We start from the raw sequence: 56,863 nt of genomic DNA, 5'->3' as shown, positions 1-56,863 counted from the left end.
GAGTCCACCGTGTGCACGGCGGCGACCGGGTCGTCGGTCGGCGCGGGAGCGGCCTGGGCGCCCACCACCCCCGTGCCACCGGAGCCGCTGCCGCAGGCGGTCAGCGTCAGGAGCGGCAGCAGGGCGAGGGCGGCCGCGGTGCGCAGGCGGGTTCCGACGACGCGAGCCAGTGACGTCATTCGGCCACCGCCGTGAGGGTGCGCGTCTCCTGGGCCGTCCGCTCGGCGTCGCGCTTGGCGACCTCCTCGCGGACGATCGGGATGACGTACCGGCCGAAGTCGATGGCGTCGTCCAGCAGGTCGTAACCGCGGGCGGAGAGGATGTCGACGCCGAGGTCGTAGTAGTCCAGCAGGGCCTGGGCGACCGTTTCCGGGGTGCCGACCAGGGCGTTGGAGTTGCCCGCGCCACCCGTGGCGGCGGCGGTCGCGGTCCACAGGGCCCGGTCGTAGCGCTCGCCCTCCTCGGCGATGGCGATCAGCCGCTGCGAGCCGGTGTTCTCCGGGGTTCCGCCGGGGCGCCGCCGCCCCAGGCCCGCCCCGCGCCGCTCCCGGATGGCACCGACCGTGCGGTGGGCCTTCTCCCAGGCCAGTTCCTCGGTCGGGGCGATGATCGGCCGGAACGCCACCTGGATGCGCGGCACGTCGCTGCGGCCCGCGGCCCGCGCGGCGGCCTTGACCTGCTCGATCTGCTCGGCGGTCCGCGCCAGCGGCTCGCCCCACAGGCAGTAGATGTCCGCCTCGGCGCCCCCGGCGGCGTACGCGGCGGGTGACGAGCCGCCGAACGAGACCTTCGGGCGGGGCTGCTGCACGGGGAAGACGTCGCTGACGAAGTCGTGGAAGCGGTAGTGCTCGCCCTCGTGGTCGAAGGGCTCGTGGCTGGTCCAGATCTTCTTGACGATCCGGATGTACTCGCGGGTGCGGGCGTAGCGCTCGTCCTTGGTGAGGGTGTCGCCCTCCCGGCCCTGCTCGTGGTCGTTGCCGCCGGTGATGAAGTGCACGGTCAGCCGGCCCTCGCTGATCTGGTCGAGGGTGGCGAAGGTCTTGGCGGCGAAGGTCGGGTACGAGACGTTCGGGCGGTGGGCGAGCAGGATCTGGAGCCGGTCCAGCCGGCTCGCGATGTACGCGGCGGCCGGCGCCGGGTCCGGCGATCCGGAACCGTAGGCGAACAGCACCCGGTCCCAGCCGTGCTCCTCGTGCGCACGGGCGAGCCGGAGCGTGTACTCCTTGTCGAAGGCGGCGCCGGAGCGCGGGGTGGTCTCGGAGCCGTCGTTGGTGGCGGCGATGCCGAGGAACTCCACGGGCATGGAAGATGGCCTTTCCTCAGGTCCTTGGCGAACGTGCTGGGGTGCCGTGTTCCGGCCGGCACGCGGGTACGGCGGGACAGCCCTCTCGGCGGCCGGGTGTGCCGGCGCGGCGCGGAGCGCTGGGACACGGGGGTGACGTGATGTGATGACGCCGGGGCGGGCGGGGGTGGCGGCAGAGGTGTCGACGCGTCCGGGCGACGGTGCCACGCGCAGGAGGACTCGGCCCGCGACGGGGTGACCGAGGGAGGGAAGGGCCGGTCAGACGGCCCGCTGCCGCATCAGGCGCAACACGCTGCGGACCACACCCGACCGAAGTCGATGTGGTCACGGGTGACCAGACGTTGATCGGCATCCATGCGATTAATTGAGCAGTACATCTGGCGTTCCGTCAACCATGTCCCGCCTGGTGGACCGGAGTTGAGCGGCCTCCGTGTGGTTGACACATCCGCACGGCGGGACCCTACGATCGGGGCCGGACCGGCTTGGCCGCGCGCGGCAGCCGGTACCGGCCGCGTTGAGGGACGCGGCGAGCGTGATGACGCCGGAACCGGGCCGACCGCCCCTGCCCCCGCGCCCTGTCCGCGCGGATTTCCTGACCGTGTGTGCCGCCGGGTGGTCACCCGTGCCCGCACGTCCCTCCCCCTGGAGAACCCCTGATGGTTTCGCCGTCCGACATCACCGACTCCTCCCGCCTCCCGGCGTCCGTCCCGCCCGTAGAAAGCCCGCAGACCCCCGGCCCCGGCGCCCCCGAGGACCTGCCGCGCATCGTGCCGCGCCGGCACCTCGGCCGACTGCTGACCGGCGGCGCCGCGCTGCTGGTGTTCGCCATGGTGGTCGGCTCCGTGGTCCGCAACCGCGCCTTCCAGTGGGACGTGGTCGGCCAGTACTTCACCACCGGCGCCGTCCTCGACGGGCTGCTGCTCACGCTCTGGCTGACCGGCGTGGTCACGGTGCTCGGCTTCCTGCTCGGCACCTTCCTGGCCGTGATGCGGCTGTCCGCCAACCCCGTGCTCCGCGCGCTGAGCTGGGGCTATGTGTGGATCTTCCGGTCCACCCCGCTGCTGGTGCAGCTGCTGTTCTGGTTCAACATCGGGGCCCTGTACCCGACGCTCGGCCTCGGCATCCCGTTCGGGCCCCAGTTCGTCACCGTCAAGACGGTCAACCTGCTCGGCCCCACCCTCACCGCCGTCATCGGGCTGACCCTGCACGAGGCCGCCTACGCCGCCGAGGCGGTACGCGGCGGCATCCTCTCAGTGGACGCCGGCCAGACGGAGGCGGCCCAGGCCCTCGGCATCGGCCGGCTGCGCACCCTGCGCCGGATCGTCGTCCCGCAGGCGATGCGCTCCATCGTCCCGACCGCCGGAAACATGCTGATCGGCACCTTGAAGGGCACCAGCATCGTCAGCGTGCTGGCCGTGCACGACCTGCTGTACTCGGTGCAGTTGGTCTACAACCAGACGTACCAGGTCATCCCGCTGCTGCTGGTCGCCACCCTCTGGTACATCGCCGTGACCTCCGTGCTGAGCGCGGGCCAGTACTACGTGGAGCGGTACTACGCCCGCGGATCCGCCCGCTGAACGGCCCCGCGGCGTAATCTTTCCTACATTCCCTATCGAATTACTGGGGAATCATTGACGGCCTCCCCGGAAGGTGCGCAGGATGGTGCGCATGTCCCACACGCAGCAACGACTCGTTCGTCGTCGGCATGTCGACTTTGGTCACGTCGTCAGCGCCGCCTGCTGTCGCGCGTAGCGCACGCGCCCGACACCCCGCGTGCCACACGGTTCCTTCTCCTGACGCAACGTTCGAAGGACGACCGCATGACCACGGCACTGCCCCACCCTTCCGGCCCCTCGGCCGTTCAGCTCCCCGACACCCGCCGCCTCCGCCTCGTCGGCGACTTCCCGCAGGGCGGCAGCTCCCCGCAGGACGATGGCGAGGCGAACGGTTCCCCTCGCCTCGTCGGCTACCTCGTACTGGTGCCCGAGGGCACCGATCCCGCCCGGCTCTTCGCCAAGGGCGTCACCCCGCCGGAGATCCGGCCGGTCGCCTACCCGGAGCCGCCTCCCGCGCCACCGGCCGGAGACGGTGTCGTCCGCATCGATCCGGCGCGCCGTGCCGCGGAGGTGGACGGCCGCGAACTCGACCTGACCTACCTGGAGTTCGGGTTGCTGTCCCATCTCGTCCGGCAGCCCCACCAGGTGCACACCCGCGAGCAGTTGATGGCCGGCATCTGGGGCTACGACCACATCGGCGACGGTCGCACGGTGGACGTCCACATCGCGCGCCTGCGCCGCAAGCTGGGCGCCGCTCACCGGCACCGGATCGTGACCGTACGACGCGTGGGCTACAAGTACGTGCCCGACCGGCAGGCGAGCGCCGACACCGCGCCCTGCCTTCGACCGTGAGGAGACCATGACCATGGGCGTTGCCACCGCGCCGTGCGCACCCGACGCGGAGTCCGGGCGGACCGGGCCCGGCCGTGCGCACTGGCTGCGCGTGGCCCGCGAGACCGCGGACGACCTGGCCACGGACGCGGTGGTCCGGGAGCAGGCGGGCAAGACCCCGTTCGACGAGGTCTCCCGCCTGCGCGAGGCCGGACTGCTGACACTCCTCGCCCCGGCCGAACACGCGGGCGGCGGCGCGGACTGGCCCACCGCCTACGCCGTGGTCCGCGAGATCGCCGCGGCCGACGGCGCGATCGGTCAGCTGCTCGGCTGTCACTACTTCCTGTCGTGGTGCGCGCCGTTCTTCGCACAGGCCGACCTCGCCGACCGGGTCGAGCGGCAGTCCGCGGCGGAGCAGTGGTGCTGGGGCGGCGGCCTCGCCCGTCAGGAAGCCCCCCTGACGCTGTCCAGGAAGGGCGGCGGCCAGGTGCTCGACGGCCGGCAGAGCTACGCCACCGGGGTACTGGTCGCCGACCGTCTCGCCGTGCGGGCCGTGCGGGCCGACACCGGCGAGCCGCTCGCCGTCGTCGTCGATCCCGCCCGGCCCGGCGTGCGGATCGACGCCGACCCCGACGCCTTCGGCCAGCGGCTCGCGGCCGGCGGGAGTGCCGAGTTCGACGCCGTACCGGTCGCCGCCGACGACATCCTCGGTTCCCTGTCCGCGGACGAGGACGTCCTGTCGCCGCTGGCCGCCCTGGCGTCCCCGGTCGCGCGCCTGCTCTCCGTCCAGCTCCGTGTGGGCATGGCCGAGGGCGTGCTCGCCGAGGCCCGGGAGTACAGCCGGGCGGGCCGCTCGCCCTGGCCGGCCGGCTGGGCCCAGGACCCGCACGCACTGGCCGTCTACGGCGAACTCACCGTCCTCACCCGGTCCGCGTCCGCCCTCGCCGACCAGGCGCTGGACGCCGTGCACAGCGGGCTGGGGCGCGGTGCGGACCTGACCTACGACGAGTCCGCGGAGATCTCGGTCCTGGTGGCGCTGGCCGAGGCCGCCGCCTCCCGGGCCGCGCAGGAGTCCACCTCCCGCGCCCTCGACATCGTCGGCGTCCGCTCCGCCTCCTCGGGGCTGGGCTTCGACCGCTTCTGGCGCAATGCCCGGACCCACACCCTGTACGAACCCGTCGCCCACCGGATCCGCGAGGTCGGTGACTATTTCCTCAACGGCGGACACCCTCCGTTCGCCCTGCCCATCTGATCGCGGCACGTCACCTGCGTCCGGCCCCGGCCTGCGGTGACGGCCGGAGCCGTACGGAATAATGGACACATGCGGATCTCAGCCAGAGCGGACTACGCGGTACGTGCCGCGCTCCAGCTCGCCGCGTCGCGGGACGACGGTCCGATGAAGGCCGAGGCCATCGCCGACGCCCAGGACATCCCGCACAAGTTCCTCGAGAGCATCCTGAACGACATGCGCCGGGGCGGCCTCGTCATCAGCCAGCGCGGCGGCAACGGCGGCTACCGGCTGGCCAGGCCCGCCGAGTCGATCAGCATCGCCGATGTCATCCGGGTCGTGGACGGACCGCTGGTCTCGGTGCGGGGGGTCCGCCCTCCGGAGCTGTCCTACAGCGGTCCCGCCGAGTCGCTGCTCCTGCTGTGGATCGCGCTGCGGTCCAATGTGCGCGAGATCCTCGACGGTGTGTCCCTGGCCGACGTCGCCTCCGCCCGGCTGCCCACCGAGGTGTCCGCGCTGACCGATGCCCCGGGGGCGTGGGGAAACCCCTGACACACTGAGCCATTCCCGGCCTCGTCCCGAAAAGTGAGATGAGGTCGTCCAGCATGCGAACCCCCTCTTGGGATGGGCGCCGGCTTCTGCCACGATCCCCACCAGCCAGGTAGGAAAGCTAGGGAAGTGGGGGTGGCCATGGGAGCGCTGAGCTGCGCTGACCGGGTGCTGCCCGTGCTGACCTCGCGTCGTCATATCGACTTCGGCCGTACGTCGACGTCCCTCTGTCGGCCGGTCTGAGACCTCAGCACGCCGTTGCACACCTCTTCGACCGCCCTTCCTTTCCTGAGAGGACACCTCCGTGTCTGCCGCAAGACCGCACGCCACCCTGCGCACCCTCGCCGCCGTCGCCGCTCTCCCCCTCCTGCTCACCGCCTGCGGGTACGGATCCCACTCCACCGACGACGGGAAGAAGACCGCGGTCCCGGCGGGCGCCAAGAAGCTCTCCGCCGACGAGGTGAAGATCGGCTACTTCCCCAACCTCACGCACGCCACCGCCCTCGTGGGCGTCCAGGAGGGCCTGTTCCAGAAGGAACTCGGCGGCACCACCATCAAGACGTCCACCTTCAACGCGGGCCCCTCCGAGATCGAGGCGCTGAACGCCGGCTCCATCGACATCGGCTGGATCGGCCCCTCCCCGGCGATCAACGGCTACACCAAGTCGGCCGGCAAGAACCTGCGCATCATCGGCGGTTCCGCCTCCGGCGGCGTCAAGCTCGTCGTCAACCCGAAGAAGATCACGTCCCTGAAGGACGTCAAGGGCAAGAAGATCGCCACCCCGCAGCTCGGCAACACCCAGGACGTGGCGTTCCTCAACTGGATCTCCGACCAGGGCTGGAAGGTCGACGCGCAGAGCGGCCAGGGCGACGTCTCCGTCGTCCGCACCGACAACAAGATCACCCCGGACGCCTACAAGTCCGGCTCCATCGACGGCGCCTGGGTGCCGGAGCCGACCGCGTCCAAGCTGGTCGCCGAGGGCGGCAAGGTGCTGCTGGACGAGGCGTCTCTGTGGCCGGACAAGAAGTTCGTGATCACGAACATCGTCGTACGCCAGGGCTTCCTGAAGGAGCACCCGGACGTCGTCCAGGCCGTGCTGCGCGGCTCGGTGAAGACCAACGAGTGGATCAACGCCAACCCGGAGAAGGCCAAGGCGTCCGCCAACGCGGCGCTGAAGGAGCTGTCGGGCAAGGCGCTGCCGGCCAAGGTCATCGACCCGGCCTGGAAGTCCGTCACCTTCCTCGACGACCCGCTGGCCGCCACCCTCAGCACCGAGGCGCAGCACGCGGTGAAGGCCGGTCTGCTGGACAAGCCCGACCTGAAGGGCATCTACGACCTCCGTCCGCTGAACCAGGTCCTCAAGGCCGAGGGCAAGAAGGAGGTCGACGACGCCGGTCTCGGCGTCGGATGACGGTACCGCCTCCGCTCAGGGCACCCCGTCGCAGACCGACGGGAGCCAGGTCAGGTCCGGGGTGTGGGACAGGGTGTCCAAGGAGCGGAGCAGGGCGGGCAGGCGGTCGGGGTGGGCCAGGAACTCGATGGTCGCCTCGGCGAAGGCGTCGCGTACCGCCGGCGGCATCGCGTCGGAGGCGTCGAAGCAGTGCACCGCCTGATGGTCGAGGAGGGTCTCGGCGAGTGAGCGGTGCCAGGCCGGGCCGGCGGCGCCCGGGGCGGGCTGGGCCCGCACGTCGGCGGAGAACCCGGACTCCTTGGCGCTCCAGGCGCGTTGGGCGTCGGCCGAGGCGAGGTAGCGGATCAGCTGCCGCGCCTGCGGGGTGGCGTGCAGCAGGGCGACCAGGTCGCCGGAGACCTCCCAGGCATCCGTCGCGGTGGCCCCCGGGAGGAAGCGGGCCGAGGGCTCGTAGCGGCCGTCGGCCCCGGTCCAGGGCTGCCGGTTGCGGACGAACGACGCCTGGTGCTCCAGCAGGCAGCCCCGGGGGGTGTCGGCGACCGGCCTGGACGCCCGGTCGTACGGCGTGCCGAGGGCCCGGCGGACCAGGGCCTTGTCGCCACCCGCGCCGACCAGCGTGCCCCAGGTCGTCCAGGCCCGGCGTACCGGCTTCGACTGCCAGGGCAGCTCGCCGCGCGCCCACCGCTGGTAGACGCCCGGGCCGTACTGCTGGAGCAGGATGTCCTCGATCCAGTCCGTGCCGGGCCAGCCGCTGGTGGCGCCGGAGCCCAGGCCGACGCACCACTGGGCGGGCTGCCGCGCGGCCTGGCGGCGCCGGTGCTCGTCGGTGCCGGCCGGGTACCAGACGATGCTCTTCAGATCGGCCTTGAGCGGGAACCAGTACACGTGCCCGGCCTGCGGTGTGGTCCAGGAGGTGCCGAAGTCCTCCTCGGGGATGAGGCCTTCGAGCGGGTGGAGCTGCTTCTGCCGGGCGTAGGAGGCGAGTTCGCCGGGGCCGGTCAGCACCACCACGTCGGGCGGTGTGCCGGACTCCACGTCGGCGCCGAGCACCTGGCTCTCGGCGGAGCTGCCCTGGTAGTCGACATGGATGTGGTAGGTCCGCTCGAAGGGCGCGATGACCGCGTCGCGGAAGTTCCCCGCGTCGCTGCCGGTCCAGTTGGCGAGCAGGGTGACGGTCGGCTGCTGCCCCAGGGCGCGGGCGCCCAGCACGAGGCCGGCCGCGAGCACGACCAGACAGCTCGCCACGGCGACGAGGGCACGGCCGAGCCGGCGCCGGGGTGCGCCGCCGGCCGGTGCGGGGCCGTTCCGGTGCGCGCTCACCGGGGCCTGAACCGGTACTCGTCGATGTGCCGCCTGAGGCCCGTCTCGGCCAGTGCCATGAGCAGAGCGCCTCCTGTCAGGATCCACACCGCGGCCGCGGCGCGGAAACCGGTGTCCATGAGGTACGAGGCGGTCCGCCGCCCCGCGTCGGTGATGGCCGGCCCGGTCAGCGGCCGGGCGAGCAGGGCCCGGGTGTCCGCCATTCCGGCGTGGGTCCACACCGTGAACAGCAGCAGGGTGGCCAGTCCGCCCAGCAGCAGGGTGCCGGCCGCGAGCAGCCCCCGGTTCCAGCGGCGCCGGAAGCGGCGGCGCAGGAAGAGCTGGGTCTCCACCAGTGCGGCGGCGAGCGCCAGGGCGAGCAGCAGGGTCGCGCACCAGCCGAGCCGGAGCAGCGGGCCGAAGGAGGTCTGGCGGTGCACGGTGGCGCGCTGCCGGTCCTGGAGGGCCGTCAGACGGGACAGTATCCCGGTCCCGTGGTCCTTGAGGATGCTGGTCGCGTAGGCGAGGTAGGCCTCGCGCAGCAGGGTGTCGTCGGAGCGCAGCTGTGCCTGCTGGACCTTGACGGCGTAGACGGTGATGAGTCCGGTGACCGTCTGGAGCGACTGGCGGTCCGCGGTGCCGCCGGCGTCGTCGGCGGCGGCCGCCGACAGGCTTTGCAGGGCGACCGCGATCTGCTTCTGGAAGTCGCTGGTCGGCGCGGCCGCGGTCGCGTCCTGCTGGGCCCGGCCGAGGGCGTACACCGCGGTGTCGAGGGACAGCACGGCCGGCGCGCTGGAGGTGCGCAACGGGTTGGCGTCCCCGTGCACCCCCTCGTAGGACAGGAACAGCGACAGGGTGAGCAGGGCGGACAGCGCGAGCAGCAGGCGGTGGCGTACGGCGAGGTCGTGAGCGGTGGTGCTGCCGCCCTGCGCGCCTGCGCCCGCGCCGAGGCCCAGCAGACGGGCGAGGGCGCGGCGGGACGGCGTGACGGCGGCTCCCGGGGTGCTGACCGGTGTGTTCATCGGTGGGGTGGCCAGGGTGTTCATGCGGGCGGCTCCCTCAACAGGCGTCCGCAGTCGCCGCCGCAGTAGACCGAGTCGGCCGGGCCCAGCCAGTGGCAGTCCGGGCACTCGACGAGGGCGTCGGCCGGGGCGGCCGGCGGCGCGGGGGCGGCGGGCGGGGCCGGGGAGGCGGCGGGCGGGGGCGGGGTCGTCATCGCGCTGGAGAGGATCAGGTGCTGCCAGTCGACGTCCTTGAGGCCGGCGCGGACGCGGCCGGTGCCCGGTCCGTCCTCGATCTGCCGCAGCGCGGCCAGGAGTTGGGTGTCACCGAGGTCGGCGGCCAGCCCCAGCGCCCGGGCGAGGTCGCGGTCGGCCGCGGCCCGGCCGTGCGGTCCGCGCAGCCAGGCCCGGTAGGCGCGGGCCACGGCGGCGCTCGCCTGCTGGTAGAGCTCCAGCCGGTGCACCCCGGGATGCCGGCGCGAGGCGTCGCGCGGATAGCCGGTCCAGCGCACCAGGATCGGCTTCGGTGCGGGCAGCCGTACCGGGCGGCCGAACTCGGGTACGACGACCTCCACGGCGGCGAGCTGGAGGTCCTCCTCGGTCTCCCGGCCGGAGGGGTCCGCGGCCAGCACCACCTGGAAGTGCCGGACCTCGTCGCCCCAGGCCCGGGTGACGTACTCGGCGCCGCGCTGCCCGGATCCGGTGGGGGCGGCCAGGAGTTCCTGCTCGCTCGGCACCACCTGGGTGACCCGGCGGACGACCGTGCCGGGGGTGGGGGTGAGCCGGATGCGCAGTTCGGGTACCGCCGTGCCCAGCAGCCCGGTCATCAACTCCTCGTACGCCGCTGTCAGTTCGGACTCGTGGCGGACGGCGTGGGCGCGGCCGTGCAGCCGCCGGGTGATGCGCAGCAGCAGGTCGGCGTCCCAGTCGTCGCCGAGTCCCCAGGCGTCGCAGACGAACCGGCCCTCGCAGGCGTCGAGGACGGTGTCCAGCGGCAGGGCGGACTGCTCGTCGTGCTCGTTGCGTCCGTCGGTGAGCAGCAGGACGTGTTTGATCGGCGCGGGCTGGTCCTTGAGCAGCCGGCGGGCGAGGTCGAGCCAGGTGCCGATGGCGGTGCCGCCGTCCGCGTCCAGGATCCGTACGGCCCGTTCGGCGGCGGTGCGTTCGGCCGGCCCGGCGACCGCCATCACCGCGCGGTCCGGGCCGGGGTGCACCACGGTGGCGTCGAACCGGCCGGAGAGGACGGCGAAGGCGGCCCCCTCGGGCAGCTTGTGGACCGCCGCGACGGTGGCGTCCTTGGCCGCGTGCAGCTTGTCGGCCGGGTCGAGCATCGAGCGCGAGGTGTCGACGATCAGCACCTCGGCGAGCGCCGCCCCGGCCCCGTGGGCGGGCCCGGCGGCCAGGCCCGGTCCGCCGTGCCCGTGGACGCCGATCTCCAGGATGGCGTGCATCTCCCGGTCGGGCGGCTGCCCGGGCTCGACCGGGCCGACGGGCAGCTCCTTGTGCTGGCCGACCTCCAGCGTCACCTCGATGTCCTGGGCCCCGGTCGTCACTGCGTCCCCCCACGTGGTCACGGGTGTGGTCAGAAGGTGCTCATCGGCCGGACCGCGTGGGCCAGGTCGAGCAGCCGGCCGTGTTCGCCGGCGGTACGGGCCTGCGCGGCGAGCTGCCGGAAGGAGTGCTCCAGCAGGGTGCGCAGGCTGTCCTCGTCGCCGGGCCCGAGGAGCGGTCCGGCCGGGAACTCCGGTCCCCAGCCCTGCTCGGGCCGGCCGTACAGGGCGTTCTCCCGGACCTCGGCGACCAGCCGGGCCCTGGACTCGCCGTCGGCGGCACCGCCGTCCAGCCGCAGCTCGGGCAGGCGCCGGGCGGCGTCTTGCAGGTCGGCCGGGGTGGGCGGGGTGCCGTGCAGGATGCCGGCGCGGACGCGGACGGCGGCGATGCGGGCGGCGTCGTGGTGCCGGGAGGTGGCCGGGACCTCGTCGAGCACCCGGACGGCGGCGTCCCGGTCGCCGCCGGCCAGATGGGCGCGGGCCAGGCCGAACGCGGCGGCGGTGTGCGCGAAGTCCCGTTTCCACACGGCCTCGTAGAAGCGCATGGCCCGCACCGGCCGCCGCCGGGCCCGCCCGCCGGCGGGGTCAGCCGTGTCGCGTCCGGCCTCCTGGCCTGCGGGCGGGGCCGCCGCCGCGGGGCGGGCCGCGTGTTCGGCGCAGTAGCCGAGGGCGAGCTTCGGCGCGCACTCCCCCGGCAGGGCGCCGTAGACGGCGTCGAAGCGGGCGCCGGCCTCGCCGGTCTCGCCCCTGCTGAGGTGCAGGACGCCGTGGTGCCAGGCGATGCGCCAGTCGTGGGCGGCGGCGCGTTCGCCGAGCAGGGTCTCGGCCTCGGCGAGCCAGGTCTCGGCCGCGGCCTGCTCGCCCCGCCTGAGGTAGGCGCGGCACAGCCACAGCGCGGTCTCGGGGGTGCCGAGCCGGGACTCGCGGGGCCACTGGCGGGCGACCCGGTCGGGCGCGTCGGGCGGGAAGGTGTCGAGGAGCAGGGCGGCGCCGTCGCCGGGGTCCGGGACCGGCTCCGGCAGGGCGCCGGCGACCTCGGCCGCGGCGGGCGGCGAGATGTCCAGGCCGAGCGGGTGCTCGCCGGGGCGGCCGGTCCAGTGGTCCAGGGCCGGGATCGCGCCGAGCCCGGCGTCGAGGCTGGCGCCGATGGCCCGGAACCGGGTGGAGCTCTCCGGCAGCTGCTCGCCGAACTGGAGCGAACGGAACTCCCGCAGCACCTCCCAGAGTTGCCGGGACATCTCGGCGGCCGAGCGGAACCGGGCGCGGGGTTCGGCGTGGGTGGCGCGGTCGACGAGGCGGCGGAAGGAGTCGGAGGCGAGACCGCGGGCCGGTTCGATGTCCCGGGCCAGGGCCTGGAGGGTCATGCCGACGGCGTAGAGGTCGCTGTCCACGCGCCAGCCGCGGCGGTCGATCTCCTCCTCCGGCGGGGCGAAGGTGGCCGTGTACACGTACGCCGAGCTGCGGTCGCCGATCGCGCGGACCGCGCCGAGGTCGATGACCTTGACGGCCCGGCCGAAGTGGATGACGTTGGCGGGCTTCATGTCGCAGTAGAGCAGGCCGCGTTCGTGCATGTACTGAAGGGCGCCGAGGATCTTGCAGCCGTAGGTGAGGACGTGGTCGAGACGGGGGCGGCCGTGGAAGATCCGCTCGGCGTCGGGGGCGTCGAAGAGCTGCTGGAGGGAGCGGCCGCGGATGTAGTCCATGACCAGGTAGCCGGTGGTCGGGCCGCCGGGGGCGCGGTGTTCGGCGTAGGTGATGATGCGGACGATGTCGGGGTGGTGCAGCTCGGTCAGGGAGCGGCGTTCCTCCACCGCGGTGCGCCGGGCGAGTGCGTCGTGGACGTTGATCTGGCTCTTGAGGACGACCTGGTGGCCCTCGGCGCGGGTGTCCTCGGCGAGGTGGATCCAGCCGAGGCCGCCGTGGGCGAGGCAGCCGAGCACCCGGTAGTGGCCGGCGACGATGTCGCCCGGGTGCAGTTGCGGGAGGAAGGAGTAGGGGGTGCCGCAGCGGGGGCAGCGGCCGGTGGGGCGGGCGGGCTGGCCGCCGTAGCCGACGCCGATGGTCATGGTGCAGCCGTTCGCGCCGCAGCGGCGGCCGCCGGTGGGCGGGCGGGGGTCGGTGACGAGGACGTCGTCGGGGGCCGGGACCTCGGGCAGGACGACCAGTCCGTGCTGGTCGAGGTCGCCGACGCCGGCGACGGCGTGCACGGCGGGCGGGCCGGCCGGCTCCTCGGCGGAGGCGGCCGGCGGGGCCGCGGCCCGGGGCGGGACCGTCGGTTCGCTGCGCGGTTCGATGTGCCGGTGTCCGCAGGTGTCGCAGAAACCGGTGCCCATGATGCGTCCCGCGCAACCGGGCCGGACACACGAGGTCACGATCCGCCCTCCTCTCGGGGCGCGCCGGCGGGATCGCCGGAACCTGCTGAGGCGGTGCGTTCGGCGGGGCCCGCGGGCCCGGAGCAGAAGGAGAGGAAGCGGTCGACCGCCGTCTCCGCCTGTTCGAGGTCGCAGGGGGTCTGCCGCAGCACGGTCAGGGCCTGTTCGTAGAGCTGGTAGGCGGCCAGCAGGCGGTCGCCGTCGGCGGCGCGCTGCCGGCACAGCGGCCAGGCGGCGCCGACCCGGCCCTGGAGGTCCCCGCGGCGGCGCAGCCGGGTGTCGAGGGCCGCGAGGGCCTGTTCCAGCCGCTGCCGGCGGCGTTCGGCGGCGTCCTCGAAGGTGAACAGCAGGTCGGCACGGCCGGGTTCGCGCTCGTGGGCGGGGGCGTGGGCGACCCAGGCGCGCAGCATCCCGGAGCGCCGTACCGCCGCCTCGGCCTGGTCGAAGAGGTGCCGGGTGCCGGGGGCGGGCAGGACGCGGTCGCGGTGCGCGTCCAAGGACGGGCCCAACACGTCGACGACATGGTCGAGTTCGGCGAGCAGCCGGGCCCAGCGGTCGTGCAGCGGCCGGGTGACGAGGGACTCGGCGGCCTCGGCGGCGGGGCCCTCGGGGGCGCGGAACACCAGCAGCAGCCGGGCGCCGTGCCGGGCGAGCCGGTCCAGCAGGCCGAGCAGGGCAGCGGGTTCGGCGCAGCGGTCGATGCCGACCAGGACGGCGGCGAGCGGGACGCGCAGGGTGCCGAGCCGTTCGGGCCGGGGGTCGTCCGGGATGCCGAGGCGTTCGGCGATCCGGTCCATCACCTCGGCGGCCGTCAACTCCTCGACGTTCAGGGCGAGATCGTGCGCGCCCGCCGGAGGCACGGTCTCGGGCGGGTCCTGGCTGACGGCGCTGGTGTGGTGCCGGGTGCGCAGTTCGCGGTCGGCGAGGGTGACGGCCCGTTCGAGGGTGAAGGCGCGGTCGCCGCCGACGGGGACGACGGTGACCAGCACCGGCCAGCCCTCGCCGCGGTACCAGGAGGCGAGTTCGGTGGCGAAGGGCAGGTCGAGCCGCCCGGCGGTGTCCCGGGCGCCGCTGCGCAGCCGCGGGTCGACGGCCTCGGCGCCGTCGGTCCAGGCGGCGACCTGCGGCAGATGGCTGAGGATGGTCTCGGTGGGGCTCATGTAGCTGAAGGCGGAGGGGGCCGGCCCGTCGTCCACGCTGAGGACGATGCCGATGACCCGGTCGGTGGCATGGTCGACGACACCGCCGCCGCTGAAGCCGTCGGCGGCTAATTCCCCGGGGGTGAGCGGGCGCAGCTGCACCTGGCTGTCCCGGCCGCGGGCGGCGACCAGGGTGGCGCCGTGCCAGCGGCCGCCCTCGTCGCCGTCCGGGAAGCCGTACATGCTCACGGGTCCGTGCGGTGCGGCGAGCCGGTACAGCCGGGTGGCGTGCCCGGCGGGCAGCGGCCTGGTCAGGCGCAGCAGGGCGAGGTCACCGCTGCGGTCGCCGAAGGCGTCCTCGCTCTGCGGCACGTACTCGTCCGGGCGGACCGTGGCGGGTACGGCGGAGAGGCCGGGGACACCGACGAGCCGGACGGTGTAGAGGCGGCCGGGGTGCACCACATGGGCGGCGGTGAGCACCCGGTCGGCGGCGAGCAGCACTCCGGCGCCGAGGACCCGTCCGTCGGGCGCCTCGACGCGGGTGATCCAGGTCGGTGTGCGTAACCGACCGTTGACGGCTCGCTCCCCCGTGCGCGTCATTTTTCCGAGGCTACTCCGCGTGCCCGTCCGGTACTACTGGTGTGCACGGGGTCGTGGCGGATGGCCGGGGGCCTGGGCGAGCGGGTGCGGGACGGGACGGCTGCGGCCCCCGGTGGACGCCCGGCGGGCGGGTCGCCGCGCGGTGCGAACACGCGGGCCGACGGCGGTCATTGCCTACGATCGTGCCGTGCCCACCTTCTCCCTCGTACGTACGGCGCCCCTCCCCGTGGCGGAGGCCTGGCGCCGGCTCACCCAGTGGCCCCGCCACGCCGACGCGGTCCCGCTGACCCGGATCAGGGTGCTCACGCCCGCGCCGACCGGGGAGGGCACGCGGTTCGTGGCGCGTTCCGGCGTCGGCCCGCTGGCCTTCGACGATGTGATGGAGGTGACGGTGTGGCGGCCGCCCGCCGACGGCGAGGGCGGGCTGTGCCGGCTGGAGAAGCGCGGCCGGGTGATTCTCGGCTGGGCCGAGATCGAGGTCGGGCCGGGGCCGGGCGGCCGCGCCCGGGTGGTGTGGCGGGAGGAACTGCGGGTCCGCTTCCTGCCGCGCGCCTTCGACGGCGTACTGGAGCGAGTGGCCCGTACGACGTTCGGGCGGGCGGCGAACCGGTTGCTGCGGCGGCCCTGAACGGGCCGGGCCGTCAGTCCTTGCGGCCCGTCACCGCCACCGTGACGCCCAGGCCGATCATGGTCAGGCCGCCCGCCCCGCCGACCGCGGCGAGCCGCCGGGGTGACCGGGCGAACCAGTCCCGGGCGGCGGAGGCGGCCAGGCCCCAGACGCTGTCGCAGGCGAGGGCGAGGACGTTGAAGACCAGTCCGAGCAGCAGCATCTGGGCCGGGACGTGTCCCTGCTCGCGGTCCACGAACTGGGGCAGGACGGCGGCGAAGAAGACCATGGTCTTGGGGTTGGCCACGCCGACGGCGAACCCCTCCCAGAGGGTGCGCAGGCCGCCGTGGGCCGGGGCGCCGGGCCCGGTGAACGCGGCCCGCAGCGAGCCGCGTTGCCGCCAGGCCCTGATGCCCAGGTACACCAGGTAGGCGGCGCCCGCGAGCTTCAGGGCGGTGAAGACGAGGAGCGAGCGCTCCACGAGCGAGCCGACGCCGAGGGCCACGGCGGTCACCAGGACGTACGCGCCGAGCGTGTTGCCGATGACGGTGGTCAGCGCGGCCCGGCGGCCGTGCGCCAGGGCCCGGCCGATCACGAACAGCACGCTGGGGCCCGGCACCACGATGAGCAGCAGCGACAGTGCCGCGAACGCGGCCAGCCGGTCGGAGGACAGCATGTCCTCATGCAATCCGGGCCGGCCGCACGGGGCAAACCGTTTTCCGGTGTCCGCTCAGGCCACCGAGCCGATCCGTCCCGCCGGCCGCGCGGCGGCGTCGTGGTGGATCGGGGTGTGCGCGCCGGTCAGGGAGACCCCGCTGCCGCCGCGCCGGTGGGCGACGATCTCCGCGCCGATCGACAGGGCCGTCTCCTCCGGCGTACGGGCGCCGAGGTCGAGGCCGATCGGGGAGTGCAGCCGGGCCAGCTCCAGCTCGGTGACGCCGACCTCGCGCAGGCGTTCGTTGCGCTCCAGGTGGGTGCGGCGGGAGCCCATCGCACCGACGTAGGCGACGGGCAGCCGCAGGGCCAGCCGGAGCAGGGGTACGTCGAACTTGGCGTCGTGGGTGAGCACGCACAGGACGGTGCGGGCGTCGACCTCCGTGCGCTCGAGGTACTTGTGGGGCCACTCGACGACGATCTCGTCCGCCTCGGGGAAGCGGGTCCGCGTGGCGAAGACCGGGCGGGCGTCGCAGACCGTGACGTGGTAGCCGAGGAATTTGCCGACGCGGACCAGCGCCGAGGCGAAGTCGATCGCGCCGAAGACGATCATCCGGGGGGCGGGGACGGAGGACTCGACCAGGACGGTGAGCGGGGCGCCGCAGCGCGAGCCCTGTTCGCCGATCTCCAGGGTGCCGGTCCGGCCCGCGTCCAGGAAGGCGCCCGCCTCGGCGGCGACCGTGCGGTCGAGTTCGGGGTGTGCGCCGAAGCCGCCCTCGTGCGAGCCGTCGGGGCGGACGAGGAGGGCCCGGCCCGTCAGGTCGGCCGGACCCTCCACGATCCGCGCGACCGCCGCGGCCTCCCCACGGGCCGCGGCGGCCAGCGCGGCCGCGAGCACCGGCCGGGCGGGACCGTCCGCCCGGACCGGTGTGACGAGGATGTCGATGACGCCGCCGCAGGTGAGGCCGACGGCGAAGGCATCCTCGTCGCTGTAGCCGAAGCGTTCGAGGACGGTCTGCCCGTCCTCGAGCGCCTGCCGGCACAGCTCGTACACGGCACCCTCCACACATCCGCCGGAGACCGAGCCGATGGCGGTGCCGTCGGTGTCCACCGCGAGGGCGGCGCCGGGCTGGCGCGGGGCGCTGCCGCCGACGGCCACCACGGTGGCGACGGCGAAGTCACGGCCCTGCTCGACCCACCGGTTCAGCTCCTCGGCGATGTCCAGCATCTCTCGGTCTCCTTACGTGCGACGGGAAGGGCGGAGGGGGGTGGGCTAGTGCACGCCCAGCCAGCCCTCGATCGGATGCAGCGCGAAGTAGATCAGGAAGACCACCGTCAGACCCCACATGAAGGCGCCGATCTCGCGGGCCTTGCCCTGGGCGGACTTGATGGCCGTGTAGGAGATGACGCCCGCGGCGACACCGGTGGTGATGGTGTACGTGAAGGGCATCAGGACCACGGTCAGGAAGACGGGGATCGCGGTGGCGCGGTCGGCCCAGTCGACGTGCCGCGCGTTCATCATCATCATCGCGCCGATGACGACGAGGGCCGCGGAGGCGACCTCCTGCGGGACGATCGCGGTCAGCGGGGTGAAGAACAGACCCGCGGCGAACAGCAGGCCGGTGACGACCGAGGCGAGTCCGGTGCGGGCGCCCTCGCCGACACCGGTGGCGGACTCGATGAAGACGGTCTGGCCGGAGCCGCCCGCCACGCCGCCGATCGCACCGCCCATGCCGTCGATGAACAGCGCCTTGGACAGGCCGGGCATCCGGCCCTTGTCGTCGGCGAGTTCGGCCTCGGTGCCGACGCCGATGATGGTGGCCATCGCGTCGAAGAAGCCGGCCAGCACCAGGGTGAAGACGATCATGGTGATGGTCATCGCGCCGACCTTGCCCCAGCCGCCGAACTCGACGTGTCCGAGGAGCGAGAAGTCGGGCATGGAGACGGCGCTGCCGTGCAGTGCGGGCGCGCCGTTGGCCCACTGCCTGGGGTCGATGACGCCGATGCCGTTGAGGACCGCGGCGACGACCGTGCCGCTGACGATGCCGATCAGGATGGCGCCGGGGACGTTCCGGGCCTGGAGCATGAAGATCAGCAGCAGGGTGCCGGCGAAGAGCAGTACCGGCCAGCCGGTGAGCTGGCCCGCCGGGCCGAGGCTGAGCGGGGTGGCCTCGCCCTTGTGCACGAACCCGGACTTGTACAGACCGATGAGCGCGATGAACAGGCCGATGCCCATGGTGATCCCGTGCTTGAGCGCCAGCGGGATCGCGTTCATGATCATCTCACGCAGGCCGGTGACGACCAGCAGCATGATGACGACGCCGTACATCACACACATGCCCATGGCCTGTGGCCAGGTCATGTTGGGGGCGACCTGCGAGGACAGGACGCCGGACACGGAGAGGCCGGCGGCGAGGGCGAGCGGCACCTTGCCGACGAAACCCATCAGCAGCGTGGTGAAGGCCGCGGCGAGGGCGGTGGCGGTGATCAGGGCCTTCTGGCCGAGGGTGTCGCCGTGGACGTCCTTGCCGGACAGGATGAGCGGGTTGAGCAGGAGGATGTACGCCATCGCCATGAAGGTGGTGATGCCGCCGCGCACCTCGCGCGCGACGGAGGATCCTCGTCTGGATATGTGGAAGTACCGGTCGAGCCAGGACCGTCCGGCCGGGATGCGCGAGCCCTCGCCCGCTTCGTCGGCTGCGGTCCTGGGCTCCACTGACTGCTGGGTCATGGTGCCATCTCCCAAGGTTCACAGGGGCACCCGTACACGTTCTCTTCGAGGTACGGGATTTGGGAATGGACGACCCGGGGGACGGCCCAGGACGAACAAGGGTGGTGCTTCAAGGACCGCGAGCGGTGCGGAACTCAAAGGGTGGTTCCTCCGGGCGGCGCGGCGGAGTGTGTGACGTTCCCTGCGCCGCCCGGAGAGCCGTGCGGTGTTACGCGGTGCCCGTGAGGTGTTCCGGGCGCACGGGCGTCCGGTTCAGCTCCAGCCCGGTCGCGTTCCGGATCGCCGCGAGGACGGCCGGCGTGGACGACAGGGTCGGGGCCTCGCCGATGCCGCGCAGCCCGTACGGGGCGTGCTCGTCGGCGAGTTCGAGCACGTCGACCGGGATGGTCGGCGTGTCGAGGATGGTCGGGATCAGATAGTCCGTGAAGGAGGGGTTCCTGACCTTCGCGGTCTTCGGGTCCACGATGATCTCCTCCATCACCGCCACGCCCAGGCCCTGGGTGGTGCCGCCCTGGATCTGGCCGATGACGGAGAGCGGGTTGAGCGCCTTGCCCACGTCCTGGGCGCAGGCCAGCTCGATGACCTTGACCAGGCCCAGCTCGGTGTCGACCTCGACCACCGCGCGGTGGGCGGCGAAGGAGTACTGGACGTGTCCGTTGCCCTGGCCGGTGCGCAGGTCGAAGGCCTCGGTGGGGCGGTGCCGCCACTCCGCCTCGATCTCCACGACCTCGTCCTCCAGGACGTCGACCAGGTCGGCGAGGATCTCGCCGCCGTCGGTGACGACCTTGCCGCCCTCCAGCAGGAGTTCGGCCGTGGCCCAGGCCGGGTGGTAGGAGCCGAACTTGCGGCGCCCGATCTCCAGCACCCGCTCGCGGACCAGTTCGCAGGAGTTCTTCACCGCACCGCCGGTGACATAGGTCTGCCGGGAGGCCGAGGTGGAGCCGGCGGAGCCGACCTGGGTGTCGGCGGGGTGGATGGTCACCTGGGTGACACCGAGTTCGGTGCGGGCGATCTGCGCGTGGACGGTGACACCGCCCTGGCCGACCTCCGCCATCGCGGTGTGCACGGTGGCGACGGGCTCGCCGTTGATGACCTCCATGCGCACCTTGGCGGTGGAGTAGTCGTCGAAGCCCTCGGAGAAGCCGACGTTCTTGATGCCGACCGCGTAGCCGACGCCGCGTACGACGCCCTCGCCGTGCGTGGTGTTGGACAGGCCGCCGGGCAGCTGCCGTACGTCGGCGCCCTCGCTGGACTCCCACTGGCGCTCCGGCGGGAGCGGCATCGCCTTGACGCGGCGCAGCAGTTCGGCGACCGGGGCGGGCGAGTCGACGGGCTGGCCCGTCGGCATGATGGTGCCCTGCTCCATCGCGTTCAGCTGCCGGAACTCCACCGGGTCCATGCCGAGCTTCGCCGCCAGCTTGTCCATCTGCGCCTCGTAGGCGAAGCACGCCTGGACCGCGCCGAAGCCGCGCATGGCGCCGCAGGGCGGGTTGTTGGTGTAGAGGGCGATGGCCTCGATGTCCACGTCGTCGATGACGTACGGGCCGACCGACAGGGAGGAGGCGTTGCCGACGACCGCCGGGGAGGCGGAGGCGTAGGCGCCGCCGTCCAGGACGATCCGGCACTTCATGTGCGTGAGCTTGCCGTCCCTGGTGGCGCCGTGCTCGTAGTAGAGCTTCGCCGGGTGCCGGTGGACGTGCCCGAAGAAGGACTCGAACCGGTTGTAGACGATCTTGACCGGCTTGCCGGTGCGCAGCGCCAGCAGGCAGGCGTGGATCTGCATGGACAGGTCCTCGCGGCCGCCGAACGCGCCGCCGACGCCGGCCAGGGTCATCCGCACCTTCTTCTCGGGCAGGCCGAGGACGGGCGCGATCTGGCGCAGGTCGGAGTGGAGCCACTGGGTGGCGATGTAGAGGTGGACGCCGCCGTCCTCCTCCGGGACGGCGAGGCCGGACTCGGGGCCGAGGAAGGCCTGGTCCTGCATGCCGAAGGTGTACTCGCCCCTGACGATGACGTCGGCCCGCTGGGCGGCCTCGTCCGCGTTGCCGCGGACGATCGGCTGGCGGTGCACGATGTTCGGGTGCGGGACGTGCCCGGAGTGGTGGTCGTCGCGGCCCTCGTGGACGAGGATCGCGTCCGGCGCGAGGGCCGACTTCTCGTCGGTGATCACCGGAAGCTCGCGGTACTCGACCTTGATCTTGGCGGCGGCGCGGCGGGCCGTCTCCGGGTGGTCGGCGGCGACCAGCGCGACCGGCTCGCCGTGGTGGCGTACCTTGCCGTGCGCGAGGACCGGGGTGTCCTGGATCTCCAGGCCGTAGTTCTTCACCTCGGTGGGCAGGTCGTCGTAGGTGAGTACGGCGTACACGCCCGCCATGGCCAGGGCCTCGGAGGTGTCGATCGAGACGATCTCGGCGTGCGCGACGGTGGAGCGCAGGATCTGGCCCCACAGCATGTCCTCGTGCCACATGTCGGACGAGTAGGCGAACTCGCCGGTGACCTTCAGGGTGCCGTCCGGGCGGAGCGTGGACTCGCCGATGCCGCCCTTGGTCTGGGAACCCTGCGTGATCTTCGTAGGGGCGCCGTTGGTGGGCATCGTCAGACCTCCTCGGACTGCCGCGCGGCGGCGAGACGCACCGCGTCCATGATCTTCTCGTAGCCCGTGCAGCGGCACAGGTTGCCCGACAGCGCCTCGCGGATGTCCGCGTCGGTGGGGTTCGGGTTGCGCTCCAGCAGCTCGTCGGAGGCGACGAGCAGACCCGGGGTGCAGAAGCCGCACTGGACGGCGCCGGCGTCGATGAACGCCTGCTGGATCGGGGACAGCTCGGTGCCCTCGCCGGTCTGCGAGTCGGTGCCCTTGGCCTGCCAGTGCTGGGCGTCCTGAAGGGTCGTACCGCAGGCGCCGGAGGCGCAGCCGCCCTCGGCGCGCTGCTTGGCGTAGTCCGCGAGGCCCTCGACGGTCACCACGTCGCGGCCCTCGACCTGGCCGGCCGCGACCAGGCAGGAGCAGACCGGCACGCCGTCCAGGCGCACGGTGCAGGAGCCGCACTCACCCTGCTCACAGGCGTTCTTCGAACCCGGCAGGCCGAGGCGCTCGCGCAGGACGTAGAGGAGGGACTCGCCCTCCCAGACGTCGTCGGCCTCCTGCGGACGTCCGTTGACGGTGAAGTTGACGCGCATTACGCAGCTCCCTCAGATGCGCGGCGGGCGCCGCGGTACGACTCCCAGGTCCAGGTGAGCGTCCGGCGGGCCATCACACCGACCGCGTGGCGGCGGTAGCTCGCGGTGCCCCGGACGTCGTCGATCGGGTTGCAGGCGGCCGAGCACAGCTCGGCGAACCGCTTGGCGACCGACGGGGTGATGATCTTTCCGTTGTCCCAGAAGCCGCCCTCTTCCAGGGCCGCGTTCAGGAACTCCTCGGCGGTCCTGGCCCGGACCGGGGTCGGGGCGGCCGAGCCGATGCCGGTACGCACGGTGCGGGTCTCGGGGTGCAGCGCGAGACCGAAGGCGCACACGGCGATGACCATGGCGTTGCGGGTGCCGACCTTCGAGTACTGCTGCGGGCCGTCGGCCTTCTTGATGTGCACGGCGCGGATCAGCTCGTCGCGCTGGAGCGCGTTGCGCTTGACGCCGGTGTAGAACTCGTCGATCGGGATGAGCCGGGTGCCGCGGGCCGCCGACGCCACCTCGACCTCGGCGCCGGCCGCGAGCAGGGCGGGGTGGGCGTCCCCGGCGGGCGAGGCCGTGCCGAGGTTGCCGCCGACGCCGCCGCGGTTGCGGATCTGGGGGGAGGCGACGGTGTGCGAGGCGAGCGCGAGGCCCGGCAGCTCGGCACGGAGGTCCTCCATGATCCGGGTGTACGGGACGGAGGCACCGAGCCGCACGGCGTCCTCGCCGACCTCCCACTCGGAGAGATCGCCGATGCGGTTCAGATCGAGGAGATACTCGGGCCGGCGGTGGTCGAAGTTGATCTCGACCATCACATCGGTGCCACCCGCAATCGGCACAGCGGTGGGGTGCTCGGCCTTCGCGGCGAGCGCCTCCTCCCAGCTGGCAGGGCGAAGGAAGTCCATGACCGGCTCTCTTCTTCGTCTCGTGGGTCGTACAGATTGAGCCAATCCGTGTGCGGCGGGCCCGGCTCGTTCATGTGCTGTTAACGCGGAGTGGACTCAGTACACCGCCCTGTAGTCCGGCGGGGTCAGTCACCGAAACCATGAAGGAGTTGGCTGGCCGCGGAGGTCATCTTGTAGATTCGTATGAACGGAGGTCATCGGTAACCCCTCCGTTTTCCTGGAGAAACACAGGAATCGGCGGGGACACCCCGGCGCGCGCCCCGGCACGGACCGGGGGAGCACGGTGGCGGGAGTCCGCCCCGGCCCCCTCCAAGATTCATCGTAGGTTTCGAGACAAAGAACGGCGGCGAAGAGATGCGGCTGCGCGCACTGCTGGACACCGACGCGCTGGGCCTGCGGCTGCTCGGCGGCGAGGACGAGCTGGACCGCCAGGTCCGCGGGGTCATGACCACCGACCTGCGGGACCCGAGCCGCTACCTCTCCGGCGGGGAACTGGTGCTCACGGGCCTGGCCTGGCGCCGGGACGCGGACGACTCCGAACCGTTCGTGCGGATCCTGGCGCAGGCCGGGGTGGCGGCCCTCGCGGCCGGCGAGGCGGAGCTGGGCGATGTGCCGGACGACCTGGTGCTGGCCTGCGCCAGACACCGGCTGCCGCTGTTCGCGGTGCACGAGTCGGTGGCGTTCGCCTCGATCACCGAGCATGTCGTACGGCAGGTCTCCGGCGAGCGTGCCGGGGATCTCGCGGCGGTGGTGGACCGGCACCGGCGGATGATGACCTCGGGCCCGGCGGGCGGCGGTCCGGACGTGGTCCTGGACCTGCTCGGCTCCGACCTGGACCTGCGCGCCTGGGTGCTCTCCCCCACCGGCCGGCTGATCGCCGGCTCCAAGGAGGCGGGCCCGGCGCTGCCCGCCGACACCTGCGCCAAGCTCGCCGCCGAGCACCTGTCCGCCACCCGCACCGGCCGCCGCGGCCCGCACCGCGTGCTGCTGGCCGGCAGCACCTTCTCGCTCTTCCCGATCCGCTCCTCCGGCCGCTCCCCGCAGCCGTCCCGCGATGTGCGCGAGACCGTGCTCTCGGACTGGCTGCTGGCCGTGGAGGCGGACGCGGGCGACTGGCCCGAGGAGCGCCTGGACCTGCTCCAGGGCGTCACCCAGCTGATCTCCGTCGAGCGGGACCGCCGGGACGCGGCCCGTACGGTACGGCGCCGGCTCGCCCAGGAGGTGCTGGAGCTGGTGCAGACGGGCGCCGCGCCCGCCGAGATCGCCGCCCGCCTGCGGGTCGCCGCGCCGGTGCTGCTGCCCGGCCTCGGGGCCGCCCCGCACTGGCAGGTGGTGGTGGCCCGCGTGGAGTGGGAGGACAACGGGATCGAGGGCGGCCCGGTCGCCCAGTCGCTGCTGGAGGAGATCCTGGTCGACCCGCTGGCCACGGGCCCGGAGCCGTCCGACCGGATCGCGGTCGCGCACACCGGCGACGAGGCGATCGCCCTGGTGCCGCTCCCGGCGGTCTCCTCCGAGCACGACGGCTCCGAGACCGGTCTGCTGGCCGACGCGCTGCTCCAGGCCGTGCGGGAGCCGCTGTCGGCCGGCCTGGACGACGACGGGCGGCTCACCCTCGGCGTCAGCGCGGCCGTGCACTCGGCGGAGGGGCTGCGCGGCGCCCTGGAGGAGGCCCGGCACGCCCGCCGGGTGGCCGCCGCCCGCACCGGCCGGGTCTGCGCCGCCGGCCACCAGGAACTGGCCAGCCATGTGCTGCTGCTGCCGTTCGTGCCGGACGACGTCCGCCGCGCGTTCACGGCCCGCCTGCTGGACCCGCTGAAGGACTACGACCGCCGGCACCGGGCGGAGCTGATCCCGACCCTGGAGGCGTTCCTCGACTGCGACGGCTCCTGGACGCGCTGCGCCACCCGGCTCCACCTGCACGTCAACACGCTGCGCTACCGGGTCGGGCGGATCGAGCAGTTGACGGGCCGCGACCTCTCCCGGCTCGAGGACAAGCTGGACTTCTTCCTTGCGCTGCGGATGAGCTGAGGCGAAGCCCCGCCGGGGGCGCGCGACCGGGCAAACCATCTCGCGCCAACTCCCACCACTTTGTGAAATCTTTCACCCACCCCCTTGGCCCGGCCGGGCGATCGGTGCTGGAATGCCGCCACCACTCAACAGCTCGATGGCGTGCATGGGGAGGGCAACGTGGCGCATACCGCCATGTCTGGTAACGGAACCACCGGTGACGATCCGCTCCAGACCGCGGTATGGCGGCTGCGCAGCCGGGCCTGCTGGGCCGACGCCGCGGCCCTGCTGCCATCCGACACCGCGCCCACGGCGTTGCAGCGGGCCACTCTGTTCGTCGAACGGTGTCTGTACACCGAGCGGGGCTGGGCGGAGGCCGAGGACGCGCTGCGCACCGCGGAGGCGCTCGCGCACAGCGACGAGGAGCGCGGCGCGGCCGCCTGCGAGCGGGGCCAACTCGCCTACGCGGCAACGCTGCACGGCGTCCGGGACCGGGCCGACGAGGCGCGGGCCGCGCTGGGCCGGGCGGCGGCGCTGCTGCCGCCCGGGTCGGCCGGGCGGGCGCTGCTGGACTTCCGCCGGGGGCTGCTCGCCGAGAACCTCACCCGCTCCCCGCAGGCGGCCCGCGCCGCCTACCGCCGGGCGCACGCGGCCGCCGCCGCGCACGCCGACCCGCTGCTGCTCTCCTTCACCTGGCGGCACCTGGCCGGACTCGCCCTGCGCGACGGGGAGTTGGCCGAGGCGCGGCACGGCTTCGCCGAATCCCTGCGGCTGCGCGAGGAGTTGGGCTACCTGGTGGGTACGGCACCCGCGCTCGTCTCGCTGGCGGACACGGAGGAGGAGCCGGAGGCCTCCCGGCTGCGCGAGGAGGCCCGGCGGCTGTTCCGGCTGCTCGGCGGAGTGCCCACCTGGCTGGCACGCCAGCTAGCGCCCCCGGCGCCGGGAGCGGCGACGGCCTGAGAAGGAACTGAGAGATTCGTGTGCGAGGGTGGCGCGCCCCCGAAGACCCCTCTCAGGAGAGCGCCCCGATGAGCCTCGTCAACGGCCTTCCGGCCCATGTCCTGCTGGTCCACGTCGTCGTGGTCCTCGTCCCGCTGACCGCGCTCGCCCTGGTGGCCGCCGCGATATGGCCGGCCGCCGCCCGGCGGCTGGGCGTGCTGCTGCCCGGACTCGCCTTCGTGGCCCTGGCCAGTGTGCCGCTGACCACGCAGGCGGGTGAGTGGCTGGAGCGGCACGTCGAGGACGACGCGCTGGTCCGCCGCCACACCGAGCTGGGCGACGGTCTGCTGCCGTGGGCGCTGGGTCTGTTCGTGCTGGCGGCGGTGGTGTGGTGGGCGACCCGCGCCACGAAGGGCAGCCGCCGGCTGAACTCGCTGCCGGTGCGGATCGCCGTGGGCGTGCTGTCGGTGGGCGTGGCGGCGGGCGCGGTGGTCGACGTCTACCGGATCGGTGACTCGGGCGCGAAGGCCGCGTGGCACGACGCCTACTCGAAGCAGGGCCACGGAGCGGCCGACGGCTCCTGAGGCCTTCCGCCGGCGGGAGCCGGGCCGCCCCGGCTACGCGGCGGCGAAGTGCCCGGAGACCAGTCCCCGCACCGCGTCCGCGTCCCCCGCCACCAGTGCGTCCAGCAGGGCCAGGTGTTCGGTCGCGTCCGCGAGCAGGTCCGCCCGGGTGTGCCGGACCGGGCCGCCGACCAGGGGCCACTGGGAGCGGCGGTGCACGTCCTCGGCGATGCGGACCAGCTGCTCGTTGCCGGAGAGCCCGAGCAGCGCGCCGTGGAAGGCCCGGTCGGTCTCGGCGTACGCGGCCGGGCACCCGGCACCGGCCGCCCGCACCGTCTCCTCGGCGAGCGGCCGCAGTGCGGCCCACCGCTCGGCGGGCACCGTACGGGCGAGCCGCAGCAGCACCGGCACCTCCAGGAGCGCCCGCACCTCCACCAGCTCGGCCAGTTCCCGCGCCCCGCGCTCGACGACCCGGAAGCCGCGGTTGGGCACGACCTCGACGGCGCCCTCCAGGGCGAGCTGCTGCATGGCCTCCCGGACGGGCGTGGCCGAGACCCCGAACCGCTCGCCGAGCACCGGAGCCGAATAGACCTCGCCGGGCCGCAGCTCCCCGACCACCAGCGCCGTGCGCAGGGCGTCCAGGATCTGCGCACGCACCGAGGAGCGCTGCACGGCGGAGCGCGCCGCGGGGAGCGGCCGCTCGCCGTGCGTGTGCTCGCCGCGCGCGCCCGGCACGGCCGTGTCCCGCTCCCGTGCGCCGTCCAGGGCGGCGGCCGCGAGCGTCTGCGCCGGCGTCCGGCTCACTCCCTGCTCCACGGGTCCTCCTGGCGGCTTGTCGGTACTTGGGGTCATTAACGGCGGGTTGTCGCTTGTCCGTCAAGCACCTTAGGCGCCCGAGGCGACAGTTCAAATTCGATCGAAAGTGAGTAAGGTAAGGCTTACCTTCACGATTTTGTCCGCGATCAAGGACCGGTGGTTTCGCCATGCCCGCTGCGGCCTCCCCGTTCACCGCCGCGTACGACCGTCTGCACGCCGGCTTCCCCGGCCTGACCGTGACCGTGTCGGCCCCGGGCGAGGAGATCCCGGGCGACGGCGGCTGGGTGGAGGCCGCCGGGCTCGCGGCGGGCGGCGCCGCGCTGGACGCCTATCTGGCCTGGGACGCCGCCCAGGTGCTGCGCGACTACGGCCGCGAGGCCCGGCCGGACGTCGTCGCGAGCTTCGGGCTGCACCGCTACGCCTGGCCCGCCTGTCTGCTGGTCACCGTGCCGTGGTTCCTGCACCGCCGGGTGCCCCGGCTGCCCGTGACACACGTCGCCTACGACCGCGACGGCGGGCGGATGGCCGTACGCGCGCCGCTCTCCTTCGCCTGCCTGCCGGGCGACCCGGCGGCCGCGCTGCCCGGGGCCGTCGTCGTACCGGACGAGGAGGCGCTGCGCGGCGAGGTGCGGGCGGCCGTGGCCGAGCACCTGGAGCCCCTGCTGGCCACCTTCGGGCCGCGGATGCGGCGGCGCGGCCGGGCGCTGTGGGGCATGGTGACCGACGAGGTGGTGGAGGGGCTGTGGTACGTCGCCCGGATGCTGGGCGAGGAGGAGCGGGCAGTGCGCGAGCTGGAGCTGCTGCTGCCCGGCGCCACCCGGCCGTACGCCGGCGCGGCCGCGTTCCGGATGCCGGCCGACCCCGACGGCACCCCCGTGGCCACCCGCGAGCGGACCAGTTGTTGCATGTTCTACACCGTGCGCCCCGAGGACACCTGTGCCACCTGTCCGCGCATCTGCACCACCGTCAGGCCGACGGTGTCGGCAGCGGCCTGACGGGGCATCGGGCGGCAGGAGCACGGGCCGGCGTCCACTAAGATCACCGGCAGCGGCAACCCGGAGGACTGCCCGGCGACGGACAGGTCATTCACAACTTCCTCACGAATCGCAGGAACTTTCCGAGGAACCATCCGTACGGGTAGTCTTATTCGAACTCAACTCCCGCCCCTCAAGCGGCAGTTCGAGCAGAACGCCGTCTTGGGCATCCCCTTGCACCTCCTTGGCGGCCTCTTGCCCCGAAACCCCCTGAGGGCCGTCGGGAGTGGGCCACTATGGCGGGCGTTACGCCCTATCCCAATGCAAGGGACCCCTGATGAGACTGACCGACATATCGCTGAACTGGCTGCTTCCGGGCGCCGTACTGCTCCTGGGCATGCTGGTGGCGGTGGCGGTGCTCGCGCGCGGCAAGCGCTCCTCCGGGGAGAACGCGAACGCGGACGACTCGTGGGAGCGCAGCGAGGAGCGCCGGCGGCGCAAGGAGGCCATCTACGGCACTGCCTCCTACGTCCTGTTGTTCTGCTGTGCGGCGGTCGCGGCCGCCCTCTCCTTCCACGGCCTCGTCGGCTTCGGCGAACAGAACCTGGGGCTGACCGACGGCTGGCAGTACCTGGTGCCGTTCGGCCTGGACGGTGCGGCGATGTTCTGCTCCGTCCTCGCCGTGCGCGAGGCCAGCCACGGTGACGCGGCGCTCGGCTCCCGGATACTGGTGTGGATGTTCGCCGCCGCGGCGGCCTGGTTCAACTGGGTGCACGCGCCCCGGGGCGCCGGTCACGCGGGCGCCCCGCAGTTCTTCTCCGGCATGTCGCTCTCCGCGGCCGTGCTGTTCGACCGGGCGCTGAAGCAGACCCGCCGGGCCGCGCTGCGCGAGCAGGGCCTGGTGCCGCGGCCGCTGCCGCAGATCCGCGTGGTGCGCTGGATGCGGGCCCCGCGCGAGACCTACCGCGCCTGGTCGCTGATGCTCCTGGAGGGCGTGCGCAGCCTGGACGAGGCGGTCGAGGAGGTCCGCGACGACATGCGGCAGAAGGAGGAGGAGCGGCAGCGCCGGCGCGACCAGCAGCGCCTGGACCGGGCCCAGCTCAAGGCCATCAGCCGGGGCCACCGCGGCTTCGTCGGCCGGGGCGGCGGCCGCGAGGTCGAGGTCGAGGTGCAGGCGGTGGAGCGCGGCCCCGGGACGGCCACCGCGGAGCCTGCCATATCCACCGCGGAGCAGCTGCCGGTACGCGCCCGACCCTCCCTTCAGCCGGTCCGCCCCGGAGCTGAGCCGGTGACCACCGTCGACCTCACCGCGGAGGACGACACCCAGGCCCTGCCGCGCCTGGACTCCCTGGAACGCAAGCTCAAGGACCTGGAGCAGCAGTTCGGCTGATCCGTCCGCGGGCAGCCGCCGCACAGGGGACGGACACACGGGACGGGGGCGCGACCACACGGGTCGCGCCCCCGTCCCGTGCGCGTCTGTCGCCGTACCCGCCCTGCCCGCGCGTCGGCAGGATCCGGAAGACAGCGCCTAGGCCGCCTCGGCGTCCAGGTGGAACCACACCGACTTGCCCACGCCGTGCGGCCGTACGCCCCAGGCGTCCGCGAGGGACTCCACCAGGACCAGGCCCCGGCCGTGCGTGTCCTCGTCCCCCTCCGGGGCGTGCAGCTCGGGTCTACGGCCCACGAAGTCCCGTACCTCCACGCGCAGTCCGTCCGGTCCGACGACGGCCGTCAGCACGGCGTCGTGGTCGGTGTGCACCAGGGCGTTGGTGACGAGTTCGCTGGTGAGCAGCTCGGCTATCTCGGAGCGGCCCGGTCTGCCCCAGTGCCGCAGCAGTGCGCGCAGCTCCCGCCGGGCCTCGGGCACCGCCCGCAGATCCGCCCGCCCCAGCCTGCGCCGGAGCCGGTGCGCGTGTTCGGTGATGGTGTCGGACCCTGCCCCCACGGCGTCCCCCGCCTCGTCCCCCGTCGTCGCCGAGAAGGCCCCGACGGCCCTGGAACCGCCTCCTCGCGCCTGCCTCTTCATGACCCCCGCCCGCACGCCGCTCGGACCCTGCCCCTGGTGGTCGAACACGTTCACGGGGGATGCTTGCCCAGCGGGCTCCCGGGCAGTCCTTTGGCCGCCCCGATGACCGGCGGTTCGGCCACGCTCGCGCCCTTCGTCCGGCACCCGCCGGACGCCGCCGCGGCCCTTCGGCCACCCTCCGGCACTGCGCAGGCCGCCCCGGACACCCCGGGACACCGGCCGGGACGGACCGGACACCCCTGGTGACCCCCTCCCCACCTCGGCCGAAACTGGCCGAAATCCGATCCCCGCGGCGAGGGGTGGGCCGGCTCAGGGCCGCGGTACGTTGCGCAGGTTGGACCGGGCCATCTGGAGCATCCGGCCGACCCCGCCGTCCAGCACGATCTTCGACGCGGACAGCGCGAAGCCGGTGACCATCTCGGCGCTGATCTTCGGTGGGATGGACAGGGCGTTGGGGTCCGTGACGATGTCGACCAGCGCCGGACCCCGGTGCCGGAAGGCGTCCCGGAGCGCCCCGGCGAGCTGCTTGGGCTTCTCGACCCGGACCCCGTACGCCCCGCAGGCGCGGGCGACGGCGGCGAAGTCGGGGTTGGTGTTGGCGGTGCCGTACGAGGGCAGCCCGGAGACCAGCATCTCCAGCTCCACCATGCCGAGGGAGGAGTTGTTGAACAGTACGACCTTCACCGGAAGGTCGTACTGCACGAGGGTCAGGAAGTCGCCCATGAGCATGGAGAAGCCGCCGTCGCCGGACATCGAGACCACCTGCCGGCGCCGGTCGGTGAACTGGGCGCCGATCGCCATCGGCAACGCGTTCGCCATCGACCCGTGCGAGAAGGAACCGATGATCCGGCGCCGCCCGTTGGGCGAGACGTACCGTGCCGCCCACACGTTGCACATCCCGGTGTCGACGGTGAACACCGCGTCGTCGGCGGCGATCTCGTCCAGGACCGCCGCCACGTACTCGGGGTGGATCGGGACGTGCTTGTCGACCTTGCGGGTGTACGCCTTGACCACGCCCTCCAGGGCGTCGGCGTGTCTGCGCAGCATCCGGTCGAGGAAGCGCCGGTCCGTCTTCTCCCGCACCCGCGGGATCAGGCAGCGCAGCGTCTCGCGGACGTCGCCCCACACGGCGAGGTCGAGCCGGGACCGGCGGCCGAGGACCTCCGGCCGTACGTCGATCTGGGCGATGCGGACGTCGTCGGGCAGGAAGGCGTTGTACGGGAAGTCGGTGCCGAGCAGGATCAGCAGATCGCACGCGTGGGTGGCCTCGTAGGCGGCGCCGTAGCCGAGGAGGCCGCTCATGCCGACGTCGTACGGGTTGTCGTACTGGATGAACTCCTTGCCCCGCAGGGCGTGTCCGACGGGTGCCTTGATCCGCCCGGCGAACTCCATCACCTCGGCGTGCGCCCCGGCCGTGCCGCTGCCGCAGAACAGGGTGACCTTGCCGGCCGCGTCGATCATCTCCACCAGCGCGTCCAGCTCGGCGTCGCCGGGCCGCACGGTGGGCCGGGAGGTGACGAGGGCACTCTCGGGGGCCTTGTCCGGGGCGGGTTCGGCGGCGATGTCGCCGGGCAGCGCGACCACGCTGACCCCGCGGCGGCCGACCGCGTGCTGGATGGCGGTCTGCACCAGGCGGGGCATCTGCTTCGGGCTGGAGATCAGCTCGCTGTAGTGGCTGCACTCGGTGAAGAGCCGGTCCGGGTGGGTCTCCTGGAAGTAGCCGAGGCCGATCTCGCTGGAGGGGATGTGCGAGGCGAGGGCGAGCACCGGGGCCATCGAGCGGTGGGCGTCGTAGAGGCCGTTGATCAGGTGCAGATTGCCGGGGCCGCAGGAGCCGGCGCAGGCGGCCAGCCGCCCGGTGACCTGGGCCTCGGCGCCGGCGGCGAACGCGGCGCTCTCCTCGTGGCGCACATGGATCCAGTCGATGGCGGCGTTGCGGCGCACGGCGTCGACGACCGGGTTGAGGCTGTCGCCGACCACCCCGTAGAGGCGGCGCACGCCGGCGCGCACCAGCAGGTCGACGAACTGCTCGGCTACGTTCTGCTTGGCCATGCACCCATACAGGCACAGGTCGCCGCGTCACGCCTCCCACACGGCCGCGGCCGTACGGTCGTCGGCGTACCCCTTCACCCGCACCTGGACGTCGGCGAGGAACGCGGCGAGACCGGGCGCGGCCCGGCCGGACCAGCGGCGGGCCAGATAGGCGCAGAGGGCGGGCTCGCCGTGCAGCGGGTCGGCCAGGCCCGCGGTGCTCATCACCAGCAAATCACCCGGGCGGGCTACCGAGGCCCGGAACCGGAACGGTTCGCGGGGCGGCTCCGGGGCGGGCTCGTAGGGGCTCGGCGGGGTCGGGATGCCGAGGTCCATGGTCAGCCGGTCGCCCTCCGGGGTCCGTTCCGGGACCGAGCCGAAGCCGAGCACGGGACCGCCGCCGGTGTCGTCCGGCGGCGACGGGCGCGGCTCGATGTCCTGCCACTCGCCGCCGCGCAGCCGGAACAGCCCGCCGTCGCCGACGCCGAAGAAGACGCGGGTACGGCAGTCCGGGTCGGCGGGCAGCAGCAGACAGCGCAGGGTCGCCGTGTACTCCTCGGGGTCGATGCCCTGCTCGACGGCGCTCGCCCGGAGCCTGCCGAGGCTGCGGTCGGTGAGCCGGTGCAGACCCGACTTGAGGTCGCCGCGCCGGGCCGCGTGGATGTCCTCGGCCAGCCGCCGATGGCTGCGGCCCACCGCCCGGCCGATCCACCGGCAGGCCTCGGCGGCCGCCAGATGCGCGCCCGGGGTGCCGCGGGCGCCGGTCGCCATCGCGACGAGCAGCAGTGCCTGTCCGCCCGTCCCGAACCGCGCGGTGAGCAGCACGTCCCGGCGGGGCTCGCCCCGGTAGCGCGCCGAGTCCCCGCGCACCGACGCGGCCCGCAGCGTGCACGCCCCGTACCGGGCCCCGTCCAGCACGGTGTCCGCGACCAGCTCCTCCAGGGTGTCCGGATCGGCGGCGGGCAGCGCGGTGGGTTCGGGGGCGTAGGTGGGCGGTCCGGAGCCGACGTAGTCGGGGGCGGGGGGTACGCCGGGGGCGGCGGGGGGAGGTGCGGGGGCCGGCGGGGGTGGGGGCGCCATAGGTGTCGAGGGGGGCGTCGGGCCCGCGGGCGCGGTGGGGGGCGGGGGTGGCGCGGAGGGGGGCGGGGGTGGGGTGTGGGCGGCCCGTGGCCGCGGGACCGCGGGTTCCCGGGCGCCGGAGTCCACTGCGGCGGGCTCCGCGCCGGTCCCGGCGTCGGACTCCCCGCCGGACGCCGCGTCGGCGTGGGGGGTGGGAGGGGGCGATGGTGGTTCGGGCGGCCGCTCCGTCACCGCCTTCTTCGCCGAGGCGAAGCGGTCGTCCAGGGAATCCGGCGCGGCCGTGGGGCCGGTGTCCGCGGTGGAGTCGTCGTACAGCTGCCCCCACCAGTCGTCCCCCTGGCGGGCGTTGCTTCCCCCCTGCTGGCTCATGCCCTTCATTGTCCACCGCACGGGCCGTGTGAAAACGGGGCATCGGGAAAATCCGGCGCGGCACGCATGATCGAGCGGCGTGTCGGGCGAGTGGGCGAACAGCCGTACGAGAAAGGGCGGTTGATGGTCGCCGGCCGGGATGACGACCCGGCTCCGGCTGGGCCGGGCCGCCCGCGAGTGGGACGGCGTCACCCGCCGAGCCGCCCGGTGACCTGCGGCTTCTTCCGTTGTCCGGCACTCTGGGCAGATGGGAGTGTGGGAACTCCTGCTGGTCGGGGTTGTGCTCGTGCTCGGCCTGTGCGGAGTGCTGGTGCCCGGGGTGCCGGGGTCGTGGCTGGTGTGGGCCGCGGTCCTGTGGTGGGCGCTGACCGATCCGCGGCCGGTCGCCTGGGGTGTGCTGGTGGGCGCCACCGGGGTGCTGCTGCTGGCGCAGATGGCGCGCTGGGCGCTGCCGCCGCGGCGGCTGCGGGAGAGCGGCGCGACGCCGCTGATGGCGGTGTACGCGGGCGTCGGCAGCCTGCTCGGGTTCGTGGTGCTGCCGGTGCTGGGCGCGGTGCCGGGTTTCCTGGCGGGGATCTATCTGCACGAGCGGCTTCGGCTGGGGCGGCACGGCGAGGCGATGGCCGCGCTGCGGACGGCCATGGGGGCGGGGGGCGCGAGCGTGCTGGCGGAGCTGTTCGCGTGCCTGCTGATCGTGGGGGCGTGGCTGGGAGCGGTGGTCGCGGGCTGAGCCCACGGGCCGGAACACCGCGCGCCGCAGGTGCTACGCCCAGGGGCGGCGGGCGAGGGCCTGGTGGACCGTGTGGGCGATCGCGGCCATGCCCGCGTCGTCGAAGTGGAGGTGGTCTCCGGGGTCGTAGCCGGGCCGGATGCGGGTGGGGTCGGCCGGGTCGCGGACGGCGGCGTCGGCGTCGGCGACCGCGTCGAAGGCGCGGCCGGTGCGGATGAAGGCGTTGACCTGCTGCCGTACCGCCTCGCGGGCGGCGGTGTAGGCGGGGTAGCCGCGGAACGGGGTGAGGGTGACCCCGACGACCCGGATGCCCCGGGCGTGGGCGCGGGCGGCGATGGCGCGGTAGGCGTCCGCGTAGGCGGCGGGGTCGCTCGCCTCCGGGCTGCCCTTGATGTCGTTGATGCCCTCGAAGACGACCAGGACGCGCACCCCCGGCCGGTTCAGCGCGTCGGCGTCCAGGCGGGTGAGCGCGCTGGGGCCGACCCCGTCGTGCAGCAGGCGGTTGCCGCCGATGCCGGCGTTGAGGACGCCGAGCCGGTGCGGGCCCAGTTCCTCGGCGAGCCGGTCGGGCCAGCGGTGGTTGGTGTCGGCGGTGGAGCCGGTGCCGTCGGTGAGGGAGTCACCGAACGCGACGATGCTGCCGGCGGCGGGGCCGCGGACGTCGACGCCGGTGACGTAGTACCAGTGGCTGGTGGTCGTGGTGTACGCGGCGCCGGTCTCGTCGGCTGCCTGGCCGGCGCCGACCGGGGCGAGGTAGCTGGTCTGGAGGGCGCTGCGGTGGTAGGTGGCGGGGCCGTCGTCGTCCGGGGTGTAGACGCTGACGAGCAGGTCGGCGCCGGCCGGGACGCGCAGCGGCACCGGGTCGGTGAGGGTGTCCCGGCCGGGCGGCACGGTGACCGTGCGGGCCCCCCGGAAGGTGGCGGTGCGCAGGGTGCCGGGCAGCGCGTCCGGGCCGGCCCCGCGGCGCAGTGCGACGGTGACGGTCCCGAGGTGCAGCGGCGCGGTGCCGAGGCGGTTGCTGAGCCGTACCCGCACGGCGCTGCCGCCGACGCTGAGGTGGACGACATCACGGACGGCGGCGCCGGGCCGGGCGGCGGCGGTGCCGGACGGCGCCGTCTCCCAGCTTCCGGTCCAGCGCGGCGGCGCCGGTGCCTCGGCCGCCGCCCTTGCCGTGCCCGGCGCCAGCGCCAGCAGCAGGACCGCCAGGAACCGCCCGACCTTGGTCATGCACGTGCCCGCCCTTCCGAGGCTTCCCGAGGCTCCTCGGAGCCGACGGTGCCACACGGCCACGCGGTCCCACCGGAACCTCCACGCCGTACCACCCGTCCGGCGCAGCGGACGGAGCGCGACGGGCCTCGGACGAACGATGCGGAGCTATGCGGCCTCGGGTCGCTCCGTGCGCCGGGCCGGGGCGGGATCCGGTGCGTCCTCGTACGGGCCGGACTCGGCTTCCCCGAAGTCCGGGGCCTGGAAGGGGTTGTTCGCCGGAGGCGGCGATGCCGGGGCGGAGGAGCGGGGCTGGCCCTCCGGGGCGGAGAACAGCGAGGTCAGGTCGATGGGAGATCTCTCTTTCGTGTCAGGCCCCGGACGGGGCCTGGTGTGCCGTGACCGGGCACAGCGGTTCTACAGCTTGGTCATCTTGGCGTAGGGGCTCAGGATCCGCATCTGTGCCGAGCCGAAATCGACGAGCGCGGCGATGCCGTCCTCGATGCCGACGACCCGGCCGAGGCCGTACACGTCGTGGGTGACCTGGTCACCCATGGCGAAGTGCTTGGGAACCGGTACGACCGGGGCCTTGAAGGGGCTGGTGGGCAGATGGCGCTTGGGTGCAGCAGACGGGGTCATAGCTCAGTATGCGCCCATCCGGGGACAGCTCGCTGTGGTTGTCGACACAGATTCGCATCGGAACAGCCGCGTCACGGCACCGACGGGCGGTCGCGCTCGGTGTCCGTCATGAAGTCCAGCATGGCCCGGTTGGTCTCGGCGGCCAGGTCGATCTGGGGGCCGTGGCCGGTGCCGGAGAGGATGTCCGCCCGGGCGCCCGGTATCAGCCGGGGCACGCGCTCGGCCTGCCGCTGCGGGTGCACCAGCAGGCTGCGCCGGCCGAGCACCAGGTACAACGGGGTGCGCACGGTGGCCAGTTCGGCGTCGGACAGGGGCAGCGGGGCCGGCCGGCGGATGCGGTAGGCGCGCACCCCGGCGTGGACCATGGCGCGCAGCTCCGGCACGACCAGCACGGGCTGTTCCAGCCAGGCCGCGAGCCGGGGCCGCAGCGCCTTGGGGGCGAAGGTCGCGAGGAGGCTGACGAAGATCCACGCGAAGAAGCGCAGCCCCACCTTCTCCAGTCCGCCGGGGTCGAGCAGTGTGACGGAGGCGAGGCGGTCCGGCCTGCGGTGCGCCTGGTTCAGGGCGAGCCAGCCGCCGTAGGAGGTGCCGACGAGGTGCACCTGGTCGAGGCCGAGCCCGGCCAGCGTCTCGTCCAGCCACTCGGCGGCCCGTGCGGGCTCGTGGAGGGGGGCGCGCTGCACGCTGCGGCCGGGATCGCCGGGGGTGTCGATCGCGTAGACGGTGCGTTCGGCGCTGAGCGCGGGGGTGTTCGGGTACCACATGGCGGAGCAGGAGCCCGCACCGTGCACCAGGACGACGGGGGTGCGGTCGCGGGCGGCCGGGTCGGCGGGGTCGTAGCGGTAGACGTGGGTGGTGCCGGCGAACGTCTCGACGTCCTGCTCCCAGGACGCGGGCGCACCCAGCGCGTAGACCGCGTCGCAGGCCGCGTAGTAGCGGTCGCGCCAGGTGTCGCTGACGAAGCGGCCGACGTCGGGCCGGGAACGGGCGCTTGCGGACTCGGGCACGGCCACCTCCGGGGTAGTCGATCTTTGTGATACGACCGTACCACGATGATGGTACGGCTGTATCATCAAAGACGGGCCGCGGGCGCGGCCCGTCCCGAGCGCCGGCGACGAAGCGGAGACCCTGACGATGCCCAGGCGGGTGGACCACGCAGCGCGGCGGACCGAGATCGCCGAGGCCCTGGTCCGGGCGGCCGCACGGCTCGGACTGCACGCCGTGGGGATGCGCGACGTGGCGGCGGAGGCGGGCGTCTCGCTGCGGCTGGTGCAGTACTACTTCGAGACCAAGGAGAAGCTGCTCCTCTTCGGGCTGCGCCATCTCACCGAGCGGTTCGGGCGGCGGGTGACGGCCCGGGTCCGGGCCGCCGGTGCGGACCCGGGCCCGCGTACGGTGCTGGAGGCGCTGCTCACGGCGGCCCTCCCGGTCGACGAGGAGAGCCGCACCTTCCACCACCTGTACACGGCCTACGCCGTCCTGTCCGTCACCGACGAGGCACTGGCGGCCCAGCCCTTCATCCGGGAACCGGACGCCGCCGAGGCCACCGTGGCCCGGCTGCTGGAACAGGCCGCGCGGGACGGGAAGCTGCGGCCCGGGACGGACCCCGGCGCGGAGGCGGTGGCGCTGCTCGCGCTGTCCGCGGGCCTCGGCACCGCCGTGCTGGTCGGCCAGCGCAGCCCCGAGTCCGCCGCCACCGTCCTTCGCTACCGGCTGGACCACGTCTTCCTGCCCGACGGAGAAGGCCCCGCTACTCGTCCGCCAGCGTGAGGTCCGGTACCCGCCAGGCCGCGAGCAGGAAGGCCACCAGGGACACGGCGGCGCCGACGAGGAACACGAGCCGCATCGAGGAGACGTACCCCTCCAGGAACGGCCGCGCCGCGGCGGGGTCGAGGGCGCGCAGGAAGGCGGAGTCCTCCAGGTCGACCCCGCCGCCGGGACGCACCACTGACGCCAGGGCGTGCGCGGTGTCGGGCTGCTCCAGCAGACGGCGGTAGGCCGGGTCGTGGCGGGCCTCGGCCAGCCGGCCGGCGATCTTGCCGGCCGCCGTACTGAACAGCACCGACAGGAAGGCCGCCGTACCGACCGTGCCGCCGTTGGAGCGGAAGAAGTTGACCGACGCCGTCGCCGCGCCCATGTCGGCACGCGGCACCTCGCTCTGCGCGAGGGTGGTGAGCGTCTGCATCGACGCGCCGAGCCCCGCACCCAGCAATGCCATGCCCAGCGCCGCGTGCCACAGCGGGCTGTCCACCCCCAGCGTCGCGAAGACCAGCAGCGCCGCGGTGAGCGAGCCCGCGCCGGCCACGAGATGCACCTTGAACCGGCCGGTCCGGGCGATCAGCCGGCCCACCAGCAGGGTCACCGCGAGGTTCGCGGCGACCGTGGGCAGGGAGGCCAGGCCCGCCCCCATCGGGCTCAGCCCGCGGACGAGCTGGAGGTAGAGCGGCAGCGTCGTCATCGCGCCGAACATGGCGACGCCGACGACGAAGTGCAGCCCGACGCCCAGCCGGAAGGCACGGATGCGGAACAGGCGCGGCGGCAGCAGCGCCGCATCGCCCATCCGCCGTTCCACCACGGCGAACCCGGCGAGCCCCAGCGCGCCGACGGCGTACATCAGCAGCGCCCGCGGCGATCCCCACCCCCAGCTGCGGCCCTGCTCGGCGACGGTGAGCAGCGGCACCAGCCCCACAGCCAGCGCCAGCGCCCCGAGGTGGTCGAGCCGGTGCCGCACCCGCCGGTGCGGAAAGCGCAGCACGCGGACGATGGTGACGGCGGCCACGGCCGTCAGCGGCACGTTGATCAGGAAGATCCAGCGCCAGCCGGCGATCCCGAGCAGGGTGGCCCGGTCCGCGAAGGCACCGCCCACCAGCGGGCCGACGATGCTGGCACCGCCGAACACGGCCATGAACCAGCCCTGGTAGCGGCCCCGCTCCCGGGGCGTGGTGATGTCGGCGACGATCGTCATCGCGAGCGACATCAGCCCGCCGCCGCCGAGGCCCTGTACGGCGCGGAAGGCCGCGAGTTCGTAGATCGACCCGGCGCCGCCGCACAGCAGCGAGCCGGCCGCGAACAGGGCGAGCGCCACGAGATAGACGCGCCGGCGGCCGTGGATGTCGGACAGCTTGCCGTACAGCGGGGTCGCCAGCGTGGCGGTGATGAGATACGCGGTGGTCACCCAGGCCTGCGCGGTCAGCCCGTGCAGGTCGTCGGCGATGGTCCGCAGCGCGGAGGACACCACGGTCTGGTCCAGCGCCGCCAGGAACATGCCGAGCACCAGCCCGGACAGGACGGTGGAGATCTGCCGGTGGGTGAGCCGCGCGGGCGCATCCCCGGCCGCGCCCTGTTCTTGTATATCGGGGTCGGAGAAGGTCACATGCGGTCCTCGGGGGTGGGGCGGGCATGGAGAGGTTGGCGCCGCCCGGAGCGGCCCCGGTGGTGCCGGGGGCGGCCCCGATGGTGCCCGGAGCGGCCCCGATGGTGCCCGGAGCGGCCCCGGTGGTGCCCGGGGCGGCCCCGGTGGTGCCCGGGGCGGCCCCGGTGGTGCCCGGGGCCACCGCGGCGCGTGGGCCTGCCGGCCGGTCGACCCGGTCAGTCGATCCCAGCCGGTCAGCCAGCCGGGCCAGTTGAGCCGGTCGGCCGATCCCAGCCGGTCAGCCGGTCGGGCCAGACGGGCCGGTCGACCCGGTTAGCCGATCCCAGCCGGTGAGCCAGTCAGCCGGTCGGCCGGTCGGCCGATCCCAGCCGGTCAGCCAGCCGAGCCGGTCGGGCCGATCGAGCCGGTCAGCCGGTCAGCCGGTCGGGCCAGACGGGCCGGCCGACCCGGTTAGCCGATCCCAGCCGGTGAGCCAGTCAGCCGGTCGGCCGATCCCAGCCGGTCAGCCAGCCGAGCCGGTCGGGCCGGTCGGGCCGGTCGGGCCGGTCGGGCCGGTCGAGCCGATCCCAGCCCGTCAGCCGGGCGGGCCAGTCGAGCCGCTGGGGCCAGACGGGCCACTCGGGCCAGACGGGCCGGTCGAGCCGATGACAGCCGGTCAGCCAGGCGGGCCAGTCAGCCAGTCGACCCGGTCGACCGATCAGCCGACCCAGCCGGCCCGCCGACCCAGCCGGTCAGCCAGGCGAGCCGGTCAGCCAGGCGAGCCGGTCAGCCGCTCGTGCCCGCGATTTCCTCCAGGTCGCTCACCGCCTGCTCGATCCCCGGCAGGGTCAGCATCGCCAGCTGGGCCGCCCGGGCTCGGGCCCGGGGTGTCGGGTCGGCCAGGAGTTTGCGGCACACCTCGGCGATGCCGGCCGCGCTGCGCTCGGTGACATGGCGGCCGAGGCCCAGTTCCTCCACCCGGTCCGCGTTGGCGGGCTGGTCGCCGAAGTGCGGCAGCACCGCCAGCGGGGTGCCGGTGCGCATCGCCTCCCGGATGCTGTTGAACCCGCCGTGGGTGACGAACAGGTCGACCGACTCCAGCAGCAGCGGCTGCGCCACCCGCTCCGTGACATGGACGTGTCCGGGCAGCGCCGAGGTCTCCACCGGTATCCCGGACGTCGACACGACCACCGTGCAGTCCTCCAGTTCGGCCGCCGCCGCCAGCAGCGTGCGCAGACTCGCGGTGGCGTCCGGCAGCTCCATGACCGGCGGATCGGACGGGTCCGCCGCCCGCTCGTGCATCATCGGCAGGGCGGTGCCGACCGCGGCGTACACCAGCGGCCGGTCCACGGGCAGCGCGGCGGCCCACTGCGGTAGCTTCCCGCCGCGTTCGACGTCCACGGTCTGCCGGTAGGCCCAGCTGTGGGGCAGGTGCCGGGCGAAGGAGAAGGCGGCCGGCACATAGTCGATACGGCCGTGCGGTACGACGGACAGCGGATCGTCGCTCACCGGCAGCCCCAGCTCCCGGCGCCGCTCGCCGAGCCCGGGCAGCAGCTCGGCGGGGTCCACGGTGTTGCTGAACCCGGAGGGCGTCGGCAGCTGCGGCACGCCCAGCAGTTCGGCGGTGAGTACGGCGGCCATGTCCATGCCGTCGCGGAGGATCAGGTCCGGGCGGTACTCCCGGGCGAGCGGGAGCAGGATCTCCAGGAACCGCCCGACGCCCGGCCCGGAGACGGCGCGCGGAAGCAGCCGGGTGAGCTCCGCCATCTGCTCCGCCGGGTCGGCGATGGCCCGGAGGTCGCCGAGGTACGGCCCCATCATGGCGGACGGGTCGAACTCCGGTAAGGCGGGGAGGACGTCGACCGCGTCCGCGCGGAAGACGGAGGCGAGGGTCTCGTTGGTGACCACGCGCACCTGGTGCCCGGCCCCGGCGAGGGCGCGCAGCAGGGGAAGTTGGGCACGCCCGTGGGAGGGGCTGCCGAGCGTCGTGCACAGAACCCGCATGGGGGGTGGGCCTTTCTCTCGAAGGTGTTCTCTCGAAGGAGTTCTCTCGAAGGTGTTCGGGGGATCCGGGCCGTCAGGCCGCGGCGGCCGGTGCGGTGGCGCGGCCGATGCCCTGCCAGGTCAGTCCGGCGCGGGCGAGCCGGTCCGCGTCCAGCAGATCGCGGAAGTCGTGCACCTGGTGGCCGCTCATCCGCGCGGCGATCGCCGCCCAGTCCAGGTCGCGCAGCTCGGGCCACTCGGTGAGGACCACACAGGCCACCGCGCCCTCCGCCGCCCGCACCGGGTCGTCCACGAGGTCGACCAGATCGCTCAGGTCGGGCCGCAGGCTGCGCAACGCGGGGTCGTACGCGGTGAGTTCGGCGCCCCGCTCACGCAGCAGACGGGCCACGGCCAGCGCGGGCGAGTCGCGCAGGTCGGAGGTGCCGGCCTTGAAGGTCAGGCCGTACAGGGCGAGCCGTACCCCGTGCAGCGAACCGTCCTCGCCGCGCCCGCAGGCCGCGGCCACGCGGGCGACGAGCCCGCGCTGGTGGGTGACGTTGGTCTCGATGGTGGCGCGCAGCAACGGGAAATCGACGTCGGCCTGTTCGCACGCGGTCAGCAGGGCGTGGGTGTCCTTGGGCAGGCAGGAGCCGCCCCAGCCGGGACCGGGCCGCAGGAACGCCGAGCCGATGCGCGGGTCGCGTCCGATGCCCTCGGTGACATCGGCGATGTCGGCGCCGAAGCGTTCGCAGACGGTGGCGAGGTTGTTGGCGAAGGACAGCTTCATCGCGAGGAAGAAGTTGGCCGCGTACTTGGTGAGTTCGGCGCTGGCCGGGTCGGTGAGCACCAGCGGCGCGTCCAGCGCGGCGTACAGGTCGGCCACGCGCCGGGCGGCCTGCCGGTCGGCGGCGCCGATCACGATGCGGTCCGGGTGCAGGAAGTCGTGGACGGCGCGGCCCTCGCGCAGGAACTCGGGGTTGCTCACCACGGGTATGTCGTCCCGGCCGAGGAGCGTGGCGACCCGCTCGCTGGTGCCGACCGGCACGGTGGACTTGTTGACGACGACCACGCCGGGCGGCAGCGCCTCGCGGATCTGCGCGGCGACCGCCTCGACGGCGGCGAGATCGGCCGCGCCGCCCGCGCCCATGGGTGTGGGCAGGCAGAGGAAGACCACCTCGGCCTCGGCGACGGCGGCCACGGCGTCGCCGGTGAACTCCAGCAGGCCGGCGTCCAGCGCCTCCCGGACGGTCTCGGTCAGGCCCGGCTCCAGGATGTCGACCTGGGCCTGGCGCAGTCGTTCGACCTTGGTCGGGTCGGCGTCCGCGCACACCACGGTGTGCCCGAGAGAGGCCAGACAGGCACCGGTGGTCAGGCCGACGTAACCGGTTCCGATCACGGCAACGCGTCGAAGGGACACAGAAGATCACCTTTTCCGGGTCGGTGGGGCAGGCCGCGCGCTACGGCTGCGGCGGCGCACGGCGGGTGAGGTGCACGGCGTCTATCAAAGTCATCAAGCGTTGACTGCTCCAGGTATGGCACGCGGCACGAACACAAGTCAACGTTTGATGACAACGGTCGCTGACTTTGAGACAGCGGCGACACCCTGGAACATGGGCGGATGCCGCAGGGCCGTGGACGACGGAGGTGCAGTGACGTGACGGAAGCGCAGAACGGCGAGGCGTCCAAGGCGGTGGCCCCGCCCCCCGCCCACAAGCGCTCGGCCTCGGCCACGCGCACCGCGCTGCGGGCCGCCGCGGCCTTCCGTTTCGGCAAGTACGGATACGAGGGCACGAGCGTGCGCGACATCGCGGGCGACGTCGGTGTGGACGCGGCCCTGGTGTACCGCTATTTCGGCTCGAAGGCAGCGCTGTTCAACGATGTGGCGGCCCCCGGGCGGATATTCGAGCCGCTGCTGGCGGAGCCGGTCGAGGCGATACCCGACTGGATCTGCGCACTGCTCCGGGGCGCGCCGAAGGAGGACGGCTTCCCGCACCCGGTGCTGACCGTGCTGCGCTCCTCCGGCCGCGAGGAGGCGGTGGAGCGGCTGCGCGCGGAGTTCACCGAGGTGTTCTCCAAGCGGCTGGCCGCCCGGCTCGGCGGACCGGATGCCGAGCTGCGTGCCGAGCTGCTGGCGGCCTGGATGCTCGGCACCAGTCTGATGCGCACGGAGATCCGGCCCCCCGCCCTGGCCGCACGCGACGACGCGACCCTGGAGCGCTATCTGCGGGCCGCCCTGGACACCCTTCTGCACCCTGCACCGGCCCCCCCGGACCCCACCCCCGACGCCTCTGCCGACGAACCGTCCTGACGCCCCACGGGACGGCCGGGCGCCTCCCTCACCACTCCCCCGCCACCCGCAGATGCCGCACCGCGTACGACCGCCACGGCCGCCAGGCGTCGGGCAGCTCGGCACCCGGCGGGGCCACGTCCGGATCGCCGAGCGCGCGGACACGGATCGCGGCGACGGCCTCCGGGTCCATGCCGGGCAGGGCGAGCAGCGCGTCCCGGGCCGCGTCCCGGTCGGCGCCGGGGTCCAGCCGTAGCGTGCCGTCGGCGAGCGCGGCGGCCAGCGCGCCCAACGGGCCGTCCGGCTCGGCCTCGGCGAGCACACCGGGTTCCGGGAACAGCCGGGTGAGGCTGCCCGAGGGCGCGTCCAGCGCCTTGCCGTACCGCCGCACCAGCTCCGCGGCGCGTTCCGTGCCCACCAGGGCGCGTACGGCGGGCTCCAGCGGGTCGACGGCGCCGGGCGAGCGCAGCCCCGGCCGGGCGGCGACCAGCGGGGCCAGCCGGGGGTCGGCGCCGAGCCGTTCGTCGACGGCGTAGGGGTCGGCGTCCAGGTCGAACAGCCGCCGCAGCCGGTGCACGGCGGTGGTCAGGTCCCGGGGGTCGGTCAGCCGCAGCCGGGCGTCGAGCCAGCCGCCCGGATGCGTGCCGGTGCCCGCCCGCGGGGCCCGGGTGCGCTCGGCGACGGCGACGATCCCGGTGCCGTACGGCAGCCGCAGGGTGCGCCGGTAGGTACGGCCGCCGACGGCGCCGGTCACCTCCTCGACGCCCGGCACCGCCTCCGCCGCGAGCAGGTCGAAGACGGCGGCGGCCTGGTACGGGCCGCGGTGGGCGAGCCGCAGCGGGATACCGGTGCCCGGGGCGGCCCGGCGGCCCTGCGGCGCGGCGGCCCGCAGCCCGGTCGGGGTGGCCGCGTACACCTCGCGGACGGTGTCGTTGAACTGCCGGACGCTGGCGAACCCGGAGGCGAACGCGATCTCGGTGACCGGCAGTTCGGTGGTCTGCAACAGCACCCGCGCGGTGTGCGCCCGCTGGGCCCGGGCGAGCGCCACCGGCCCGGCGCCCAGCTCGGCGGTGAGCTGCCGCTGCACCTGCCGGGTGCTGTAGCCGAGCCGGGCGGCAAGCCCCGCGACGCCCTCCCGGTCCACGACCCCGTCGGCGATCAGCCGTATGGCCCGGCCGACGGCGTCCGCGCGGACGTTCCACTCCGCCGAGCCGGGCACCGCGTCCGGCCGGCACCGCCGGCAGGCCCGGAACCCGGCGCGCTGCGCGGCGGCGGCCGTCGGGAAGAACCGCACGTTGCGCCGCTTCGGCGTCACCGCCGGGCAGCTGGGCCGGCAGTAGATCCCGGTGGTCTCGACGGCGAAGAAGAACACGCCGTCGAACCGCCCGTCCCGGCTCCGCACGGCTTCGTACCGGGTGTCCTCGTCCATCACACTGTCCAGTGTGGGGACGGGGACACCCGCACGGCCAGCGGAAATCGGACACGGCGACCGGGAGGGAGCGGCTGCTACCGCAGACGCCCCCGCTTGAGGTCCATCGCGGCCCGCCCGGCGGCGCCCTTGCGCTTCCAGTCCCGCCGCAGCTCGGCCCGGACCCGGGCATCGCTCTTCGCCACGATCCACTGGTTCTCGCGCATCAGCTTGCGGTAGCTCTCCAGCCGTCGTACGGCCAGTGCCCCGCTCTCCGTCGCCTCGCGCACCGCGCACCCCGGCTCGCTCTCGTGCGCGCAGTCGGAGAACCGGCAGTCCTCGGCGAGCTCCTCGATCTCGGCGAACACCTGCCCGACCCCGCCCTCGGCGTCGTACAGGCCGACGCCCCGCAGCCCGGGGGTGTCGATGAGCACCCCGCCGGAGGGCAGGGGCAGCAGATTGCGGGTGGTGGTGGTGTGCCGCCCCTTGCCGTCGACGTCCCGGGCGGCCTGTACGTCCATCAGGTCCGCGCCGACCAGCGCGTTGGCCAGCGTCGACTTGCCCGCGCCGGACTGACCGAGCAGCACGGAGGTCCCGGTGCCGACCAGCGCGCGGAGCGGATCGAGCCCGTCGCCGCCGAGCGCGCTGACGGCCAGCACGGGCACCCCGGGCGCGCTGGTCTCGACGTCCTGCACGAGATGGGCCAGGGTGACCGGGTCCGGTACCAGGTCGGCCTTGGTGAGGACGACGACGGGCTGGGCGCCGGACTCCCAGGCGAGGGCGAGGAAGCGTTCGACGCGGCCGAGGTCCAGCTCGACGGCGAGGGACACGGCGACGACGGCGTGGTCGACGTTGGCCGCGAGGATCTGTCCCTCGGACCGCTTGGAGGAGGTGGAGCGGACGAAGGAGGTGCGGCGCGGCAGATACACGCGGACGTAACGGGGATCGCCGGCCGGGTCGACGGCGACCCAGTCCCCCGTGCACACGACCTTCATCGGATCGCGGGGCACGACGAACTCGGTGTCGGCGCGCACGACCCCGTCGGCGGTGACGACATCGCACTGGCCCCGGTCGACCCGGACGACCCGCCCGGGCAGCAGCCCCTGAGCGGCGTGCGGGGCGAACGCGTCGGCCCAGTCCTGGTCCCAGCCGTAGGGAGCGAGCGCGGCGGACACTGCGGAGGTGGAAGTCAAGGGAGACCCTTCACAAGGGTGGCCCCGGGCGGGCGCGGGTGACGCGCTACGGGTTCAGCCGGTGGCCACGGAGGTGGAGTGGACGAACTTCTGGTCGCGGGCAACGCCCGTCGCAGGGACAGTCATCGGTCACACACCTCCCGTTTCTCACTCGACAGACGGCAGCGGCCGCCGGCCACTGCCTGAAGCGGGTCCCACCCTAGAGTCGGCCGCATTCCGACACCACCGAATTTCCGCCCCGGTCCCCCACCGTGCAGTGGTGACCACGCGTCAGCCCGTCGTGCAGGGGGATCCGTTCAGCGTGAAGGCGTACGGCGTGCGGTTCTTCTCCTGCCAGGAGGCGAGGAAGCCGAAGGACAGGGTGGCGTGGGCCGCCACGGACCGGTTGTAGTCCGCGGCGGTGGCGGTGACCCGCGGGCCGTCCTGCCGGGCGGTGGCGTCCCACATCTGGGTGATCCGCTGGCCGTCGCGGAAACTCCAGGAGACATGCCAGTCGGTGAGCGCCGAGGCGGTGGTGACGGTGACGGTGGCCTGGAAGCCGTCGGGCCACTGGTTGACGAGGTCGTAGGCGACCCGGCAGGCGGGGGCGGTGGCGGGCGCGCTGGTGGGGCCGGAGGCGGGGCGGTGCGTGGTGGCGGAGGTGCCCTGGGGTTCGGGGTCGGGCTTGCCGCCGGCCGGGGTGGGGCGGGTGCCGGTGGCGGAGGGGACACCGGCGGAGGTGGAGGCGGAGGCAGAGGCGGAGACGGAGACCGAGGTGGAGGGGGTCGCCGGGGCGGGGGCGGTGGTGGTGCGGGAGATGCCGGGGTCGGCGATCGGGCGGCTGTCGTCGTGGGCGGAGGCGGTGCCGTCGCCGGAGCCGCCGAACGGCATCATCGACACGGCGAGCGCGAGCGCCGACAGCAGGACGGCGGCGGCGATCAGGCCGCCGCGCAGCGCACGGCCGCGGCCCGGCTCCTGCTCGGGTTCCCCGGTGCCCGCCCGGGCGGCGGCGCCGAGCCGGACCTCGGTGGCCCGGCGGCGGCGTTCCAGGTAGGCGAGGCCGCCCCAGCCGATCACTCCGCCGGCGAGGGCGGCGGGCAGTCCGCCGCCGTGCAGCCGCAGGCAGGCGGCGGCCTCGGCGCACCGCACACAGGTCGCGAGGTGCCGGGAGAGGTCCTCCGGGGTGTCGGCGGCGGAGCGGGTGACCGCGTCCAGCAGCCGGGCGTAGCTACGGCACTCGGCGTCCATCGGGGTGTCGAGGTGGGCGCGGTGGCAGCGGTCCCGGAACAGCGTGCGCACCTGGTCGAGTTCGTCGGCGACGCGGGCCGGGTCGAGGCCCAGCCGACGGGCGACCGTGGGCAGCGGCAGCGCCTCCACCTCGGCCAGCCACAGCAGCGTCGCGTCGGCCTCCTGCATGTCCCGCAGGCCGCGCAGGGCGACGGGGCGTTGCAGCGGCGGCCCGGCATGGCGGGCCGCCGCCGGGGAGTTGAGCCACAGCCGCAGGTCGGGGTCGAGCCGGTGTCCCTGCCCGGCCGCCTCCCAGCCGGCGGCGGTGTCGCGGACGGCGATGAGCAGCGCCGGGATCGTGGGCAGCCGGGTGGTGCGCCGGGCGGCGCCGCGCACCTGGGCACCGGCGGCGCCGCGGACCTCGCGCATGCCGAGGGTGAACGCCTCGGTGGCCAGCTGGTGTGCCGTCAGGGACCCGGAGGTGCACAGGTCCGCGTAGGAGAGCACCGCGTCCCAGCACTCCGAGAACAGCGCGGACTCGGTCGCGTCCTTGGGGGTCGGCAGGTCGGGCATGGGACTCCTGCATCCACGTGCGAGGTCAACTCACCGGGCGGGAAAGGGAGTTGTACGGAACCTCGCGGCAGGACACAGAGCCTTTCACGCTGTCGACACAACTGACAAGCGACCTGTTCACAACCGGTGGCGCTCCCGGCCTCACACCTCGGCAGGCTCCTCGGCCGGGTCCTCGGCGGGCAGGCTGTCCATGAAGGAGCTGACCGAGAAGACGGCGTGGCCGGGGCCGGGCGGGCCGTAGCCGGGCGGGGAGGACAGCCCGAACTCCTCCATCGTCTGCCGGTAGGCCTGGAGCAGCCGGATGTGGTACTCCAGCGGCGCGCCCTGCGGGTTGGCCTTGCCGAGCGGGGTGGTCGGCTCCGGGCACCAGGTGGTGAAGCGGGGCGTGATGCCGTGCGACATGAAGAACCGCAGGCCCTCGGTGGTGGAGGCGATGGCCTCGTCCACGGTGGTGAAGCCGAACGGCTCCGCCATCTCCACCCCCGCCACGAAGTTGGGGATGACGTTGCGGGCGCCGAAGACGTCCGCGGAGTCCAGGATGCGCCGGTGCCACTCGTCCCGGCCGACGTACCGCTCCTTGCCGGGGCAGTACAGCTCGAACAGCCGGCGGTCCCACACCTCGAAGTTGGGGTGGTAGATCTGTACGCCGTAGTCCTTGAACCGCTGTACGTCCGCCTTGGGCAGCGCCTGCGCCACGACCTTGCCGATCCAGCGGCCCGGGAAGCGCTCCTCGATGGCCTTGGCGTAGTGGCCGTAGAAGTCGGCCTCGTCCCGCCCGGCGACCGTCTTGGTGATCGCACCGCCGGTCAGCGTGTAGGCGGTGGACGCCCGCTGGGTGTCGTACCGGTCGATGATCTCGAGGGCCTCCAGGACCTCCTCGACGTCCTTCACCCCGGTGTAGGGCCGTCCGGCCGCCTTGTGCTGGCGCCAGTTGTGGTTGATGTCGCAGTACTGGCACTCCTCCTTGGCGCCGAAGTACTGGCACACCCGGAAGACGGTCAGATAGATCAGGTAGCCCCACTGGATGGTGGGGGCGACCTCCATGACCGACTTCCCGTTGGAGAGGGTGTGCCGGTAGTACTCGGGCATGGGCGGCACACCGACGTCGGCGATGCGCCGGCCGTCGAGGTAGAGCCCGAGCAGGCCCGCGTCGTCGGCCGCCACCCGGTACGGCGAGGCGGGGTTCACCCGCACCGAGACGACGGTCCGCCGCAGGTCGTACGGCCCGCCGGTGAGGATGATCTCCTCCGGGGGCCGGCGCAGCGCGGCCTCGCCCAGCTCGGGCAGGGTGCCGTGGTCGAAGGAGAAGATGAAGTACGACTTCGGCTTGACCTCGCCGCCCTCGTTGTCACTGAGCGCGGACGGGTCGAAGGCCACTCCGCCACGGAGCAGGTCCTCCTTGAAGACGGCCTCCCGCGGTACGTGCGGGAACCGCTCCATCAGATCCTCGACCAGCGCGGTGCGACTGCCCATCCGTCTGTCTCCTCCCGGCTCAGGCGTTCGCCTCTCACCGTATGCCCCCGCCCCCGGCTCAGCCGTGCCGGGTCCCTGCACGGCGCGCGATGTGTTCCGGTACGGCGGTGCCCGGCGGCAGCGCCGGGTCGGCCACCGGGTCGCCCCACGCGGCGGTGAGCGGCAGCACCCCGGCCCACAGCCCGAGGGCCGCGTCGGGGCCGTCGCCGTCGTCGGGGGCGCCGGTGCGGATCTTGACGGAGGCCTCTTCGAGGGAGAGGGCGAGCAGGGTGGTGGCGGCCAGCTCCTTGCGGTTCGGACGGCGGGCGTACGACCACTGTCCGGGTGCCGTGTGCTCGGTGAGCAGGCGCAGTCCCGTCAGCTTCTCCTCCGGATCGGTGACCGGCCGGGCGTCGCCGTGGATGACGGCGCTGCGGTAGTTCACGCCGTGCTCGAAGACGGAGCGGGCGAGCACCAGCCCGTCGACGTGCGTCACGGTCACGCAGACGGGCGTCCCGCCGGCCAGGCTGCGGCTGGCCACGGACCCGTGGACGTACAGCCACCGTTCGTCCCGCCCGTACACCGTCGGCACGACGAACGGCCGGCCGTCCACCACGACGCCCAGATGGCAGACGAACCCCGCGTCGAGGATCGCCTCCAGATCGGCCCGCTCCAGGCTCCCCTGCTCGCGCAGCCTGCGGTGCCGGGTGCGGTCGGTGACGGGGAGCTGGGCGGGGAGCGGTTCCGGAGTCATGAGCGGAGACGGTACCGATATCGCAGCAGGAGACGCGATCGATTTACGGAAACAGCACTTGCATCTGCTCTATACGACTAAATCAGCAGCACCCCAGCAAGCGCTCTCTACCGGGGGCCGGAGCGAATGAGAGGGTCGACGGACACGGACTCTCGGGAGGGACGCAACGATGACGGAAACGGCCGGGACCGCCGGGTCGGTCGCCAACTGGGCGCGCACCATCACCTTCACGGCCAAGGAGTTCCACCGCCCCGCCACGGTCGACGCGCTCCGGGCGCTGGTGGCCGGCAGCACCCGGGTGCGGGCGCTGGGCAGCGGGCACTCGTTCAACCGCATCGCCGACCCGGGCCCGGACGGGGTACTGCTGTCCACCGCCGGGCTGCCGCCGGTGATCGAGGTGGACTCGGCGGCCCGCACGGTCCGGGTGTCGGGCGGGGTGCGGTACGCCGAACTGGCCCGGGCGGTGCACGCGTACGGCCTGGCGCTGCCCAACATGGCCTCGCTGCCGCATATCTCGGTGGCCGGTTCGGTGGCGACCGGCACCCACGGCTCGGGCGTCGCCAACGGGCCGCTGGCGGCGGCGGTGCGGGAGGTGGAGCTGGTCGTCGCGGACGGCTCGACGGTGACGATCGGCCGCGGTGACCCGCGGTTCGACGGCGCCGTGACCTCGCTGGGCGCGCTGGGCGTCGTCACCGCGCTGACCCTCGAACTGGAGCCGGCGTTCGAGGTGGAGCAGCGTGTGTTCACCGAACTGCCCACGGAGGGCCTGGACTTCGAGGCCGTCATGGCGGCCGGCTACAGCGTGAGCCTGTTCACCGACTGGCGGGACGCGGGGTTCCGGCAGGTGTGGGTCAAGCGGCGCACCGACCGGCCGGCGGTGGACTTCCCGTGGGCGGCGCCCGCGGCCACTGCGGTACACCCGGTGCCGGGCATGCCCGCGGAGAACTGCACCGAGCAGCTGGGCGTGCCGGGGCCCTGGCACGAGCGGCTGCCGCACTTCCGGGCGGAGTTCACGCCGAGCAGCGGGGAGGAGATCCAGACGGAGTACCTGCTCCCGCGCTCGGCGGCCGTCGACGCGCTGGACGCGGTCGGCCGGGTACGGCGGGCCGTCGCCGGAGTGCTCCAGATCTGCGAGGTGCGCACGGTCGCCGCCGACGCGCAGTGGCTCAGCCCCGCCCACGGCCGGGACTCGGTCGCCCTGCACTTCACCTGGGTGCGCGACGAGACGGCCGTACTGCCGGTGGTGCGGCGACTGGAGGAAGTGCTGGAGCCGTTCGGGCCGCGCCCGCACTGGGGGAAGGTCTACGGCATCCCGGCCCCGGCCCTGCGGCAGCGGTACCCGCGTCTGGCCGCCTTCCGCGAGCTGGCCCGCTCCCTCGACCCGGCCGGCACGTTCAGCAACGCGTTCGTCCGGGACCTTCTCGACGGCTGACCGCCGCACCCGGGACAGGGCGGCGGAAGGGACTTTCTCCAATCCCTTTCCTAACCCCTTGTCGAAAGTCCTCCGCAGCCCATAGCCTGACGCCCGCGCCGGTGCGGAGCCGCCCGGCCGGGCCTGGACGGGACGGGAGGGGCAGCCTCGTGAAGCGCACGTCACGTGACATCCGCACCGCGAACCGCTACGAGGTGCTGCGCCAGATCATCGCCGAGTCCCCCACCTCCCGGCAGGAGCTGGCGGCCGCCACCGGGCTGAGCCTCGCCACGGTCGCCACGCTCGTCGGGGAGCTGCTGGACCTCCGGATGATCACCGAGGTCGGTTTCGAGGACTCCGCCGGGGGCCGCCCCCGGGGACTGGTGGCCGTCAACGCGTCGGGGGGCGCGTTGATCGGCGTCGACATCGCCGAGACCTATGTCCACGTCGAGCTGTTCGACCTGGCGCTGAACGTGCTGGCCCGCGCCGACGAGGAGATCGGGCCCGGCGAGAGCCGCCCGGAGCAGGTCGTCGGGCATGTCGCCGCCGCCGTCGGCTCGGTGGTCGCGCAGGCCGGTGTCGAGGCGGCGCGGGTGCTCGGGGTCGGGGTGAGCGTGCCGGGCCAGGTGGACCGGGGCACCGGCGTCGCCGAGTACGCGCCCAACTGGAACTGGCACGACGTCCCGCTGCTGGACCTGCTCGCCGAACACATCGCCTACCCGCTGTACCTGGACAACCCGCTGCGCGCCTGCGCGGTCGCCGAGCTGTGGTTCGGGGCGGCCCGGGGCCGCGGGGACGCCGTCGTGGTCAACCTCGGCACCGGGGTCGGCGCGGGGCTGGCGCTCGGCGGCGGACTGCACCGGGGAGTCAGCAACAGCGCCGGCGAGTGGGGGCACACCACGCTGGTGCTGGACGGCCGGCTGTGCCACTGCGGCAACCACGGCTGCGTGGAGACCTATGTCGGCGCGCCCGGCATCATGCAGAACCTGCGCGAACTCAGCCCGCAGTCACCCCTTCTGCACCCCGACGACCAGACGGCCACCGTCGACGCGCTGGCCCGCGCCGTCGCCGCCCAGGACCCGGTGGCGCTCAAGGTGCTGCGGGACACGGCCCGTTACCTGGGCGCCGGCATCTCCGACCTGATCAATCTGCTCAACCCGGAGGTGATCGTGCTCAGCAGCTGGGTCGCCTCCCGGCTCGGCGAGCCGCTGCTCGCCGAGGTCCGGCAGGCGGTGGCCCGGCACGCGCTGCGCCGGCCGCTGGCGGCCACCGAGATCGTCCTCTCCCCGATCCCCACCGACCCGGTGTCGCTGGGCGCGGCGACGTTCGCGCTCGAAGGGGCCTTGCAGGCCGTGGGGCAGCGGGCCGCAAAGCGCACCACCCTCGCAAGGAGCCGTACCGCACCACCTTCATGACGACGGAAGGGATGCACGTGTCTCACCCCCGCAAGAGATCCCTGCTCGGGTCGGCCGCGGCCGCGCTGGCCGCCGTGGGAGCCCTGCTCACCGCCCCGCCCGCGAGCGCCGGTGACACCGCGGCGGGCGGGGCCCCGGCCGCCGCCGAGGTCTCGCCGCACGCCGCCCAGACCATCGACGACATCGGCGCCTCGGGCGCCTGGTGGGTCAACGACCTCCAGCACTTCTCGCCCGCCGTCCAGGCCCGGGTGGCGAAGCTGCTGTTCTCCCCACAGGGCCTGGCCCTCAGCTCGTACCGCTACAACATCGGCGGCGGCGGGGCCGGGGTCACCACGCCCGCCCGCGCCGCGGAGGACTTCCTGAACGCCGACGGCTCCTACGACTGGAGCAGGGACAAGGGCGGCCGGACCTTCCTCGGCTACGCCGCGCGGTACGGCGTCAAGGACCTGATCGGCTTCGTGAACAGCGCGCCGGGCCGGTGGACGACCAACGGCAAGAGCTGCGGCGGCCAGTTGCTGCCGGAGCACGAGGCCGACTTCGCCCGGTACATCGCCGATGTGACCGGCCATTTCGCCCGGCAGGGCGTCCGGCTCGACTACATCAGCCCCTTCAACGAACCGGACAACAGCTTCGCCGACTGCGGCCAGGAGGGCATGCCGGTCCCCGTCGACCAGCGCGACGACATCGTGCGGGCCCTCGGCGCCGAGCAGCGCGCCCGGCACCAGCGGACCGGGATCATCGCGGACGAGTCCAGCAAGACCACGCAGTTCACCACCGAGCTGCCGCGGTGGATCTCCCAGCCGGGCACCGCCGGATATGTCTCCCGGCTGGCGCACCACACGTACAACGACCCCGACGACGGCCAGCTCGCCAACGTCTACGAGACCTCGAAGTCCGTCGGGAAGGCCCCCTGGGCCACGGAGATCTGCTGCTTCGGCAAGGGCACCACGGGCTGGAACCAGGAGTACGACCCGACCATCGACAACGCTCTGCTGATGTCGCGGATCATCTACAAGGACTTCGCGACCGCGCACGACTCGGCGTTCCAGTGGTGGGTGGCGCTGGCGAGCGGGTACGGCAGCGATCCCACCACCAGGAACGATTCCGGCTGGAACGACGGCCTGATCTACTACGACCCCGACTACGCCGCGAACGGCAACCAGTCCCTGTACTTCACCAAGCGCTACTACGCGCTGGGCCAGTACAGCAGGTTCGTACGGCCGGGCGCGGTGGTGCACGACGTGACCGGGGCACCGGCCGGGGTGGAGGTGTCGGCGTACGCCGACAAGGGGCAGTGGGTGGTCGTGGTGAACAACCACAACACCACCGACACCCCGCTGGACCTGCACTTCCCCGGCGCGGCGCCCGGGCGGGCCACCCGGGCGGTGCGGACCTCCGCCGAGGAGAACTGGGCCGAGGTCGCGAAGCCTGCGGTGCACGACGGCACCGTCTCCGCCACGCTCGCCGCGCGCTCCGTGACCACCTATGTCTTCTCCGGTGCCGGGCACGGCGGTTCGCCGCTGACCGGTGCCCTGGTCGGCAGCCAGTCCGGCAAGTGCCTGACCGCCGGCCCCTCCGGAGCGGTGATCGCGTCCTGCACGGGTACGGCGGACCAGTCCTGGTCGTACGACGCCGCGGGCACCCTGAAGAGCGCGAACGGGTACCTGACCGCCGGGGGTTCGGGGCTCACGGTCGCCCCCACCGCGACCGGGGACGCCACCCAGCGCTGGCTGCTGAACGCGAACGGGCAGATCGTCAGCGAGGCGTCGGGTACGTGCCTCGACGTCAGCGGACAGGCCACCGCCGACGGCAGCGCAGTGATCCTGTACAGCTGCAACGGCGGTTCGAACGAGGCGTGGACCAGGCGCTAGCCGGGCCCTCCCGCCGACCGAGGGCCGCCGGCCACACCCCTGACCCGGCGGCCGTCATCTCCCTTGCCCCACAGGCCTGTTCGGGATTCCGAACCGGACACAACGCTTCGCACACAGACTTCGTTCAACCCCTTGCCGAAGCCTTAGCCGAAGGTTAACGTCCCGCTCCGCAGCCTCTCTTTCGAGCCATTCGGCCGCCGGGCGCGAAGCCATCCACAGCCGCACGAACAGACAAGGACGTCAGCATGCCGGCACTGAGCAACAGCAACTGGGACCGCCGATCGATACTCCGGGCCGCCCTCGGCGTGGCCGCCACCGGCGGCCTCGCCGCCTGTGGCAGCAACAACGGGCGCGGTGGCGGCTCGGGTTCGGGCAAGCAGCTGACCCAGTACTTCCACGCGTACGGCGAGGCCGGGGTCGAGCAGGCCGTCAAGCGCTACGCGAAGGCCTACAGCAAGGTGAACGTCACCACGCAGTGGATCACCGGCTCGGACTACGAGACCAAGCTGTTCGCCGCCCTGCTCACCGACCAGGCGCCCGACGTCTTCGAGTTCCACCCGCAGATCCAGCTCGTCAAGAGCGGTCAGGTGGCCGATCTGACCGACATCATCGCGCCGGTCAAGGACGACTTCAACCCGGCCGACATCGCCTCGCACACCGTCGACGGCAAGGTCTACGGCGTCCGGATGATCGACGACCCGCAGTTCCTCTTCTACCGCAAGTCGATGCTGGAGAAGGCGAACGTCGCCGTGCCGACCACCCTCGACGAGCTGATCGAGGCCGCCGCCAAGCTCACCACGTCCAAGGTCAAGGGCCTGTTCCTCGGCAACGACCTGCACGCGATCGAGGCGCCCCTGATCTGGTCGGCCGGTGCCGAGCCGCTCACCGCCAAGAACGAGATCGGCTACCACACCGACGAGGTCGTCGCCGGACTGCGCCAGCTGCGCAAGCTGTTCACCAGCGGCGACCTGCTGCTGGACGCGCCCGCCGACTTCTGGGACCCGTCCGCGATCAGCCAGGGCCTGTGCGCCATCCAGTTCTGCGGCATGTGGGCGATGCCCGCCATGCAGCAGGCGCTCGGCGACGACCTCGGCGTGATGCCCTTCCCGAAGGTCGGCAGCAAGGGCAGGCCGTCCGTCTACAACGGCGGCTGGTCGATGTTCGTCAACGCCAAGGGCAAGGACGTCGACGCGGCCAAGGAGTACGTCAAGTGGCTGTGGATCGACCAGAAGCAGTACCAGGAGGACTTCGCCACCTCCTACGGCTTCCACATCCCGCCGCGCAGGACGATCGCCGCGCAGGCCGGCAAGCTCAAGTCCGGTCTGGCCGCCGAGGGCGTGAAGCTTTTCAACACCTACGGGCACTTCGACAACATCGGCTGGACCCAGGCCATGTGGAGCGCCTGGGACTCGGTCATCGCCGACTGCGTACGCAAGGGCGGAGACCCGGAGGCCGCGCTCGACAAGGCGGACAGGACGATCAATCGCGAGCTGAAGAAGCTCTTCGGATAGGCCGGCGGACGGACCACGACATGTCGACCACCACCACGCGCGGGGTCGCCCGACCCGCCCCGGCCGCGGCCGGCCCGCCCCGGCCGCGGCGGGGCCTCCGGACGCGGAACACGCACAACATCTGGCTCTACACCCGGCCCATCCACAAAGGGCGGGTGTTCGTGGT

The 56,863-nt window shown here is 73.5% G+C and carries 46 protein-coding genes (1 of these 46 only partly in view); 18 read left to right on the top strand and 28 right to left on the bottom strand.

Annotated features, from left to right (window positions below; genetic code table 11):
• Both ACFVIU_RS05485 and ACFVIU_RS05480 read right to left on the bottom strand, forming a co-directional pair.
• Positions 1–179, bottom strand: partial view of an ABC transporter substrate-binding protein gene (locus tag ACFVIU_RS05485; protein WP_385840782.1) — the beginning only. The gene continues 781 nt to the left of window position 1, outside the view; 179 of the gene's 960 nt are visible here — the first part of the coding sequence; its start codon is at positions 177–179; its stop codon lies beyond the left edge, outside the window.
• Positions 176–1,303 (bottom strand): LLM class flavin-dependent oxidoreductase, encoded by a 1,128-nt coding sequence (locus tag ACFVIU_RS05480; RefSeq protein ID WP_385840781.1) that lies wholly within the window; start codon positions 1,301–1,303, stop codon positions 176–178. The genes ACFVIU_RS05485 and ACFVIU_RS05480 overlap by 4 nt, the downstream gene beginning before the upstream one ends.
• A gap of 656 nt (positions 1,304–1,959) precedes the next feature.
• Here ACFVIU_RS05480 and ACFVIU_RS05475 point away from each other — a divergent pair.
• The 5 genes from ACFVIU_RS05475 to ACFVIU_RS05455 all read left to right on the top strand — a co-directional run bounded on the left by ACFVIU_RS05475 (position 1,960) and on the right by ACFVIU_RS05455 (position 6,878).
• Positions 1,960–2,880, top strand: a complete 921-nt coding sequence (locus ACFVIU_RS05475) for an amino acid ABC transporter permease (RefSeq protein WP_385840780.1) — start codon at positions 1,960–1,962, stop codon at positions 2,878–2,880.
• 243 nt (positions 2,881–3,123) lie between these two features.
• On the top strand, positions 3,124–3,711 hold the full coding sequence (locus ACFVIU_RS05470; RefSeq protein WP_385840778.1) for a winged helix-turn-helix domain-containing protein: 588 nt from the start codon (positions 3,124–3,126) through the stop codon (positions 3,709–3,711).
• A gap of 13 nt (positions 3,712–3,724) precedes the next feature.
• The gene (locus ACFVIU_RS05465; RefSeq protein WP_385840841.1) at positions 3,725–4,942 is read left to right on the top strand and encodes an acyl-CoA dehydrogenase family protein; all 1,218 of its coding nucleotides are present in this window, start codon (positions 3,725–3,727) and stop codon (positions 4,940–4,942) included.
• Positions 4,943–5,011: 69 nt separating this feature from the next.
• Positions 5,012–5,470, top strand: coding sequence for an RrF2 family transcriptional regulator (locus ACFVIU_RS05460; protein ID WP_385840777.1), 459 nt, complete (start codon positions 5,012–5,014; stop codon positions 5,468–5,470).
• A gap of 301 nt (positions 5,471–5,771) precedes the next feature.
• Complete coding sequence (locus ACFVIU_RS05455; RefSeq protein ID WP_385840776.1) at positions 5,772–6,878, top strand: aliphatic sulfonate ABC transporter substrate-binding protein; 1,107 nt, start codon at positions 5,772–5,774, stop codon at positions 6,876–6,878.
• 15 nt (positions 6,879–6,893) lie between these two features.
• On the opposite strand, the gene ACFVIU_RS05450 is transcribed toward ACFVIU_RS05455, so the two are convergent.
• Genes ACFVIU_RS05450 through ACFVIU_RS05430 form a run of 5 tightly spaced genes read right to left on the bottom strand, consistent with a single transcriptional unit; the run spans position 6,894 to position 14,839 of the window.
• On the bottom strand, positions 6,894–8,198 hold the full coding sequence (locus ACFVIU_RS05450; protein ID WP_385840775.1) for an extracellular solute-binding protein: 1,305 nt from the start codon (positions 8,196–8,198) through the stop codon (positions 6,894–6,896).
• A complete protein-coding gene (locus ACFVIU_RS05445; RefSeq protein ID WP_385840774.1) occupies positions 8,195–9,223 on the bottom strand; it encodes a hypothetical protein in 1,029 nt (342 codons plus the stop codon). The genes ACFVIU_RS05450 and ACFVIU_RS05445 overlap by 4 nt, the downstream gene beginning before the upstream one ends.
• Positions 9,220–10,731 (bottom strand): VWA domain-containing protein, encoded by a 1,512-nt coding sequence (locus ACFVIU_RS05440; protein ID WP_385840773.1) that lies wholly within the window; start codon positions 10,729–10,731, stop codon positions 9,220–9,222. Before ACFVIU_RS05440 ends, ACFVIU_RS05445 begins: the two co-directional genes overlap by 4 nt.
• 29 nt (positions 10,732–10,760) lie before the next feature.
• On the bottom strand, positions 10,761–13,100 hold the full coding sequence (locus tag ACFVIU_RS05435) for a tetratricopeptide repeat protein (RefSeq protein WP_385840771.1): 2,340 nt from the start codon (positions 13,098–13,100) through the stop codon (positions 10,761–10,763).
• Positions 13,097–14,839, bottom strand: coding sequence for a serine protease (locus ACFVIU_RS05430; RefSeq protein ID WP_385840770.1), 1,743 nt, complete (start codon positions 14,837–14,839; stop codon positions 13,097–13,099). The genes ACFVIU_RS05435 and ACFVIU_RS05430 overlap by 4 nt, the downstream gene beginning before the upstream one ends.
• A gap of 187 nt (positions 14,840–15,026) precedes the next feature.
• Between ACFVIU_RS05430 and ACFVIU_RS05425 the strand changes: the two genes are divergently transcribed.
• Positions 15,027–15,467 (top strand): SRPBCC family protein, encoded by a 441-nt coding sequence (locus tag ACFVIU_RS05425; protein WP_385840769.1) that lies wholly within the window; start codon positions 15,027–15,029, stop codon positions 15,465–15,467.
• Between the two features lie 13 nt (positions 15,468–15,480).
• Here ACFVIU_RS05425 and ACFVIU_RS05420 read toward each other — a convergent pair whose 3' ends face one another.
• From ACFVIU_RS05420 to ACFVIU_RS05395, 6 genes are all read right to left on the bottom strand, one after another.
• Positions 15,481–16,122: a LysE family translocator gene (locus ACFVIU_RS05420; RefSeq protein WP_385840768.1), complete on the bottom strand. Its 642-nt coding sequence runs from the start codon at positions 16,120–16,122 to the stop codon at positions 15,481–15,483.
• Between the two features lie 54 nt (positions 16,123–16,176).
• Positions 16,177–17,328: an XdhC family protein gene (locus ACFVIU_RS05415; protein ID WP_385840767.1), complete on the bottom strand. Its 1,152-nt coding sequence runs from the start codon at positions 17,326–17,328 to the stop codon at positions 16,177–16,179.
• A gap of 45 nt (positions 17,329–17,373) precedes the next feature.
• Complete coding sequence (locus tag ACFVIU_RS05410) at positions 17,374–18,831, bottom strand: NCS2 family permease (RefSeq protein ID WP_385840766.1); 1,458 nt, start codon at positions 18,829–18,831, stop codon at positions 17,374–17,376.
• Between the two features lie 208 nt (positions 18,832–19,039).
• On the bottom strand, positions 19,040–21,424 hold the full coding sequence (locus ACFVIU_RS05405; RefSeq protein WP_385840765.1) for a xanthine dehydrogenase family protein molybdopterin-binding subunit: 2,385 nt from the start codon (positions 21,422–21,424) through the stop codon (positions 19,040–19,042).
• A gap of 2 nt (positions 21,425–21,426) precedes the next feature.
• Positions 21,427–22,008: a (2Fe-2S)-binding protein gene (locus ACFVIU_RS05400; RefSeq protein WP_385840764.1), complete on the bottom strand. Its 582-nt coding sequence runs from the start codon at positions 22,006–22,008 to the stop codon at positions 21,427–21,429.
• Entirely contained in the window at positions 22,008–22,901 is an 894-nt protein-coding gene (locus tag ACFVIU_RS05395) for an FAD binding domain-containing protein (RefSeq protein WP_385840763.1), read from the bottom strand. Before ACFVIU_RS05395 ends, ACFVIU_RS05400 begins: the two co-directional genes overlap by 1 nt.
• A 354-nt stretch (positions 22,902–23,255) precedes the next feature.
• Between ACFVIU_RS05395 and ACFVIU_RS05390 the strand changes: the two genes are divergently transcribed.
• The 3 genes from ACFVIU_RS05390 (at position 23,256) to ACFVIU_RS05380 (ending at position 26,431) form a co-directional block, all read left to right on the top strand.
• A complete protein-coding gene (locus ACFVIU_RS05390; protein ID WP_385840762.1) occupies positions 23,256–24,929 on the top strand; it encodes a PucR family transcriptional regulator in 1,674 nt (557 codons plus the stop codon).
• Positions 24,930–25,103: 174 nt separating this feature from the next.
• On the top strand, positions 25,104–25,868 hold the full coding sequence (locus ACFVIU_RS05385; protein WP_385840760.1) for a hypothetical protein: 765 nt from the start codon (positions 25,104–25,106) through the stop codon (positions 25,866–25,868).
• Positions 25,869–25,936: 68 nt separating this feature from the next.
• Positions 25,937–26,431: a DUF2231 domain-containing protein gene (locus ACFVIU_RS05380; RefSeq protein WP_385840759.1), complete on the top strand. Its 495-nt coding sequence runs from the start codon at positions 25,937–25,939 to the stop codon at positions 26,429–26,431.
• Between the two features lie 33 nt (positions 26,432–26,464).
• Here ACFVIU_RS05380 and ACFVIU_RS05375 read toward each other — a convergent pair whose 3' ends face one another.
• Positions 26,465–27,262 (bottom strand): GntR family transcriptional regulator, encoded by a 798-nt coding sequence (locus ACFVIU_RS05375; RefSeq protein ID WP_385840758.1) that lies wholly within the window; start codon positions 27,260–27,262, stop codon positions 26,465–26,467.
• A gap of 131 nt (positions 27,263–27,393) precedes the next feature.
• Here ACFVIU_RS05375 and ACFVIU_RS05370 point away from each other — a divergent pair, with 131 nt between their 5' ends.
• Together ACFVIU_RS05370 and ACFVIU_RS05365 are read left to right on the top strand one after the other, a co-directional pair.
• The gene (locus tag ACFVIU_RS05370) at positions 27,394–28,221 is read left to right on the top strand and encodes a (2Fe-2S)-binding protein (RefSeq protein WP_385840757.1); all 828 of its coding nucleotides are present in this window, start codon (positions 27,394–27,396) and stop codon (positions 28,219–28,221) included.
• A 316-nt stretch (positions 28,222–28,537) separates the two neighbouring features.
• Positions 28,538–29,590: a DUF2637 domain-containing protein gene (locus ACFVIU_RS05365; protein WP_385840756.1), complete on the top strand. Its 1,053-nt coding sequence runs from the start codon at positions 28,538–28,540 to the stop codon at positions 29,588–29,590.
• Between the two features lie 138 nt (positions 29,591–29,728).
• Here the strand turns inward: ACFVIU_RS05365 and ACFVIU_RS05360 are convergent, their stop codons facing one another.
• The 3 genes from ACFVIU_RS05360 to ACFVIU_RS05350 form a co-directional block, all read right to left on the bottom strand.
• Entirely contained in the window at positions 29,729–30,226 is a 498-nt protein-coding gene (locus ACFVIU_RS05360) for an ATP-binding protein (RefSeq protein WP_385840839.1), read from the bottom strand.
• Positions 30,227–30,535: 309 nt separating this feature from the next.
• A complete protein-coding gene (locus ACFVIU_RS05355) occupies positions 30,536–32,278 on the bottom strand; it encodes a pyruvate dehydrogenase (protein WP_385840755.1) in 1,743 nt (580 codons plus the stop codon).
• Positions 32,279–32,305: 27 nt separating this feature from the next.
• The gene (locus ACFVIU_RS05350) at positions 32,306–33,706 is read right to left on the bottom strand and encodes a protein phosphatase 2C domain-containing protein (RefSeq protein ID WP_385840754.1); all 1,401 of its coding nucleotides are present in this window, start codon (positions 33,704–33,706) and stop codon (positions 32,306–32,308) included.
• Positions 33,707–33,953: 247 nt separating this feature from the next.
• On the opposite strand from ACFVIU_RS05350, the gene ACFVIU_RS05345 reads away from it, so the two are divergent.
• The gene (locus ACFVIU_RS05345) at positions 33,954–34,436 is read left to right on the top strand and encodes a DUF456 domain-containing protein (protein WP_385840753.1); all 483 of its coding nucleotides are present in this window, start codon (positions 33,954–33,956) and stop codon (positions 34,434–34,436) included.
• A 33-nt stretch (positions 34,437–34,469) separates the two neighbouring features.
• Here the strand turns inward: ACFVIU_RS05345 and ACFVIU_RS05340 are convergent, their stop codons facing one another.
• The 3 genes from ACFVIU_RS05340 to ACFVIU_RS05330 all read right to left on the bottom strand — a co-directional run bounded on the left by ACFVIU_RS05340 (position 34,470) and on the right by ACFVIU_RS05330 (position 37,288).
• Positions 34,470–35,663 (bottom strand): GDSL-type esterase/lipase family protein, encoded by a 1,194-nt coding sequence (locus ACFVIU_RS05340; RefSeq protein ID WP_385840751.1) that lies wholly within the window; start codon positions 35,661–35,663, stop codon positions 34,470–34,472.
• 396 nt (positions 35,664–36,059) lie between these two features.
• Positions 36,060–36,281, bottom strand: a complete 222-nt coding sequence (locus ACFVIU_RS05335; protein WP_385840750.1) for a hypothetical protein — start codon at positions 36,279–36,281, stop codon at positions 36,060–36,062.
• Between the two features lie 71 nt (positions 36,282–36,352).
• On the bottom strand, positions 36,353–37,288 hold the full coding sequence (locus ACFVIU_RS05330; RefSeq protein ID WP_385840748.1) for an alpha/beta fold hydrolase: 936 nt from the start codon (positions 37,286–37,288) through the stop codon (positions 36,353–36,355).
• A gap of 127 nt (positions 37,289–37,415) precedes the next feature.
• On the opposite strand from ACFVIU_RS05330, the gene ACFVIU_RS05325 reads away from it, so the two are divergent.
• Positions 37,416–38,051, top strand: coding sequence for a TetR/AcrR family transcriptional regulator (locus ACFVIU_RS05325; RefSeq protein ID WP_385840747.1), 636 nt, complete (start codon positions 37,416–37,418; stop codon positions 38,049–38,051).
• On the opposite strand, the gene ACFVIU_RS05320 is transcribed toward ACFVIU_RS05325, so the two are convergent.
• The 3 genes from ACFVIU_RS05320 to ACFVIU_RS05310 all read right to left on the bottom strand — a co-directional run bounded on the left by ACFVIU_RS05320 (position 38,032) and on the right by ACFVIU_RS05310 (position 43,033).
• Complete coding sequence (locus tag ACFVIU_RS05320; protein WP_385840746.1) at positions 38,032–39,654, bottom strand: MDR family MFS transporter; 1,623 nt, start codon at positions 39,652–39,654, stop codon at positions 38,032–38,034. The genes ACFVIU_RS05325 and ACFVIU_RS05320 overlap by 20 nt on opposite strands.
• Positions 39,655–40,419: 765 nt before the next feature.
• Positions 40,420–41,637, bottom strand: a complete 1,218-nt coding sequence (locus ACFVIU_RS05315; RefSeq protein ID WP_385840745.1) for a glycosyltransferase — start codon at positions 41,635–41,637, stop codon at positions 40,420–40,422.
• Positions 41,638–41,710: 73 nt separating this feature from the next.
• Entirely contained in the window at positions 41,711–43,033 is a 1,323-nt protein-coding gene (locus tag ACFVIU_RS05310) for a UDP-glucose dehydrogenase family protein (protein ID WP_385840744.1), read from the bottom strand.
• Positions 43,034–43,270: 237 nt separating this feature from the next.
• Here ACFVIU_RS05310 and ACFVIU_RS05305 point away from each other — a divergent pair, with 237 nt between their 5' ends.
• Complete coding sequence (locus ACFVIU_RS05305; protein WP_385840743.1) at positions 43,271–43,924, top strand: TetR family transcriptional regulator; 654 nt, start codon at positions 43,271–43,273, stop codon at positions 43,922–43,924.
• A gap of 28 nt (positions 43,925–43,952) precedes the next feature.
• Here ACFVIU_RS05305 and ACFVIU_RS05300 read toward each other — a convergent pair whose 3' ends face one another.
• From ACFVIU_RS05300 to ACFVIU_RS05280, 5 genes are all read right to left on the bottom strand, one after another.
• Positions 43,953–45,332: a DNA-3-methyladenine glycosylase 2 family protein gene (locus tag ACFVIU_RS05300; RefSeq protein ID WP_385840742.1), complete on the bottom strand. Its 1,380-nt coding sequence runs from the start codon at positions 45,330–45,332 to the stop codon at positions 43,953–43,955.
• A gap of 77 nt (positions 45,333–45,409) precedes the next feature.
• Positions 45,410–46,504 carry a ribosome small subunit-dependent GTPase A gene (rsgA, locus tag ACFVIU_RS05295; RefSeq protein WP_385840741.1) on the bottom strand — a complete coding sequence of 365 codons (1,095 nt, stop codon included), beginning with the start codon at positions 46,502–46,504 and terminating at the stop codon, positions 45,410–45,412.
• A 270-nt stretch (positions 46,505–46,774) separates the two neighbouring features.
• Positions 46,775–48,283, bottom strand: a complete 1,509-nt coding sequence (locus ACFVIU_RS05290; RefSeq protein ID WP_385840740.1) for a cellulose binding domain-containing protein — start codon at positions 48,281–48,283, stop codon at positions 46,775–46,777.
• Between the two features lie 141 nt (positions 48,284–48,424).
• On the bottom strand, positions 48,425–49,756 hold the full coding sequence (locus tag ACFVIU_RS05285; RefSeq protein ID WP_385840738.1) for a radical SAM protein: 1,332 nt from the start codon (positions 49,754–49,756) through the stop codon (positions 48,425–48,427).
• A 58-nt stretch (positions 49,757–49,814) separates the two neighbouring features.
• Positions 49,815–50,489 (bottom strand): pyridoxamine 5'-phosphate oxidase family protein, encoded by a 675-nt coding sequence (locus ACFVIU_RS05280; RefSeq protein ID WP_385840737.1) that lies wholly within the window; start codon positions 50,487–50,489, stop codon positions 49,815–49,817.
• Positions 50,490–50,658: 169 nt separating this feature from the next.
• On the opposite strand from ACFVIU_RS05280, the gene ACFVIU_RS05275 reads away from it, so the two are divergent.
• From ACFVIU_RS05275 to ACFVIU_RS05260, 4 genes are all read left to right on the top strand, one after another.
• Positions 50,659–51,921: an FAD-binding protein gene (locus ACFVIU_RS05275; RefSeq protein ID WP_385840735.1), complete on the top strand. Its 1,263-nt coding sequence runs from the start codon at positions 50,659–50,661 to the stop codon at positions 51,919–51,921.
• Positions 51,922–52,070: 149 nt separating this feature from the next.
• On the top strand, positions 52,071–53,315 hold the full coding sequence (locus tag ACFVIU_RS05270) for an ROK family transcriptional regulator (RefSeq protein ID WP_385840734.1): 1,245 nt from the start codon (positions 52,071–52,073) through the stop codon (positions 53,313–53,315).
• 11 nt (positions 53,316–53,326) lie between these two features.
• Positions 53,327–55,186, top strand: a complete 1,860-nt coding sequence (locus ACFVIU_RS05265) for a glycoside hydrolase (protein WP_385840733.1) — start codon at positions 53,327–53,329, stop codon at positions 55,184–55,186.
• 245 nt (positions 55,187–55,431) lie between these two features.
• Positions 55,432–56,697 (top strand): ABC transporter substrate-binding protein, encoded by a 1,266-nt coding sequence (locus ACFVIU_RS05260; RefSeq protein WP_385840731.1) that lies wholly within the window; start codon positions 55,432–55,434, stop codon positions 56,695–56,697.
• The last annotated feature ends 166 nt before the right edge of the window (positions 56,698–56,863 follow it).

This window comes from Streptomyces sp. NPDC127190 (assembly GCF_042672505.1).
Lineage (GTDB): Bacteria > Actinomycetota > Actinomycetes > Streptomycetales > Streptomycetaceae > Streptomyces.
This window is presented reverse-complemented; position numbering and strand designations above follow the sequence as displayed.

What these genes read in the sequence shown, in the direction of transcription:
- ACFVIU_RS05480 (WP_385840781.1), bottom strand. Translation starts at nt 1,303, where the DNA reads ATGCCCGTGGAGTTCCTCGGCATCGCCGCCACCAACGACGGCTCCGAG.
- ACFVIU_RS05475 (WP_385840780.1), top strand. Translation starts at nt 1,960, where the DNA reads ATGGTTTCGCCGTCCGACATCACCGACTCCTCCCGCCTCCCGGCGTCC.
- ACFVIU_RS05470 (WP_385840778.1), top strand. Translation starts at nt 3,124, where the DNA reads ATGACCACGGCACTGCCCCACCCTTCCGGCCCCTCGGCCGTTCAGCTC.
- ACFVIU_RS05465 (WP_385840841.1), top strand. Translation starts at nt 3,725, where the DNA reads ATGGGCGTTGCCACCGCGCCGTGCGCACCCGACGCGGAGTCCGGGCGG.
- ACFVIU_RS05460 (WP_385840777.1), top strand. Translation starts at nt 5,012, where the DNA reads ATGCGGATCTCAGCCAGAGCGGACTACGCGGTACGTGCCGCGCTCCAG.
- ACFVIU_RS05445 (WP_385840774.1), bottom strand. Translation starts at nt 9,223, where the DNA reads ATGAACACCCTGGCCACCCCACCGATGAACACACCGGTCAGCACCCCG.
- ACFVIU_RS05430 (WP_385840770.1), bottom strand. Translation starts at nt 14,839, where the DNA reads ATGACGCGCACGGGGGAGCGAGCCGTCAACGGTCGGTTACGCACACCG.
- ACFVIU_RS05420 (WP_385840768.1), bottom strand. Translation starts at nt 16,122, where the DNA reads ATGCTGTCCTCCGACCGGCTGGCCGCGTTCGCGGCACTGTCGCTGCTG.
- ACFVIU_RS05415 (WP_385840767.1), bottom strand. Translation starts at nt 17,328, where the DNA reads ATGCTGGACATCGCCGAGGAGCTGAACCGGTGGGTCGAGCAGGGCCGT.
- ACFVIU_RS05410 (WP_385840766.1), bottom strand. Translation starts at nt 18,831, where the DNA reads ATGACCCAGCAGTCAGTGGAGCCCAGGACCGCAGCCGACGAAGCGGGC.
- ACFVIU_RS05405 (WP_385840765.1), bottom strand. Translation starts at nt 21,424, where the DNA reads ATGCCCACCAACGGCGCCCCTACGAAGATCACGCAGGGTTCCCAGACC.
- ACFVIU_RS05400 (WP_385840764.1), bottom strand. Translation starts at nt 22,008, where the DNA reads ATGCGCGTCAACTTCACCGTCAACGGACGTCCGCAGGAGGCCGACGAC.
- ACFVIU_RS05395 (WP_385840763.1), bottom strand. Translation starts at nt 22,901, where the DNA reads ATGGACTTCCTTCGCCCTGCCAGCTGGGAGGAGGCGCTCGCCGCGAAG.
- ACFVIU_RS05390 (WP_385840762.1), top strand. Translation starts at nt 23,256, where the DNA reads ATGCGGCTGCGCGCACTGCTGGACACCGACGCGCTGGGCCTGCGGCTG.
- ACFVIU_RS05385 (WP_385840760.1), top strand. Translation starts at nt 25,104, where the DNA reads ATGTCTGGTAACGGAACCACCGGTGACGATCCGCTCCAGACCGCGGTA.
- ACFVIU_RS05380 (WP_385840759.1), top strand. Translation starts at nt 25,937, where the DNA reads ATGAGCCTCGTCAACGGCCTTCCGGCCCATGTCCTGCTGGTCCACGTC.
- ACFVIU_RS05375 (WP_385840758.1), bottom strand. Translation starts at nt 27,262, where the DNA reads ATGACCCCAAGTACCGACAAGCCGCCAGGAGGACCCGTGGAGCAGGGA.
- ACFVIU_RS05370 (WP_385840757.1), top strand. Translation starts at nt 27,394, where the DNA reads ATGCCCGCTGCGGCCTCCCCGTTCACCGCCGCGTACGACCGTCTGCAC.
- ACFVIU_RS05365 (WP_385840756.1), top strand. Translation starts at nt 28,538, where the DNA reads ATGAGACTGACCGACATATCGCTGAACTGGCTGCTTCCGGGCGCCGTA.
- ACFVIU_RS05360 (WP_385840839.1), bottom strand. Translation starts at nt 30,226, where the DNA reads ATGAAGAGGCAGGCGCGAGGAGGCGGTTCCAGGGCCGTCGGGGCCTTC.
- ACFVIU_RS05355 (WP_385840755.1), bottom strand. Translation starts at nt 32,278, where the DNA reads ATGGCCAAGCAGAACGTAGCCGAGCAGTTCGTCGACCTGCTGGTGCGC.
- ACFVIU_RS05350 (WP_385840754.1), bottom strand. Translation starts at nt 33,706, where the DNA reads ATGAGCCAGCAGGGGGGAAGCAACGCCCGCCAGGGGGACGACTGGTGG.
- ACFVIU_RS05345 (WP_385840753.1), top strand. Translation starts at nt 33,954, where the DNA reads ATGGGAGTGTGGGAACTCCTGCTGGTCGGGGTTGTGCTCGTGCTCGGC.
- ACFVIU_RS05340 (WP_385840751.1), bottom strand. Translation starts at nt 35,663, where the DNA reads ATGACCAAGGTCGGGCGGTTCCTGGCGGTCCTGCTGCTGGCGCTGGCG.
- ACFVIU_RS05335 (WP_385840750.1), bottom strand. Translation starts at nt 36,281, where the DNA reads ATGACCCCGTCTGCTGCACCCAAGCGCCATCTGCCCACCAGCCCCTTC.
- ACFVIU_RS05325 (WP_385840747.1), top strand. Translation starts at nt 37,416, where the DNA reads ATGCCCAGGCGGGTGGACCACGCAGCGCGGCGGACCGAGATCGCCGAG.
- ACFVIU_RS05315 (WP_385840745.1), bottom strand. Translation starts at nt 41,637, where the DNA reads ATGCGGGTTCTGTGCACGACGCTCGGCAGCCCCTCCCACGGGCGTGCC.
- ACFVIU_RS05300 (WP_385840742.1), bottom strand. Translation starts at nt 45,332, where the DNA reads ATGGACGAGGACACCCGGTACGAAGCCGTGCGGAGCCGGGACGGGCGG.
- ACFVIU_RS05290 (WP_385840740.1), bottom strand. Translation starts at nt 48,283, where the DNA reads ATGCCCGACCTGCCGACCCCCAAGGACGCGACCGAGTCCGCGCTGTTC.
- ACFVIU_RS05285 (WP_385840738.1), bottom strand. Translation starts at nt 49,756, where the DNA reads ATGGGCAGTCGCACCGCGCTGGTCGAGGATCTGATGGAGCGGTTCCCG.
- ACFVIU_RS05280 (WP_385840737.1), bottom strand. Translation starts at nt 50,489, where the DNA reads ATGACTCCGGAACCGCTCCCCGCCCAGCTCCCCGTCACCGACCGCACC.
- ACFVIU_RS05275 (WP_385840735.1), top strand. Translation starts at nt 50,659, where the DNA reads ATGACGGAAACGGCCGGGACCGCCGGGTCGGTCGCCAACTGGGCGCGC.
- ACFVIU_RS05265 (WP_385840733.1), top strand. Translation starts at nt 53,327, where the DNA reads ATGCACGTGTCTCACCCCCGCAAGAGATCCCTGCTCGGGTCGGCCGCG.
- ACFVIU_RS05260 (WP_385840731.1), top strand. Translation starts at nt 55,432, where the DNA reads ATGCCGGCACTGAGCAACAGCAACTGGGACCGCCGATCGATACTCCGG.